Raw genomic sequence first — 55,540 nt, 5'->3', positions numbered from 1 at the left:
GCCCGTCGGGCGCGATGTGCTGGCGCAAATCGGCGAGTTTGCTTTCCAGCGATGTGGCGGAGGTGACGAAAATATGTGCCGCATCCACGCCCTCATCCGGGCTGGCCACGAACATCAACTCCAGCGCGTATTCGTCGATCTCGTCCTGAATATTCGCGGGCATCCCCTCAAACCAGCAGCGCTGTTCGTCCCGCAGGTTGAGCTTTTTAGCGAGCGGGGTGCCGGAATAGCCTGCGGTCATCAGACCTAGCTTTCCATCCAGTCGCGGAAGAAGCTGGCGCTGGCCTCAAGCAAATCAGCAATGGATAGAGTCTGTTCGCCGATGACGAGGCTGTCGCCGCCTGTTGTGCCCACTTCACTGGCGTAGAGTTCGACCGCATTGGCCCGCTCGATCACGGCCGGGTCACTGGTTGCGACCAAGATCCGCCCCTGATCTTCGCCGAACAGAGCAGCGGTCAGCTTGTCTGTTTCCGGCAATTTCAGCTTAGCACCGATGCCGCCAGACATGGCCATTTCGGCAATTGCGACCAGAGGTCCGCCATCGGAAACATCGTGCGCTGCGCTGATATTTCCTTCTGAGATAAGAGCGCGGACCAGTTCGCCCAGCCGCTTCTCCACCGCCAGATCGACCGGTGGCGGCGAACCGTCTTCACGCCCGTGAATGGTGCGCAGCCACTGCGACTGGCCCAGATGGCCGGGGCCGTAGCCGATCAGCAAGATGGTCTCGCCTTCCTTGACAAAACTGCTGGCCATCATGTTGGCGCTATCGTCGATCAGACCCACGCCGCCAATCGCGGGGGTCGGCAAAATGGCGCTGCCGCCACCCGTCGCCTTACTTTCGTTGTAGAGCGACACATTGCCGCTCACGATCGGGAAATCGAGCGTGCGGCAGGCCTCGCCCATGCCTTCCAGCGCGTGGACCAGCTGGGCCATGATTTCAGGCCGTTCGGGATTGGCGAAATTGAGGCAATTGGTCACTGCGAGCGGACGCGCACCGACGGTGCTCAGATTGCGATAGGCCTCTGCAACTGCCTGTTTGCCGCCTTCGAACGGGTCGGCATAGACATAGCGCGGAGTGCAATCGGTGCTGATCGCGAGTGCTTTCTGTGTTCCGTGAACGCGGACCACACCGGCATCGCCGCCTGTCTGCAGCGTATCCGCTCCGACCTGGCTGTCATATTGCTGCGCAATCCATTGGCGCGAGGCGAGGGCGGGGCTGGCCATCAGCTTGAGAAGATCGCCAGCGATATCGGTGCTTTCGGGCACATCTTCCAGCGCGGGCACCTTGGCCCAGGCGCTGTATTCGTCCTTCGACAGATAGGGCCGGTCATATTCGGGAGCATCGGCGGCGAGCGGGCCGAGCGGAATATCGCACACCACTTCGCCATCGAATTCCAGCACCATGTGGCGGGTATCGGTCACTTCGCCGATGACCGCGAAATCGAGTTCCCACTTCCTGAAAATCTCGGCGGCCATCGCCTCCTTGCCGGGCTTGAGCACCATCAGCATACGCTCCTGGCTCTCGCTCAACATCATCTCGTAAGGTGTCATGCCCTCTTCGCGGCATGGCACGGCGTTCATGTTTAGGCGGATGCCGGCTTTGCCATTGGTGGCCATTTCCACACCCGAAGACGTCAGGCCCGCTGCGCCCATGTCCTGAATCGCGACGATGGCATCGGTCGCCATCAATTCCAGACAGGCTTCGATCAGCAGCTTCTCGGTAAAAGGATCGCCCACTTGCACGGTCGGGCGCTTCGCTTCGGTATCCTCGCCGAAATCGGCGCTCGCCATGGTCGCACCGTGGATTCCGTCGCGGCCGGTTTTGCTCCCGACATAAACGATCGGATTGCCGACGCCGGTGGCGGCGCTGTAGAAAATCTTGTCCGCATCTGCGACCCCCACAGTCATCGCATTGACGAGGATATTGCCGTCATAGGCCGGGTGGAAGTTCGTCTCGCCCGCGACAGTCGGCACGCCGACGCAGTTGCCATAACCACCGATGCCGGCGACCACGCCCTGCACCAGATGCTTCATCTTGGGATGCTCCGGCCGCCCGAAGCGCAGCGCGTTGGCGTTGGCAACCGGCCGCGCGCCCATAGTGAAGACGTCGCGCAAAATCCCGCCGACGCCGGTCGCTGCTCCCTGATAAGGCTCGATGTAGGACGGGTGGTTGTGGCTCTCCATCTTGAAGATACAGGCCTGACCGTCGCCAATGTCGATCACACCCGCGTTCTCGCCCGGTCCGCAGATCACCCACGGCGCTTCGGTCGGCAATTTCTTCAGATGCAGGCGCGATGATTTGTAGCTGCAATGCTCGGACCACATGACCGAGAATATGCCGAGCTCCACCAGATTGGGCTCGCGCCCCAATCCAGCGAGCACGCGCTCATATTCCTCCGGGCTCAGCCCGTGCTGTTGAACTATTTGCGGGGTGATCGAGTCGGTCTGTGTCGCCATGCCCGCCGCTTAGCGCTGCAGGCTCGCCACTGCCAGTCCGACCTCGCGTTTATGCCACCGTGTCGCGCCCACCCATGCAGCAATCAGGGTGACGATCAGGAAGGACAGCAAGGCGGTGAGATACAAAGCCGGTCCCGCTTCGGTTGGTTCGGGGCCGAACCAGTTGATTGCCTGCATGATCAGCATGACACCGATGAGGATGAGCGGCGGTGCAATCGGACCGCGCGTGCGGCTCATGAAATAGGCGAAGCTGCCAAGGATCAGCGCCAGTTCCAGCGATATCGCTGCCCAGGGATAGTCCCATAGACCCAGCCCGATTTTATGGTCGCCGCCAGCCAGCGTAAGATCGGGACGGTGGGTGACCAGATCGAGAATCCAGTGCGACAACACCACGAAGAACCCGATCACAGCCGGAACCGCATTGCGCCACCTAACCAGTGCAAACAGCGCGAAGGCGAGGCCCCAGACCGCTGTCCCCAATAGGCTGTGGGTGTAGGGCATGAAGTACAGGTCGAGCGGGTTCATGGCCGTGATCCCCGGCACCACGCGCATCTGTTCCAAACCGATCAGGGTGAAGGTGAAGAACACCCAATCCACCAGCTGCGCCCCGACAAACAGGGTCGGCAGGCTGGGCGCGCGACGCGATGCGGCAGCGGCGACGAATGCGGCTGAGAAATGGCCGATGAACATGTGTGCTTAGGTCCCCCCGGTTAAGCAAAATCCTTCAGGTGAATCGCAATGTCACCCATGTTGCTATGCCCGCTGCTGTCGCGGTTGCAAATGCACCCCAAGCGATATCCGCGACTGTCACGGTGGTCGACCATTGTTTCAGGACCGCCTGACTGGTCAGATCATAGGTGGCGTAGCAAAGCCCGCCCAGCAGCGCTCCGTTGAGGACGGCTGTGGCGACAGACCCGGAAGCCAGACCCGGCTTGATCGCGAACCAGACCATTCCGGCCAAGTAAAGAAAGTAGAACACTGCGGCGGGCGCGGCATTGAATGACTCGGCCATTACCTCGCCAATCCGGGGCCGATAGAAGTTTGGTCCGGCCCAGTTGAGCCACAAGGCATCAAGAATTCCGAAGGCGATGGCGGCGGCGATATAGGCGATAATCCATTGCATAATTGCGCTCCCCTGATGGCCCCGAGATTTTCGGTGCCTTGACCATGGTGAACGGCGCGGTCAATGCTCCGTTCCATGGAAGAGGGTTCAAACGCCGCATCGACGGCCATCACCGATATGACATTCGAACAGGCGCTGGCAGCGCTGGAGCAGGTCGTGCGTCAGCTTGAGAGCGGCGATGTGCCGCTGGACGAATCGATCAATCTGTATTCGCGCGGGGAGGAACTGCGCAAAGCGTGTCAGGCCCGGCTCGACGCAGCGCAGGCCCGGATCGAGGCGATTGTGCAAGACGGCGACGGCAAGGCAACAGGCACGCGCCCATTCGACAGCGAACCGCAGGGGTGAGCGAGGCGGTGGAACTGGTCGGCAAAGATACGGCGGAACTGGACGAGGCCTTCGCCCGCATACAGACGGATGTTGATGCGCTGTTCGATGCGCTTCTGCCGTTGCCCGACGATACGCGCCGGCCGCTGGTGGAAGCGATGCGGTACTCCGCGATGGATGGCGGCAAGCGGGTGCGGCCTTTATTGTTAGTGGCGACGGCGGAGATGCTGGGCGTTGCCCGCGAGCCTGCATTGCGCGCCGCCTGCGCGGTGGAGGCGATCCACGTCTATTCGCTGATCCATGACGATCTGCCGTGCATGGACGATGACGACCTGCGCCGGGGCAAGCCCACTTTGCACAAGGCATTCGATGAGGCGACCGCTGTGCTGGCGGGCGATTCCCTGCATGCGCTGGCCTTCGAAATACTGACCGATGAAGAGACGAGCACCGACCCGTTCACCCGCGCAGAGTTGACTCGCACCCTTGCCACTGCCTCGGGCATGAACGGCATGGCAGGGGGACAGGTCATGGACATGGCCGCCGACAGCGCGACGTACGATCTGCCGACGATTACTCGCCTCCAGCAATTGAAGACAGGCGCGCTGCTCGCCGCAAGCGTGGAGATGGGCGCTATTTTGGGCAAGCTTCAGCCCGAAGGGCGTACCTCGCTGCGAGCCTATGCACGTGATGTCGGGCTTGCATTTCAGATTGCTGACGATCTTCTCGATGTCGAAGGTGACGAGGAAACGGTCGGCAAGGCGGTTGGCAAGGATAGCGAGCAGGGCAAGCAGACCTTTGTCACACTGATGGGCATCGAGGGCGCGCGCAATCAGGCACGGGCATTGATGGATCAGGCTGCTGGCCATCTGGCGCATTACGGCAGCGAGGCGTCGTTGCTGATCGCGCTGGCCCGGTTTATCGTGGAGAGAGACAAATGAGCGGCACCGAAGCCAAGCGTATCGGGGTTTACCCCGGTACATTCGATCCGATTACTCTGGGCCACAGGGACATTATCCGGCGTGGGGCGAAGCTGGTCGACGAGCTGATTATCGGCGTTACCACCAATCCATCGAAGAACCCGATGTTCACTCCCGAAGAGCGGATGGAGATGGTCACTGCCGAGCTGGCAGAAATGGAAATTGCCAACGCCCGCGTTGTCGGTTTCGATGCGCTGCTGATGAAATTTGCCCGTAAGCAAGGCGCCAGCGTGATCGTGCGCGGCCTGCGCGCAGTCGCCGATTTCGAATACGAGTATCAGATGGCGGGGATGAACCAGCAGCTTGATGACGAGATCGAAACTGTCTTCCTGATGGCCGATGTGTGTCTGCAGCCGATCGCTTCCAAGCTGGTGAAGGAAATCGCGATCTACGGCGGAGATATAACCCCGTTTGTCAGCCCGGCCGTGCGCGATCAGGTCAATGCGCGGGTCGAAACCATCGGCAAGCGGGGGGACTACTGACTTCTCGCGTGATCCCCTGTAAGCGCCATTCATTATAGTGACAGCGCGCCTTCGCTAAGCCCAAACCATCATTACAGATCAGATTTCAGGACCCTCATCCTTCATGTTCAAACGCCTTATTGCCGCCGGTGCCCTTGCTGCGCTGACCGTGTCTCCTGCTGCTGCTCAAGAGGCAGAAGCACCTGCGACGCCGAAGATCTACGCGCCAGTGAATTTCAACGCAGCGGAAGACCGCGAGAATATCCTGCTGCTCGATCTCAGCAATGGTGGCCGCGTGGCCATTCGCCTGATGCCCGATTGGGCACCCGGCCATGTTGACCGGATCAAGACCCTCGCGCGGCAGGGCTTTTACGACGGAGTGATTTTCCACCGGGTGATCGAGGGTTTCATGGCCCAGACCGGCGACCCGACCGGTACGGGGCAGGGCGGCTCGCCGCTTCCCGACCTAAAGGCTGAATTCAATCCGATGCCGCATTTGCGCGGCAGCGTGTCCATGGCCCGCGCCCAGAGTGAAGACAGCGCCAACAGCCAGTTTTTCATCGTGTTCTATCCGCGTTTCTCGCTGGATAACAAATACACCAATTTCGGCCGGGTTATCTCCGGCATGGATGTGGTGGACACGGTCGAACGCGGCGAGCCGCCAGCGAATCCAACACGGATCCTGCAGGCATCTATCGCCAGCGATAACAAGCCCGTTCCCGCACCGATGCCGGCACCGGTGCCGGAGCAGGATACGCCAGCGTTTGATGGTATCAGCATCGATGATCTGAACGCGCCGCTGGGTGAATAACCCGCAGCCGGATCGCAGTCTGCGCTGCGGTTCAGGAGCACAGTGATGCGCGTCGATCTGTTCGATTTCGACCTCCCCAATGATCTGATCGCGCTGCGCCCGGTCAGCCCGCGTGACACAGCGCGGATGCTGGTCGCGCGCGGGCAGGAAGCATTGGCCGACAAATCGGTCCGCGATCTGCCCGATCTGCTGGAACCCGGCGATGTGCTGGTCTTCAACGATACTCGAGTCATTCCCGCCCAGCTGACCGGCAAGCGCGGCGAAGCCACCATCGGCGCGACCTTGCACAAGCGGCTCGACCTTCGGCGATGGCAGGCCTTCACTCGGAACGGCAAACGCCTGCATGATGGGGACAGGGTCGATTTCGGCTCCGATGTCTTCGCGATTGCAGAGGCGCGCGCCGAGGATGGCAGCTGGACGCTCGCGTTCGAAGGGCAGGAGCCGGTCGAGGTTCTGCTCGAACGCGCAGGTACGATGCCTCTGCCTCCCTATATTGCGGGCAAGCGCCCCACGGATGAGCGCGACCACGAGGATTACCAGACTATTTTCGCAGAGGAAGATGGCGCGGTCGCTGCACCGACTGCGGCGTTGCATTTCACGCCTAACCTCCTAGCGGCCTTGGACGAGCGCGGGATCCACCGTGAGACACTAACTCTGCATGTCGGGGCAGGAACCTTCTTGCCAGTGAAGGCAGACGATACTGACGACCATCAGATGCACGCGGAATGGGGACGGATTGACGCGGCTACAGCGGATCGGCTGAACGCCGTGCGGGCCAATGGCAGGCGCTTGATTGCGGTGGGCACTACCTCGCTGCGTCTCTTAGAAAGCGCTGCGGATGAGCGGGGCATCATCCAGCCGTTCGAGGGCGACACCTCCATCTTCATCACGCCGGGCTACGCCTTCCGCGCGGTCGATGGATTGATGACCAATTTCCATCTCCCCAAATCCACCCTGATGATGCTGGTCAGTGCGCTGATCGGGCGGGAGCGGATCATGGACGTTTACGCCCACGCGATTGCGAAAGAATACCGCTTTTACAGCTATGGAGATTCCTCGCTGCTGCTGCCATGAGAAGGGCATGCCTGATAATCCGTCCGAGACAATTCTCCGCCTGACCGGGCTGACCAAAACCTACCCCGGCGGCCTGACCGCCATGGAAAATGTCGATCTGGAAATCCGCAAGGGCGAGATTTTCGCGCTGCTCGGGCCTAATGGCGCAGGCAAAACTACCCTGATCAGCGCGGTTTGCGGGCTGGTGACGCCCACTTCGGGCACAATCGAAGTGTTCGGTGAAGACATCCGCAACAATTGGCGCAGCTCCCGGGCACGCATCGGTTTGGTCCCTCAAGAGCTTTCGACCGACATGTTCGAGAAGGTCATCCGGTCGGTCAGCTATTCGCGCGGCCTGTTCGGGCTGGCTCCCGATAAAGCCCGGATCGAGGAAGTGCTCCGTAGCCTTAGCCTGTGGGATAAACGGGACGAACAAATCCGCGCATTGTCTGGCGGCATGAAGCGCCGCGTGCTGATCGCCAAAGCCTTGGCGCACGAGCCGGATCTGTTGTTTCTCGACGAACCGACCGCTGGCGTGGATGTGGAGCTGCGCAAGGATATGTGGCGGCTGATCGGCCAGATGCGCGAGCGCGGGACGACGATCATTCTGACCACGCATTATATCGAGGAGGCCGAGGAAATGGCCGACCGGGTGGGTATCATCCGCCAGGGCAAAATCCTGATGGTGGATGACAAGGACGCGATGATCCAGCGCCTCGGCACCACCGAAGCGGTGATCGAGCTGGCCAAGCCGATGAGCGCTTTGCCCCCGGCCATCGCGCACTTCCCGATCACGCTCGAGAAAGACGGCAAAGAGCTGTGTTACCGCGGCGGCGACGGATCGGGGAAGGGTCGCGCCGAAGTTGCCAAATTGACCAAGGCGCTAGTCCGGGCCGGTATCGATTATGTCGGTATAGACATTCGCGAGAGCAGTCTGGAGGACATCTTCGTCGGTCTGGTGGAAAACCACGCCGAAGAGACCACGGGAGAAGCCGCATGATCGGTTTCAACATCCGCAGCGCCTGGGCGATCTATACACGCGAACTGATGCGCGCCCTGCGCACGGCTTTTCAGTCGATCCTGGCGCCGGTGCTCACCACTTCGCTCTATTTCATCGTGTTTGGTGCAGCCATCGGCGCGCGCATGCCCGATCTTGGCGGAGTGTCTTACGGAGCGTTCATCGTGCCCGGCCTGCTGCTGCTCACCCTGCTCAGTGAAAGCACTTCGAATGCCAGCTTCGGTATTTATATGCCGCGCTTCACCGGCACAATCTACGAGCTGCTTTCCGCGCCTGTCGGTGTGGCCGAAACGCTGGTCGGCTTTGTCGGGGCGGCGGCGACGAAATCGCTGATCCTCGCTGCGATCATCCTCGCCACTGCGACGCTGTTTGTGGATTACACAATAGCGCACCCTGTTTTTGCAATATTTTACATCATGCTGGTGGCTGCCAGCTTCAGTCTGTTCGGGTTTATCCTGGGAATATGGGCGGACAGTTTCGAGAAGCTGGGCATCATACCACAGCTGTTTCTCTTGCCTCTGACGTTCCTCGGCGGGACATTTTATTCGGTCGATATGCTCCCAAGCCCTTGGGATACAATCGCTTTATTCAATCCCATCGTCTATCTGGTCAGCGGGCTGCGGTGGACATTCTATGGCAGCGCGGATGTTTCCATCGCTGTCAGTCTCGGCCTCACTCTCGGTTTTCTCGCCGTGTGCACGGGGATTATTGCCTTCATCTTCAAGACAGGATGGCGGCTTAGAAACTGATCCCGAAGCGGGCCGGGGCACCGTCCGTTGCAACAAGGAAGGCCGGTCATCCACCGGCCAATCGGGGAGCACAGATTTTGAACAGACTTACCACGCTCGGCGTGGCGATTGCGATCGCCATGCCCACATCGGCACACGCGCAACTCGCAGAGCCGGTGCGCGATATGATCGATGCGGCCATTGCGTCCGGAGATGCCGACGCGGTCGCCACCGTGATGGACTTGGCGCGGCAAACCAATCCCGACGCGGCAGAGGAATTGGACGGTATCGCAGCGACATTTGCCGCTTCTCAGGAGGAGGCTGCGGCACTGGCCGCAGCGCAGGAGGAAGAAGAGATCCGCAACGCCGGACTGCTCGATAATTGGTCCGGGCAAGGCGAGATCGGTGCGTTCCGGGCCACCGGCAATACCAGCGAAACGGGTGTAACCGCTGCCGTAGAATTGCGCCGCGAAGGCGTGGATTGGGAACACCAATTGCGCGCGCGGGCGGATTACCAGAAGAGCAGCGGCGTCACGACGCGCGAGCAATTCCTCGCCGCGTATCAGCCGCGCTACAATCTGTCGGAAAGAATCTATCTGTTCGGACTGGCACAATGGGAGCGTGACCGGTTTCAGGGATTCGATGCGCGGTACTCGGTATCGGGTGGTCTCGGTTACCGGGTATTCGACAATGATAAGATGCGTTTGCTTGTCGAAGGCGGCCCCGCATGGCGTCGGACGGAATTTTCCGACGGGACCACCGATCAGAGCATCGCCGGCTATGCTGCGCTCGATTACGACTGGCAGGTGACAGACCGCATTGCTTTCACCCAAGACGCCAGCGTGTTTCTGGAGAGCGGGAACACTACCTTGCAATCGATCACGGGCCTGGAGGCGGGGCTTGGCTCCGGCTTGACCGCCCGCGCTTCCTATACGGTGGAGCACGATACCAATCCGCCTGCCGGCGCGATAAAAACCGATACGCTGACCAGGTTTACCCTCATATACGGGTTCTGATGACACGGTCCCGATTCGCGTTCGATATTCACGCCACCGATGGCAAGGCGCGAACCGGGACCATTTCCATGCTGCGCGGCGATATTCGCACGCCGGCCTTTATGCCGGTGGGCACGGCCGCAACGGTAAAGGCCATGAAGCCCGAAGCGGTGCGCGCGGCAGGCGCGGACATCATTCTGGGCAACACCTACCACCTGATGCTGCGCCCCGGCGCAGAACGTGTCGCGCGGCTCGGCGGCTTGCACGAATTCATGAAATGGGACAGCCCGATCCTGACCGATAGCGGCGGATATCAGGTGATGAGCCTGTCCGATCTTAACAAGCTGACCGAGCAGGGTGTGGAGTTCCGTAGCCATATCGATGGCTCCAAACATATGCTGACCCCGGAACGCAGCATGGAAATCCAGCGCTTGCTGGGTTCGGACATTGTGATGGCGTTCGATGAATGCCCGCGCGCTGACCGCCCGCGTTCCGAAATAGAAGCGAGCATGGAGATGTCCATGCGCTGGGCCCGGCGCAGCCGCGAAGGCTTCGACAGCGGCGAAGAGCATGCCGCACGATCGGCGCTTTTCGGCATCCAGCAAGGCGCGCTCGATCAGGAATTGCGCGGGGCAAGCGCACAGGCGCTTACAGATATCGGCTTCGACGGATACGCCATTGGCGGGCTCGCCGTGGGCGAGGGGCAGGAAGCCATGTTCGGCGTGCTGGATTATGCTCCGGGGCAATTGCCTGCCGACCGCCCGCGCTATTTGATGGGCGTGGGCAAGCCGGACGATCTGGTCGGCGCTGTGGCGCGCGGGGTCGATATGTTCGATTGCGTGCTCCCGACACGGTCAGGCCGGAACGGGCAGGCTTTCACATGGGACGGCCCGCTTAACATCCGCAATGCCCGCTTTGCGGAGGATACGGGACCGTTGGACGCCGACTGCCACTGCCCGACCTGCGGAAAATACAGCCGCGCCTATCTCCATCATCTGGTGCGTTCCGGAGAGATGCTGGGTGCGATATTGATGACCGAGCATAATATCGGGTTCTATCAGCAATTGATGCAGGCCATGCGCGACGCGATTGCAGCCGGTGATTTTGCTGAATTCCAAAGTCAGTTTCTTAGCCGGTATTCGCGTTAATGACTTGATATCGTAACAACCATTTGAAATGTTACAGTCATGTGCGCCGGGGTAGGTATCCTCGGTGACTATTGTATTTATTCAGGGGTCTTCGATGTTCAGGAAATCAACGCTCGCTGCCAGCGCAGCCACATTCTCGCTATGCGCTGCACTGCTGCCTGCAGGCGTCTCCGCGCAGACGCTCTCGGCGCAGGAAGCGGCAGAATTGTTCGGTGCGCGTGCTAACGATCGGCATGTGTCGCTTTCGCCCGACGGTACGAAGTTTTCTTACATTGCGCCGCTGGGGGCTGAAGGTGAGATTCTTTACAGCGTGGATCTCACGGCCGAAACCCCGGTTCCCAAGCGGGTCATTGCGCTTAACCAGCAGCGATCGAACCTCGATTTTTGTGAGTGGGCAACCAACACGCGCTTTGTTTGTCGCACTTCGTTCACGCGGAATTTGGCTAGCAATGACGCCATCGTCGGTCTGTCGCGTATTTTCGCGGTCGATGAAGATGGGTCAAATGTGGAGCAGCTGACGCAGACCGATAATGCGAAGACCTTGTATACGGCATTTAGCGGCGGTTCCGTCGTCGCGCTCGACGTGGCTGGCGAGCAAGATAAAATTCTGATGACTCAGGACTGGTTCCCTGAAGATGGGCGGAACACCCGCATTGCAAATAAGGAGTGGGGCCGCGGGGTCGTCGAAATCGACATCAACTCGGCGAAGCGCAGCAAGGTCGAGTCTCCTGACGACAACACCATGTGGTACATGGCGGATGACACAGGAGCGGTGCGCCTAAAGGGGGTCACGCGCTCTGATGCTGGCAATCGGGACACCGGCAACCGGGCCTATTTCTATCGTGAAAAGGGTTCGTCCCGGTGGCAGGAACTTTCCCGGGCGGAGTTCGGTCTCCAAAACCTCGAAGAGGGATTCACCCCCAGTGCGATCGATAGTGCCAGCGACTCAGTATACGGCTTTATGCGCAATCCCGAAGGTTTCCTCGCGCTCTATCGTCTCCCGCTTGATGGCTCAGATCAATTTGAAGAGGTTGTTTCCCGCGATGATGTGGATGTCGACGGCCTAATTCGTCTTGGCCGCAAAGACCGGGTTGTAGGGGCAAGCTATGCCACAGAAGTGCGCGAGGCGGTCTACTTCGACCCCGAATTAAAGACACTGGCAGACGGTCTGAACAAGGCATTGCCCGGCAATCCTCTGATTGGCATCAGAGCCGCCAACGCCGACGAGAGCCGCCTGCTGATTTCTGCTTCGAGCGACACCGATCCAGGGATGCTCTATCTCTATGACAAGCAAACGCGGCAACTCAACGAACTGATGCCTTTGCGTGACGGGTTTGCCGGACGCCAATTGGGCACCATGAAGCCTATCACCTACTCAGCCAGCGATGGAACTTCGATACCCGGCTATCTGACTTTGCCGCCGGGCAAAGAGAATGCGCGAGGCCTTCCAGCGATCGTCATGCCGCATGGCGGGCCCAGTTCGCGTGATGAATGGGGTTTCGATTGGCTTGTGCAGTTCTTCGCCACCCGTGGATATGCTGTCCTTCAGCCCAACTTTCGTGGGTCGGCGGGCTACGGAGAGGCATGGTTCGGCGAAAATGGCTACCGCGCATGGCGGACAGCGATTGGCGATGTGAATGATGCCGGTCGCTGGCTAATCGGGGAAGGAGTCGCTGATCCTTCCAAGCTTGCGATAGTCGGGTGGTCTTATGGCGGATATGCGGCGCTTCAATCTCAGATTCTGGACAACTCGCTCTACAAAGCTATCGCAGCTATCGCGCCTGTCACCGAGTTTCGGATGATGCGCGAGGACCGTCGCAATTACTGGGATTATAGATTGCGCTCTGAATTCATGGGTGAAGGGGAGCACCTTGTGACAGGAAGCCCAGCACGCAATGCGGATCAATTCGCGTCGCCCGTGCTTCTTTTCCACGGTGATGCTGACCAGAATGTCGATGTGACCCAGTCGCGTGAAATGGAACGCGAATTACGCAAGGCGGGGAAATCGGTAAAATATGTCGAGTTCGAGGACATTGCCCACGGGATCGACAACTCTGTGTATCGCGCCCAGATGCTAAGCGAAATCGACAGTTTCCTCAGAACCAATCTTGGCGGCTGACAGTTTTGTTTCAGCACAAACAAAAAGGGCGGTCATCCAAACGGGAGGCCGCCCTTTTTCTGTTTCGGCGCTGGTGATTAGCGCGAGTAGAACTCGACCACCAGATTGGGTTCCATGGTGACGGGGTAGGGCACCTCGTCCAGCTTCGGCACGCGGGTGTAGGTCACCTTGTCGTTGCCATCGGGAACCACGTAATCGGGGATTTCACGCTCTGGCAGGCTCTGTGCTTCGATCACGAGCGCCATTTCCTGGGCCTTCTTGCCCAGCGAAACCACGTCGCCAACCTTCACGCGGCGCGATGCAACATTGCACTTCACACCGTTGACCAAAATGTGGCCGTGGCTGACGATCTGGCGCGCGGAGAAAATGGTCGGTGCGAATTTGGCGCGATAGACGATCATGTCCAGGCGCTGCTCCAGCAGGCCGATCAAGTTCTGGCCGGTGTCGCCCTTCATGCTGGCCGCTTCCTTATAGGTACGGCGGAACTGCTTCTCGGTCACATCGCCGTAATAGCCCTTCAGCTTCTGCTTGGCGCGCAGCTGCAGGCCAAAGTCGGAGACTTTGCTCTTGCGGCGCTGGCCGTGCTGGCCGGGGCCATAGGAACGCTTGTTGACGGGGGAGTTGGGGCGACCCCAGATGTTCTCGCCCATACGGCGATCGAGTTTATACTTCGACGCTTTACGCTTCGACATAGTCCATTCCTTCAATTTGCCGGGGGTGGCCGATTGCCGCCCCATCGAACCCGGCGCGCACCACACGGCCGATTATGCCGTATGCGGCCTCCGCTTCACCGGGGTGCGGGGCCAATCGGGCGCAGCCGATAACAGCTGCTTTGCCGAAGTGAGCGCGCCAAATAGCGTAAGGCGGCAGAAATGCAAGGCTAGTCGCACCTATCGGCTCGACAAATGCGCGCATGCTCGCCAATGCACCGGCCATGACCGATATTCGAAGCCCCGAGAATTGCGAAACCATGCTGGATGTGCGCGCCGGAGTGGATGCGACCGACCGAGAATTGATGGAACTGCTTGAGCGGCGCTTCGGCTATATGCGCGCTGCTGCGCGGATTAAGCCGAGCCGGGATACGGTCCGCGACGAGGGGCGCAAGGCGCAAGTCATCGCCAATGCGCGGTCCGATGCCGAGGAGCGGGAATTGCCAGCTGCAGAATTGGCGGAGATATGGGATCGACTGGTGGAAACCTCGATCGCCTATGAGCTGCAGGTGTGGGATCGCACCCGCAGCTGATTTCGCCCGATCCGGAGATTATCAGCCAAAGAAAAGGGCGCATCGCCGACAAAAGTCAGCCAACGCGCCCTTCAGAGCTTTTGAACCTGTCGGCTTACTGCCGGTCGGCTTACTGGTTGTCGCCGACAGCGGCATGACGGCTGAGTGCCTGCGCCACGGAGTCCTGCGTTTCTTCTTTGTGGCGCTTCCAGCCATAGGCCGTGCGGCAGACCTTGCGGGTGGTCAGGCGCGAGCCGGTCACCTTGAAGCGCTTGCAGATGGGCTTCGTGTCATCCAGCTTCGTTTCGGTTTCTGCCTCGGCAACCGTTTCGGGTGCTTCTGCCTCTGCAGGCGCGGGAGCAGGCTGTTCCTGTGCTGCGGCAATGGACGGCACAGTCAGGGTGAAAGCAGCGGCAGCTGCGAGGGTGATGGCTTTCTTCATGATAAACCTTCCGGAGGTCGGGGGATTGAATAATGACGCGTCATAGCATGCGCGGATGAGGACACGGTGAACCAGATTGATCCGTTTTCTATAATGACGCAGCGCAACAATTGCGTCAATGCAGTCATGCTATAGCAAGTGTCCCATTCTAAATGGGCGTGTCCGAATGGCGAGAAGTTGCGTGATTCAACGCATTCTGGGTATCGATTTTGTATTGTATCCAGCCCTGTTCGGTACGGCAGATCTTGCGCGATCTGAGACGTGATCCGGCAACAGTCTGCCGTTTGCAGATCAGCTTATCCGCATCCGCCACTTCCTCGGCTTCCTTTTGTGGCTGTTCAGCTGGCTGCGCCGGTGCCGTTTCTGCAGGTGGAACTGGCGGTGCTGCTTCAGGTTCAGCAGCGACCACGGGTGTAGCTTGAAGAAGCAACAGGGGGGCGAACAGGGTGGAGACAGTGATCATGATTTGTGAAGCTAGGACCCAATCCCCCAGCTTGTCAAACCGGGGCAAAGCTCACGCGTCGCGGCGGTCCCGTCCCAATGTTGTCAAAATGCCTCGCAGCGTACGCACTTCCAGATGGTTCCAGCCCGGTTTGGTCAGGACGGTCCTGAGTGTCCGGCGGGTGACATCCGCGCGGTGCTCGGGGAGGAAATAGCCTTTGGGCTCCAGCATTTCCTCGAAATGGGCAATCAGGCCCTCCAGATCCTCTTGCGGAGCGGGCGGGAGCAGTTCTTCGGCAGTAGGCTGGCTGAGGCCTGTGCCTTTCGACCACTCGTAGGCGCACAGGATTACGGCCTGCGCCAGATTAAGTGAGCCGAATTCAGGATCGATCGGCACGGTCAGGATTGCGCGAGAAAGCGCAACGTCATCGGTTTCCAAGCCCGAACGCTCCGGCCCGAATAGAATGGCAGAGCGGCCCTGCTCGCTGTGGATCTGGGTGGCTGCTTGTTCGGGCGTCACAACCGGCTTGGTCACACCGCGTTTGCGCACGGTGGTCGCGTAAACCATGGCGCAATCGGCTACTGCTTCGGCCGTTGTTTCGTAAACGACCGCGCCGTTTAGCACATCGTCGGCCCCCGATGCGGAAGGGCCGGCAGAAGGATTGGGCCAGCCGTCGCGCGGGCTGACCAGACGCATCTCTGTCAGGCCGAAATTGCGCATCGCCCGTGCGGCCTTGCCGATATTCTCGCCCAGCTGCGGACGGACCAAGACGATAATTGGCTTATTCGCCATCGCCGTTTCCGCCCTTCGCTGCGTCCTGCACCGTGCTGGCAAACTCCTCGAAGTCGCGCGCTTCGCTGAAATCGCGATAGACCGAGGCGAAACGGATATAGGCCACGCTATCGAGCTGGCGCAGTCCGTCCATCACCATCTCGCCGATCCGGTGCGAGGCGATTTCGCTTTCGCCAGTCGTCTCCACCTGACGCTGAATGCCTGAGACAAGCTGGTCGATCTGTTCGGCGGATACATCGCGCTTGCGGCAGGCGAGGGCGATGGATTGTTCCAGCTTCACCCGGTCGAAGGCCTGCTTGCGGTCACCGGATTTCACCACAGTGACTTCGCGCAATTGCACACGTTCGAATGTCGTAAAGCGCGCTCCGCAAGACGAGCATTGGCGGCGACGCCGGATCGCCGCATTGTCCTCTGCAGGGCGGCTGTCTTTTACCTGGCTGTCGTCATGCGCACAGAAGGGGCACCGCATGCGCTACCGTTTGATCCGGTTGTAGAACGCATAAGCTGCGCCCGCTGCAATCCCGACAGGCAGTGTCAGCACAGGCAACAATGCGCCCGCCAGTCCGCCAATGGCCGCGCCGGCCAGCACTGGCTTTGTGGAGGGATGCTTCATCCCCTCTTTCGCCATGCCGGAGGCTTCGGCCTTCGCATCCTCGACCCATTGAGGGCCTTCGTTTGTGGGTTTGTCGGTCATGGGTCTATCGTCCTGGATATACGGGGAAGGCTGCGCAAAGCGTCGAAACTTCGCCGCGCACGCGCTCTTCGATCTGGGCATCGCCTTCGGGGCCGTTCTTTGCGAGGCCGTCGACCACTTCGGCAATCAGTCGGCCAACAGTGCGGAATTCAGCAGGGCCGAAGCCGCGCGTGGTCCCTGCCGGTGTGCCGAGGCGAATGCCGCTGGTCACAAACGGGCTGCGCGTATCGAACGGAATGCCGTTCTTGTTGCAGGTGAGCCATGCGCGGTCGAGGCCTTTCTCGGCGGCCTTGCCGGTCACGTCCTTGGCCGACAGGTCGACCAGCATGGAGTGGTTGTCCGTGCCGCCTGACACGATTCGCAGGCCGTTCTCTTCCAGACTGGCAGCGAGTGCTCGGGCATTCTCGACGACGCTCGCGGCGTAGGACTTGAACTCGGGGCGCAAAGCCTCGCGGAACGCCACAGCTTTGGCTGCGACGATATGCATCAGCGGGCCGCCCTGCATGCCGGGAAATACCGCCATGTTGAGCGGCTTGGTCAGTTCCTCGTCATTCCACAGGATCACGCCCGAACGCGGACCGCGCAGCGATTTGTGAGTGGTGGTGGTGACAACGTCGGCGTGCGGGAAGGGGGAGGGGTGCGCGCCGCCTGCCACCAGGCCGGAGATGTGGCTCATATCGACCATCAGGATTGCGCCAACCTCGTCCGCCACCTTGCGGAACGCGGCCCAGTCCCAGACCCGCGAATAGGCGGTGCCGCCTGCGATAATGAGCTTGGGCTTGTGCTCTTTCGCGGTTGCCATGACCGCGTCCATGTCGATCTGCTCGTCCTCCTGCCGCACACCATAGGCGACGGGGTTGAACCACTTGCCGCTCATATTGACGGGGCTGCCATGGGTCAGGTGGCCGCCGGAATTGAGGTCCAGACCCATGAAGGTGTCGCCCGGTTCCAGCAAAGCTAGAAACACCGCCTGGTTCATCTGGCTTCCGCTATTGGGCTGGACGTTGGCGAAATTGCAGCCGAAGAGTTCCTTCGCCCGGTCGATCGCCAACGTTTCCACCACATCCGCGTAATCGCAGCCACCATAATAGCGCTTGCCCGGATACCCCTCGGCATATTTGTTGGTGAAGACACTGCCCGCGGCCTCCAGCACAGCCTTGCTGGCGATGTTCTCGCTGGCGATCAGTTCGATCTTATCCTGCTGACGGGCGAGTTCGTTCTGGACGGCCTGAGCGATGTCGGGGTCGGCTGCGGCAAGATCGTCATGCCAGAAACGGGCCATGATGTCGGTTTCGCTTGCGGAGGCTGGGGCTGTGCTCATGGTCTGTCTCTGTCAGAAGGGATTGGGTCAGGAAGGGTTGGAAAGCTTGTCGACGCGGCGCTGGTGGCGGCCTCCGGCGAATTCGGTTTCTAGGAAGGCTGTGACGCAGGCCTTGGCCATGTCCATGCCGGTCAGCCGCGCACCCATGGCGAGGCAGTTTGCATCATTATGTTCGCGGGCAAGGGCAGCGGAGAGCGGTTCTGAAACCAGAGCGCAGCGCACATCCGGGTTGCGATTGACGCTCATCGAAATGCCGATGCCGCTGCCGCACAGGGCGATACCGCGCTCTGCCGTGCCATCGGCGACGACACTCGCGAGCTTGTAACCGAAATCGGGGTAATCGACGCTGTCGCCGCTCTCGGGGCCCAGATCGGCGACTTCGTGTCCGTTTTCGACCAGCCACTCACGCAGCTCGGCTTTCATGGACAGGGCGGCGTGGTCGGAGGCGATGGCGATGCGCATGCGGGTTGCCTTAGGGCAGGCGAGCGATTCTCTCCACCCCCGACCTTGGTCTTTTCAGCCGCGTTTTGGGGCGCTGGGTATTGCGGCGGGCGGATGGTGCTGCCAGTTGCCACGCAGGCCATTCTGGCGCAGGTTCCTTTCGGACGAAAGGGACCGGACTTGATGCGCATCTGGACATTCTTTGCAGCTCTTCTGGGGGCGTTCGCGCTGGCAATTGTCGGCACGACGCCGCCCGCGCCGGTTGGTGCCGATGCGCCGGAGACCGAGTTTTCCGCCGCGCGGGCGATGCAGGATGTGGCGATTATCGCCGCGCAGCCGCACGTCACCGGGTCGCCTGAGAATGCCGAGGTTCGTACGCACATTATCGCCCGGTTCGAAGCGCTGGGCATGGAAGTGACCACCACGGAGGGGCAGGTGCCGGAGCGCGGTCTGGACAAATTCGGGCATTGGAGCGGCACACGGCCCGACAGCCTGACCTTCACCAACATCATCGCCACGTTGCCGGGGCGGGACCGGACCAAGCCAGCAATCATGCTGATGGCGCATCACGATACGGTGTGGAATTCGCCGGGCGCGCCGGACGATACTGCGGGCGTAGTGGCGATCATCGAGAGCTTGCGGGCCTCTACTGCTCAAGGCCAGCTGGAACGTGACGTGGTCGCCTTCATCACGGATGCCGAAGAGCTGGGCCTGGTCGGTGCGCGGCAGTTCTTTGGCGAGAACCCGCTGCGGGAGAGAGTTGGCGCGGTCGTCAATGTCGAAGCGCGCGGCGGAGGCGGGCGGACCACTCTCTTCCAGACCTCGCGTGACAATGGCGCAGCGGTTGAACTGTATGCGGATGCCGTAGGCACGCCGGGCGGATCATCGCTGGCGACTTTCGTTTACGAGACCCTGCCTAACGATACCGACCTGACCCCTGCGCTGGAATTGCCGCTGGTGGCTTACAATCTTTCTTTCATCGGTAGGCCCGGCCTGTACCATTCGCCGCTGGCGACCCCGGAAAATCTCGATCAGGGTTCGGTGCAGGATATGGGGCAGCAGACGCTCGCGCTGACCCGTGCGCTTGGGAATGCAGAGGCGTTGCCAGAGGCCGCGCCCAACCGGACGTTCTTCGATCTGTTTGGGCTTTTGCTGATCCATTATGGCGCAGTGGTGGGTTGGGTGTTGCTCGCCCTTACCGCTGCGCTGCATCTTTACGCGCTGAGGACGAACGAGAATAGCGGCGGCAGGACCAACCGCGTGTGGCGCTCTGTCGGAGCTTCACTAGGCGTGATTGTCGGGGGCGGGGGCCTGCTTTACGCGCTCAATTGGGTGTCCGGCTCGTCGGTGCCCGATGCTTATTACGACAGGCTCGCAGCGATCCCCATGCTGGAGGCACAGGCGCTGTTGATCTGCGCCGGTATCTTGGCGGCAACGGCCCCGCTATGGGCCGGGCGCAAGGGCAGTGCGTTTGGCCTCGTGATCGCGCTGGCGGCACAAATCCTCGCGCCGACCACTGCCTTCATCATCGTGTTCCCGTTGCTGGTGACAGGCGTCGCCACTGTGGCGGCCCATTTCCTGCCGAAGCCTTGGGACGCGGCACCCAAGATCATCGGTGGCGCAATTGCAGGCGGCTTTCTGCTGCAATACGGGCACCAGTTGATGCAGGGTGTGGGGCCGACCATGCCATCGCTCGCCGCGCTGTTGGCGGCATTCGCAATTCCCGTTCTGGGGCTGCTGATGCCGGCGGTGAAGGGCCGGACTGCGATGGGTGTGGCCGTGCTTTGCCTGTTTGCGGCAACAGCCGTCGCGCTGTTCGTCCGGCTCGATCCGGTGGCCGACACGGTTGCGGATTATGAAAGCCTGAAGGGTTAGCCGAGCTGCTTATTGACCCATTGCCAGAGCTTCTTGGCCTCCAGCGCAGCCTTGCCCTCGGCGTCGATTTCGGCGGCGACTTCGCCTTTGGCTGAAGAGCGGTGGAAGTCCGCGCGCTCGCCGAATGTGACCGGGCAGACTTTGAGGCCGAGTTCTGCGGCGGCATCGCTCGCTTCGGCTATTTGACGGGTCGCGCCGCCCGGGACTGCGTTCAGGACAACAAAGGCGGGCTTTTTGGCGAAGGCTAGCATCTCTGCGACGCCTTCGAGCGCGTGCAGATCAAAGGCGCGCGGGCGGCTCGGGATCAGCACCAGATCGGCGGCCTTGATCGCCTCGCGCATTGCCGCTTCGGCATGGGGCGGGGTGTCGATCACCACCATATGCGCGCCCTGACGGACGGCCTTGTCGATGGTCCGGGCAAGACGTGCCGGAGGGCTCGTTTCGACGAGCGGATAATAATCGCCCCGCCAGTCACCCCAAGCCGCCGCCGTAGCCTGCGGATCGGTATCGATAATGACCGAGTCCTTGCCAACATGCGTCGCCGCAGCGGCCAGATGCAGAGCGAGGGTGGTTTTACCGGAGCCGCCCTTTTGGCTGACGATGGCTATGGTTGGCATAGGCGAACCCCAATTCTCTCTAGCGTCATACCTTTAATGCGGCAGATGGTTACGGCGCTCCTCTCACAATGGAACGCGAGCCTTGCGGATCACAATGGCCAGCCGCGCGACTGTTGCCGGTTTCGAGAGCCCTAAGGAAGAGATATCCTTTGCGCGCCAGCGATTCAGGCAGGATCCTGACGGTCTTCTTCCTGCTCGAGGAAATAGGCTTCCAGATTGTTTATGATCTGCATCTGCAATGTCCGCGAGAAAACCTGAATCTCCTGAAAATAGGGTTCGTTCACAGCTACCAACGCAGGGTGGCTGACAAGAGACGTAGAACGCTCAAAGAACGCTGAACCAGCAAGTGTGCGCGAGAAATCTCGGATAGCGACCAGCTCGGCCAGAGCGAACGTATCGGCATATGCAACGGCGGTCGCTTCAAGCATCACGGGTATATGTTCTGCAAGGAGAGGGCGCATATCGGCCAAGCCTTGCGCCAAGCTTTCTTCGATAACCCTTCGCGCGCCTGCATCTTCGATGACGTCAAGGTCCATCGTGCCCGCCACTTGCGCTCCCATTGACTGGGCCATCGCGACTAAAGAATCCTCTCGCGTTTCAGGCGGATACATTGCATCGACGACCTCGCGAGCGACGCGTAGTGCATTGGGAGAGACGTCTTCCGCCACGAGTGCGTCCTGCGCCGTGGCGGCCGTGACCGGCAGGGCGAGACTTGCCAGCACGAGCGAGGCGAAGGTTGCGAGCTTCCTCACTGGTCGAGGAAGCTCCGCATCTTCCGCGACCGGCTCGGATGCTTCAGCTTGCGCAGTGCTTTCGCTTCGATCTGGCGAATACGTTCGCGGGTCACGCTGAACTGCTGGCCGACTTCCTCCAGCGTGTGATCGGTGTTCATGCCGATACCGAAGCGCATGCGCAGAACGCGTTCCTCGCGCGGGGTGAGGGAGGCGAGCACGCGGGTGACGGTTTCCTTCAGGTTCGCCTGAATCGCCGCATCCACAGGGATGATCGCGTTCTTGTCCTCGATGAAATCGCCCAGATGCGAATCTTCCTCGTCGCCTATAGGCGTTTCGAGGCTGATTGGCTCCTTGGCAATCTTCATCACCTTGCGGACCTTCTCGAGCGGCATGGAGAGGCGCTCGGCCATCTCTTCCGGCGTCGGCTCGCGGCCCTGCTCGTGCAGGAACTGGCGTGACGTGCGCACCAGCTTGTTGATCGTCTCGATCATATGGACCGGAATACGGATCGTGCGCGCCTGATCGGCAATCGAGCGGGTGATTGCCTGACGGATCCACCACGTGGCGTAGGTGCTGAACTTGTAGCCCCGGCGATACTCGAACTTGTCGACCGCCTTCATCAGGCCGATATTGCCTTCCTGAATAAGATCAAGGAATTGCAGGCCGCGATTGGTGTATTTCTTGGCGATGGAGATAACCAGGCGCAGGTTCGCCTCGACCATTTCCTTCTTCGCAATGCGTGCCTCGCGCTCCGCCTTCTGCACCATGTTCACGATGCGGCGGAACTCGGGCAGGCTCATGCCGGTGGCGCTGGCAATGTCAGCGATCTCCGCGCGGATACGCTCGACAGACGCGCCTTCCTTCTCGGCGAAGGCAGCCCATTTCTTATCCTTTTTGACCCGCTCTTTCAGCCAGTTATCGTCCAGCTCGTTGCCGATATAGGCCTGCAGGAAGTCGGCGCGCTTGACCTTGTGGCGCTCGGCCAGGCGCAGCATCTGGCCTCCCAGCGCAGTCAGGCGGCGGTTAAAGGCATAAAGGTTGTCGACCAGGAATTCGATCTTGGTCGCGTGGAACTGCATGCTTTCCACCTCGGCGGTCAGCTCTTCGCTCAGCGCCTCGTATTTCTTCTCCTTGGCGGGCGAGAAAGCCTCGCCGCGGCCCAAGGTTTCGACCCGCTCGATCTGGAGCTTTTCGAACTTCTTGAACAGGCCGGTGATGCGGGCAAAGCGCTCGATGGCATCGGGCTTCAGCGCCGCTTCCATCTGAGCAAGGGACATGGTGTTGTCCTCTTCCTCTTCTTCGTCCTTCTTCTTGGAGGAACCCTCTTCGCCATCCTCGTCTTCGCTGTCGTCGTCGGAATCGTCCTCGTCATCAACGATGGTCGGGCCGGTATTTTCTTCCGAGATTTCGCCGTCGTCATCGTCTTCGGCGTCCTCGGCCATTTTCTCCGGCGGCGGTTCTTTCGACAGCATGGCATCGAGATCGAGGATCTCGCGCAGCTGCATTTCCTCGGCATTCAGCGCTTCGGACCACTGGATAATGGCGTGGAAGGTGATCGGGCTTTCGCACAGGCCCATGATCATCATGTCGCGGCCGGCCTCGATACGCTTGGCAATGGCGATCTCGCCTTCGCGGCTGAGCAGTTCCACCGCGCCCATTTCGCGCAAGTACATGCGCACCGGATCATCGGTCCGCTCGCCAGCGGCCAGCTTCTTGGTCTTCTCGACCGGTTTCTTCGCGGGGTCCTTGGAACCGTCGACCGCGATTTCCGCGACCTCGTTTTCTTTCTCCGCGCGGGCTTCGGCTTCTTCGTCGTTCTCGACGATCTGCACGCCCATTTCGGACAGCGCGGTCTGCACGTCCTCGATCTGGTCGGATCCCATATCGTCAGGCAGGGCCGAGTTCAGCTCATCAAGAGTGACGTAGCCCTTCTTCTTGGCCTTGGTGATCAGCTTCTTGATCGACGATTCATTCAGGTCGATCAGGGGAGCATCTTCTGCCTGCTTCGATTTTGCCTTGGACGCCATAGGTCTCGTTTCAATTCATTGTGCGCTATCGGCCGTTTCCGGCGTGGGCGCTGTTGTGTCTGTTCCTGAGTCTGCATCCGTCTCGTCGTCGGCTGCAGCCCGCATGCTTGCCATTTGGCCGAGTCGTGCATCGAATTCCAGCTTTCGCTTCAGCAATCTTTGCTGATCGGCGAAAGCCCCTTCGGGATCGGTGGAAAAACGTGCAGTGGCGGCCGCAAGAGCAGCCTCCAGCGCAGGCCTTTCGACCAGCAACGAAACGGCTTCGGCCAGAATGTCGCGCGCGGCCTGCGGATCTGTCCCTTCTCTCAGGAAGGCGAAACGAATATTATCCGGGGGCGCTGAACGTCCTGTTGTGGCCGATATGGGCGTTTCCTCGCCTGCTTCAAGCGGTTCGAGCGAATCCAGTAGCGGATTTATCACATCCGCGACTTTCGGGTCACGCTCGGCCAGGTCGGCCAGATCTTCGCAGTGGCGGTCAAGCTGGTCGGGGAAACGGCGCAAACCTGCGACCACTCCGGACAGCAGGGCATCGCGATTGCCCCCGCCAGCAAGCGATTTGAGGCTGGCGCGCGCTGCGCTTGAAGTCACCGGGCGGGCTGGGAAGTTGCGGTTTTTCCAGCCATTTCCCTTTTGCCCGTTGCGCCCCTGCCAGCTGCTTTCCCGCTTGGGGAAAGCGAAGGCCGAGAACCGGTCGAGCAATTCGCGGCGATAGAGCGAGCGGATGTCCTGATCCTCGATCGTATCGACATGGGCGAGCAGGCGCGCTTTCAGCCCGGCCTTTTCTTCGGGGCTATTGAGCGGCTGCGCATCGCGTTCAAAGCTCCACAACGTGTCGAGCAGGCTGGCGGGTTCCGCGAGCAGTTTCTCCAGCGCTGGCGCACCGTGCTCTATAAGAAAGTCATCGGGATCAAGGCCTTGCGGCATCCGCACAATACCCAGCGAATGGCCGGGGCGCAGCAGGGGAAGGGCGCGGGTGGCGGCGCGCATTGCGGCGCGCTGGCCCGCGGCATCGCCATCGAAGCACAGCACCGGGCGCTCCACCATCCGCCACAGAAGCTCGATCTGGCGCTCCGTCAGGGCGGTGCCGAGCGGGGCCACAGCGTCCCCGATCCCCGCATTCGCGAGTGCAATTACATCCATATAACCTTCGACGACGACCACACGACCCGTCTTGCGGCTCGCGGGGCTGGCACGGTAAAGATTGTAGAGTGTCGAGCCCTTGTCGAAGAGCGGCGTATCCGGGCTGTTGAGATATTTGGCAACGCCGTCCCGTTTGTCCAGAATCCGGCCGCCAAATGCGATCACGCGGCCACGTGCATCCTGAATGGGCAACATCAGCCGGTCGCGGAAGCGGTCGTATCGATTTCCATCATCGGCCGCGATCCGCATCCCGCTTTCGACCAGCATCGCTTCATCGAAACTGGCAAGCGCGCCGGGCAGGGCCTGTTTATCATCGGGAGCGTAGCCGAATCCGAATTCGCGGATCACGCCGTCGCTGAAACCGCGCGAGGCGAGATATTTTCGCGCCTTTGCTCCAACATCGGAAGCCAGCCGCTCGACGAACCATTGCTGCGCCGCGACGGTCACGTCGATCAGCTCGGCGCGTTTCTCGGCCCGTTTTGCGGCGACCGGGTCAGGGGCGGGGACTTCCATCCCGGCCTCTGCCGCCAGTTCTTTTACCGCATCCATAAATCCCATGCCGCGCTGGTCGGTCATCCAGCGGATGACATCGCCATGCGCCCCGCACCCGAAGCAGTGGTAAAACGCCTTCTGGTCGTTGACCGTAAAGCTGGGCGTGCTTTCATTGTGGAAAGGGCAGCATGCCTTCCACTCGCGCCCTGCCTTCTGCAGCTTGGTCGTGCGCTGGATCACGGTGGACAGAGTCACCCGCGCCCGCAGTTCGTCCAGCCATTGAGGGGATAGCGCCATGGGCTGGAGTATCGCCTCTAAGCGCGCCCTTCGCAAGCCGTCACATCGGGCTTATCAGGAACCGCCTGTGCCGCTACTTGCCAGACACGCATTGGTCGCGGTTTCGCTCGCGGCAGGGTAGGGGCCTTCGCCGGTAGCAGTGGTGTAATTGGCCGTGATTTCATACCGGTTGGCCGGGCCAGCCGGTGGCAGAGTCGATTGCCAGAAGAAGGTAATCGGTTCGGCCTGTGCCCACTGGTCGCCGCCTTCGCCCGCATCGATGGTCCATGCCAGGGCGCCGTCCTGACAGGTGACGGTCACCATGACCTTGTCCCCCACAGCAGCGTTGGCTTCTGCCCGCGAGAATCCCGCATTGCCCGTGAAGCCGTGCGCTGGGCCGGTCATCCGGAAGAGTTCCGCCAATTCGACTGTCGACGAATCCGCACCCGAACCGCTGCCGGTGGCCGCGTCGTTATCCTCGCCGGGGAACACGGTGTGCACATAGGTATAGACCGTGCCTTCGGGCGCTTCGGAGGGATCGCACGTGGCCATGCCCGCCGGGCACGCGACATAGCTGGTCATGTCGGCAAAGGCGCCCGCTTCGTTGCTCATCGCGACTTTCACTTCCGGGCCGCGCGGACCGATGATTTTCGCCCCCAGTTCCAGATCGGCGAAATCGCCCGCTGGAATTGCATCGGCCAGCAAAGCAGCTTCGCCATCTGTAGTGGCAACTTCCAGATCGCCCGTTTCGCCATCGACCCCGCGATCGGAGCGCTGTTCGACCGGCTCTGCGCATGCCGCCAGTGCCAGTGCCGGGGCCAGTGCCAGGGTGAGAGGCAGGGAAAAAATCGGGGAGGGGGCGCGGTTCATCAAAAGCTCTCTTTCACAAGTTTCGAGGCAAGGCTCATGTCCAAGGAAGCTCCATGCTTCGCCTTTAGTTCCCCCATCACCTTGCCCATATCCTTAATGGAATCGGCGCCAGTGTTTGCTTTCGCATCGGCAATGGCGGCTTTCGTTTCCGCTTCGTCGAGTGTCTTGGGCAGAAATTCCTCGATTACCGCCAGTTCATACTTCTCCTTGTCGGCCAATTCTTGCCGGCCACCGTCAACATACATGGTTATCGACTCGCGGCGCTGTTTGGCCATTTTTGTGAGAACCTCGGTTACCAGCTCGTCATCGGGCACTTCCTTGGAGGCAGTGCGCATCTCGATATCGCGGTCCTTGATCTTAGCGCCGATCAGGCGGAGCGTGGCGGTCCGGTCCTTATCCTTTGCCTTCATGGCTGTGACGGTTTCGGCTTTGATGGTGTCGCGGAGCATTATTTTCGCTTTCCTGTGGATGGTTTGGCGGATGTCCGCCTTCCAAGGCACCATAGCGACAAATTGCGCCGGTGCCACGCTTGACGGAAGGCCGCCGCGTCCCTAGCCGACAACGCTTAGCAACATCGCCGGAAAAACCCTGACTCGGAGCGCCCCATTATGGCTTCTGCCGACATTACCCCTGCGCAGCCCAAAGGCGCGACAGGAGTCCTTTTGCTGGCCGATGGCACGGCGCTGTGGGGGCACGGATTTGGTGCGACCGGCAGTGCGGTCGGGGAAGTCTGCTTCAACACCGCGATGACCGGCTATCAGGAGGTGATGACCGATCCCAGCTACGCCGCGCAGATCGTCACCTTCACCTTCCCCCATATCGGCAATGTCGGCGCGAATGCCGAGGATGTGGAAGGCGCGGTGGACAGCGCGGTTGGCTGCGTGGTGCGCGAGCGGGTCACGCCGCAAAGCAATTTCCGTTCCGAAAGCGAGTTTACCGAATGGATGGCTAAGCGCGGGAAGATCGGCCTCTCCGGCATCGACACCCGCGCGCTCACCCGCTTCATCCGCCTGAGCGGCGCGCCCAATGCGGTGATCGCCCACGCGCCCGACGGGCAGTTCGATCTGCCCGCCCTGCTGAAACGCGCGCAGGACTGGGCCGGGCTGGAAGGCATGGACCTCGCCGCCCGTGTGAGCCGGGAAAAGGTGGAAAGCTGGGAAGGCGGATCGTGGACGCTGGGCAAGGGATATGGCCGGGCTCCATGGCATAAGAACACCGTTCGCCCTGAGCCTGTCGAAGGGCAGGAAGCAGGGGATACCGCGCGCGACCAAGGTGCTTCGACGGGCTCAGCAAGAACGGGTTCGGACATGCCCCACGTGGTCGCCATCGACTACGGCTCGAAAGACAACATCTTCCGCAATCTGGTGAAGGCCGGCGCGCGGGTGACAGTGGTTCCGGCGAAGGCGACTTTCGACGAGATTATGGCGCATGAGCCGGACGGCGTGTTCCTGTCCAACGGCCCCGGCGATCCGGCGGCGACGGGGGAATATGCGGTGCCAGTGATCAAGGCGCTGCTGGAGCGCGATATTCCGCTGTTCGGCATCTGCCTCGGCCACCAGATGCTGGCGCTGGCAGCGGGCGCGAAGACGGTGAAGATGCATCAGGGCCACCGCGGCGCGAACCATCCGGTGCAGCGGGTCGGGGAAGAGTGGGGCGAGACATCCGGTCTGGTCGAAATCACCAGCATGAACCACGGCTTCGCGGTCGATGGCGAGACTTTGCCGGAAGGCGTGGAGCAAACCCATGTGAGCCTGTTCGACGGCTCGAACTGCGGGATCAGCATCACCGGCAAGAAGGCGTTCGGGGTGCAGTATCACCCGGAAGCTTCGCCGGGGCCGATGGACAGTTTCTACCTGTTCGAGAAGTTTGTGGGGATGTTGGGGTGAGGCGAATTATACGGCTCCTTCTCGCAGCGTTTGGCCTTTCAATTGTGCCAGTCACAGCGAAGGCACAAACTGATGAGTGGTTTCTCGGTACCCACCCGGAATATCACGCGGCCATGGTGCGCGAGCTCGATGGAATTTTCATTGCCATTTTTGTCAGCAAAGAACCTACGGCTTTCGGACCCGCGATATTGATGGAAACCGTGGCACCTGCCTGCGATACAAAACGACCAATCGAAATGCACAGCACGCGTTCGATAGACGCGACAGGTGCCACAGCAGAGGAACGGCTCGAGATCGTGCGCGATGCTGTCAGTTGGTTTTACGAGAGCAGCATCGAGCCCTGTGCACAGGCGCAGGATTTGGAAGCGAGGCTCTTTCATCGGTTCGACGACGCTTATCTGGCCATGGATGCGCTCTTGGTCGAAGCCAATTTTCTTCCGCTAAGTTCGGCAGAAGGTACTGAAGGCGGAGAACCTGATGCCGCACAAGAGAACGATCCCGACTAATGCTCAAACGCACTAACATCTCCTCAGTCACGACCTGCTCCGTTCCCCTTGGGGAAGGGTTGGGGATGGGGGTTCGGCGGTGATGGCTGAGCGCGATATTGCGGACGTTGTACACCCATCCCCCGACCCCTTCCCTCTAGGGAAGGGGAGTGTTGTTGCGCGCAATTTCGATTTCTTGTGCAAGGACCGTCAGAACGCCATCGACATTCTCAAAAACTTCGTTGTTCCAGAAGCGGATGACTTTGTAGCCATGCGCTTCGATGACTCGGGTGCGGTTTGCGTCCGTGACACTCTCTGCATGTTGTCCGCCGTCGAGCTCGATGGCGAGGCGCAGCTTGCGGCAGGCGAAATCGGCGATGAAGTCTCCGATCTGGTGCTGCCTTGTGAAGCGGGCGTCGCAGAATTGGCTCGCGCGAAGGTGGGACCACAATCGGCGTTCGGCTTCGGTCATTTCATTGCGCAGTTTGCGCGCGAGGCTGGTCAATCGCTTTTTGGCCAATGTCGAACACCCATCCCCAACCCCTTCCCTCGAGGGAAGGGGCTTTCAGTAGCGAAGTTGAGCTAGATGCCCAAGCGTACAGACATATCCTCCATCCTCGTCATTGGCGCAGGCCCCATCATTATCGGGCAGGCGTGCGAGTTCGATTACTCCGGCACGCAGGCGATCAAGGCGCTGAAGGAGGAGGGCTACCGGGTCATCCTCGTCAATTCCAATCCGGCCACGATCATGACCGATCCGGAAATGGCCGACGCGACTTATATCGAGCCGATCACGCCCGATATCGTCGCGAAGATCATCGCCAAGGAACGGCCCGACGCGCTGCTGCCCACGATGGGCGGGCAGACCGCGCTCAATTGCGCGCTGGCGCTGGACGGGGACGGGACGCTGGAGAAATACGGCGTCGAGATGATCGGGGCCAAGGCCGACGCGATCGACAAGGCGGAGAACCGCCAGCGGTTCCGCGATGCGATGGACAAAATCGGCCTGGAAAGCGCGCGTAGCGGCGTGGCCAACACGCTCGAAGAAGCGCGCGAGATCGTGAAGCGCACCGGCTTGCCTTCCATCATCCGCCCCAGCTTCACCATGGGCGGCACGGGCGGCGGCATCGCCTACAACACCGCCGAGTTCGAGCGGATCGTGCGCGAGGGGCTGGACGCGTCGCCCACCACAGAAGTGCTGATCGAGGAATCGCTGCTCGGATGGAAGGAATACGAGATGGAGGTGGTCCGCGACCGGGCCGACAATGCCATCATCATTTGCGCGATCGAGAACGTCGATCCGATGGGCGTGCATACGGGCGATAGCATCACCGTCGCGCCTGCGCTGACGCTGACCGACAAAGAATACCAGATCATGCGCAACGCCAGCATCGCTTGCCTGCGCGAAATCGGCGTGGAGACCGGCGGATCGAACGTGCAATTCGCGGTCAATCCCGCCGATGGCCGCCTGATCGTAATCGAGATGAACCCGCGCGTCTCGCGCTCCTCTGCGCTGGCGTCCAAGGCCACCGGCTTCCCCATTGCTCGGGTCGCGGCGAAGCTGGCCGTGGGCTTCACTCTGGACGAGATTACCAACGACATTACCGGCGCCACGCCTGCCAGTTTCGAGCCGACGCTGGACTATGTCGTCACCAAGATCCCGCGCTTTGCCTTCGAGAAATTCAAAGGCACGAAGATCGAGCTGGCCACCGCTATGAAGTCGGTCGGTGAAGTGATGGCGATTGGCCGTAATTTCCAGGAATCGATGCAGAAGGCCTTGCGCGGGCTGGAAACGGGGCTGGACGGATTCAACCGCGTGAAAGAGCTGGAAGGGGTCGCGAAGGAAGTCGTCACCGCCGCGCTCAGCAAACGCACACCGGACCGCCTGCTGAATGTCGCGCAGGCCTTCCGCGCCGGGTTCACGGTGGACGAGATCAACCGCATCACCGGCTACGACAAGTGGTTCCTCCGTCAGATCGAGGAGATCATCGCGGCGGAGAAGGTGGTTGCCTCCGATGGTCTGCCCAATGACGCGGCGGGCCTGCGCCGCCTGAAATCGATGGGCTTTTCCGACAAGCGGCTCGCCACGCTGGCGGTGCGTTCGGTTGGCGTCGCGGGCGGGATGGGCGAGACACAGGCGCGGCGCTCGGGTCTGCTGCATGATGCTCTGCAGGCGATGGCAGGCGCGACTTCGGAAGAGGAAGTGCGCGCGCTGCGCCGCAAGCTGGGTGTGGAGCCGGTGTTCAAACGCATCGACAGCTGCGCCGCCGAGTTCGAGGCGATCACGCCCTATATGTATTCGACCTATGAGGCGCCCAGCTTTGGGGCAGCGGAGTGCGAAGCGAACCCGTCCGACCGGCGCAAGATCGTGATCCTCGGCGGCGGGCCGAACCGGATCGGGCAGGGTATCGAGTTCGACTATTGCTGCGTCCACGCGTGTTTCGCGCTGTCCGAAGCCGGGTTCGAGACAATCATGGTCAATTGCAACCCTGAAACCGTCAGCACGGACTACGACACGTCCGACCGGCTTTATTTCGAGCCACTGACGGCCGAAGACGTGTTGGAAATCCTGCGCGTCGAGCAATCCACCGGAGAGTTGGTCGGCGTGATTGTCCAGTTCGGCGGGCAGACCCCGCTCAAACTGGCACAGGCGCTGGAGGATGCGGGGATCCCGATCCTAGGCACCAGCCCCGACGCCATCGATCTGGCCGAAGACCGCGAGCGGTTCGCGCAACTGGTCGATAAGCTGAAGCTCAAACAGCCCGAAAACGGCATCGCCAAGAGCCGCGACGAAGCCGCCGCCGCTGCCCGCCGCATCGGCTATCCCGTGCTGCTGCGCCCCAGCTACGTGCTGGGTGGCCGGGCGATGGAAATCGTCGACAGCGAGGCGCAGCTTGATGACTACATCAACACCGCCGTGAACGTGTCGGGCGACAGCCCGGTGCTGGTCGACCAGTATCTGCGCGATGCGATCGAATGCGATGTCGATGTCATCAGCGACGGGGAGGAAGTGCGCATTGCAGGCGTGATGCAGCATATCGAGGAGGCGGGCGTCCATTCGGGCGACAGCGCCTGCACCCTGCCGCCCTACAGCCTGCAGGGCGCCATCATCGCCGAGATGGAGCGGCAGGCCGAAGCGCTGGCATTGGCGCTCAATGTGAAGGGCCTGATGAACGTGCAGTTCGCTGTGAAAGATGGCGAAGTCTATCTGATCGAAGTGAACCCCCGCGCCAGCCGCACGGTGCCCTTTGTCGCCAAGGCCATCGGCAGCCCGGTCGCCAAGGTCGCCGCACGGGTGATGGCGGGCGAGCCGCTTAGCTCCTTCGAACCGTTCAATCTCAATCCCGACCACATGGCGGTGAAGGAAGCGGTCTTCCCGTTCAATCGCTTCCCCGGCGCGGATCCCGTCCTGTCGCCCGAAATGCGCTCGACCGGCGAGGTGATGGGCATCGACGCCGCCTTTGGCGAGGCCTTCCTCAAATCGCAGATGGGGGCGGGGATGAGCCTGCCCGCCACCGGCACGCTGTTCGTCTCCATGAAGGAAAGCGACAAGGCCGTGATCGTCCCGGCGGTGAAGCAGCTGGTCGAGGCAGGGTGGTCGATCATCGCCACAGGCGGCACGCAGCAATATCTCGCCGAGCAGGGCCTGCCTGTGGAGCGGGTCAACAAGGTAGCCGAGGGACAGCCGCATATCGTCGACGCGATTATCGACGGGAAGGTCGATCTGCTGTTCAACAGCACGGAGGGCTGGCAGTCGCTGATGGACAGCAAATCAATCCGCGCCTCGGCGCTGGAGGCGAAGCTGCCCTACTACACTACGGCCGCCGCCAGCCTCGCCGCAGCGCAGGCAATCGCGACCGTGGATGCGACGAAACTTGAAGTCCGGTCGCTCCAGGACTATTACAGCCCCAAATAGACGAAGGTTCCCTTCCCGACATCGCGATCCTGATAGCCGGCCGCAAGGCATGGCTTAGGGTCTTTTTGTCGTTTCGGGCACCCACAACAGGATTGGGAAAACGATGGATAAAGTGCCAATGCTGGCCGAAGGCTACGAACGCCTGATGGCCGATATGAAGGCTCTGCGCGCCGAACGCCCGAAGGTCGTCGACGCAATCGAAGAAGCGCGTGCGCATGGCGATCTGTCGGAGAATGCCGAATATCACGCGGCCAAGGAACGCCAGGGCCAGATCGAGGCAACGCTGGGCGATATCGAAGACAAGGTGAACCGCGCGCAGATCATCGACCCCACCACGCTTTCGGGCGACCGGATCGTGTTCGGCGCCACCGTGACGCTGCTCGACGAAGACGACAAGCCGGTGAAGTACCAGATTGTTGGGCAGACGGAAGCGGATGCCAAATCGGGCCGGATTTCCTACAATTCGCCCATCGGACGCGCTCTGATCGGCAAGTCCAAGGGTGACGAGATCGAAGTCACTGTGCCGAGCGGCGACAAGTTCTACCTCGTCGAAAAAATCGAGTTCATCTAGACAGCGTTGGCAGCGGGGCCGGTGGCACCCGCTGCAAGGCTGCTTCAATCCGCCTTAACCCAGCGTCTTTTCCATCGCGTAATTGTGAATGGGGACGGGTTGGCGCATGTGCTCGATGGTGAAGTCGCGGCGCTCGCCCAGGCTGTAGCCGGCGCGTTCAAAGGCGGACCGGGCGAGTTCGCTCGCCTCGGTATACAGCCGTTCTATCCCTAGCGTCCGGGCCTTGTTCTCGGCCTCCATCAGCAATTGACCTGCCAGACCGGCGCGCGAATGGTCGGGGTGATTGTAGAGCATGTCGACATGGCCGCTGGCTTCCAGCAGCACATAGGCGACAGGCTTGTCTTCCGCATCCGCCGCGACAAACACCATGTCACCGGCAGCAACGCGTCCCGCAATGCGTTCGGGCTGGATATGCCGCGCGGCCCATGCAGCCACCTGTTCCTGCGAATAGCCCTTGGGTCCGATGGTGGCGATGGCCGCCAGTGTCACCAGCGACAAAGCCTCGGCATCACCGTCGGCATAGGGGCGGATCGTGTAAGCCAAATTGCGCGCCTCAGCCTTCGGGATCGAGAATTTTGTGGAGCGGCACGATGACGTATTTCATCTCCGCATCGTCGACCGTGCGCTGGGCATTGCCGCGCCATGCCTCGACGGCATTGTCATAGTCCGAATAGATACCGGCCACGTGGATGCCTTCGGGGTCTTTGAAGGTCACGCTGCGCGGATCATCGACCCGGCCGCCCATGACCATGAAAAGCGTCTGTTTTGTCTCTTGTTCTTGCATCGTCATATCCTTGGGGAGGGATGGGGTGGCCGGCGCGATGTGCCGCGCAAGCCATCACTTGAAAAATCTGCACCCCCATAACGCAGTCGGCGCGGCAGGCAAATGCCCACCGCGCCGACTTTATTCACGTTTGCCGCCCGCTTATCCGGCCACGCGAGCCTTCGCATCGCGGTAGCTGCGGCCTGCGCGGCGAGCAGCTTTGCGCGACAGGCTCAGGACATTATCCTGCGTATTGCCCGCTGCCGCTGTGGCGTTGCGCCGCGCCTTGCGTGCTGTGAACGCTACGTCGTCGCCCAGATCTTCCAGCTTGTCGCCGCTTGCGCGCGCAACATCACCTGCCTGGTCGAGCAAGCCGCTGGCATAAGCGAGACCCATTTCGGTCGCGTAAGTCGCCAGTGCGGAGGCCTTGGCCCCTGCGGCGGCGCCTGCACGGCGGCCCGGACGGGTCATTGCGCCGATCATGATGCCGATCACGGCAACACCGGCGACCGATGCCACCGGGTGATCTTTCACGAATTGGGTGGCGCTTTCGCCAAGGTCGGCGGCCTGCTGGCCGAGAGTCCGTTCCTCGTTGCGCTTTTCGCCTGCTTCGATTTTGGCGCGCAGTGCGTCGCGTTGTTCCTGAGTGCTCATGGTGTGTTCTCCGGGAGAATGTGTTTGTCTATGACTTATCAATCGCTCGCGCGCCGGTGTGTTCCGGAATGCGCGCGAAAACTGCGCGGTTTATCCGTCGGTTTCGAGCGGCAGTTGGGGCTCGGGATCACTCGCAGTCTCATCCGCAGTTTGTCGGCCCAGCTCATCCTCTTCCAGACCGAGCGCTGCGATAATGGGATTGCGCGCAAACCATATGCCCACCGCGGCCAGCAAGGTTGCCAGCACGCCCAGCTTGTTGTCCGCCATTGCGTTGGCTTCATCGAACAATTCGAGCGCGCCGTCGGTCAGCCTGCTGGTGACGCGGTCCTTGATGCTCTTGGCAGACACGTCCTCTTTCACGTTGTCGATGTCGGCTTTGACGAGGGCCAGCGACGCATCGCGCAGCTGACGGTCGGCAATCATGTCGCGTTCGCGGGCGTTCATGCGGACGTGTCCTCGCTGCCTGCTCCCTTGCCATCATCGAATGCGCGGCTGATCTTCTTGAAATGCGTGACGGCCAGCCAGCCCAGCAGCGCCATACCCAGCAACAAGACACCGACAACAATGCCGGTTGCGCCAAGCGGCCCGACGATTGGTGCGAGCGAGAGGATCAGGCCCACAACGAGGCCGATCAGGGCCAGATGCAGAAATGCTAGCATTCCCAGCGCAAAGACCGTTCCCGCCTTGACCTCGCCCGCTGCAAAGGCGGCGCGGCTTTTCTGGAACGCCAGTTCGGCCTGAACATAGGCTTTGCCATCATCGACCAGTGCGGTGATGTCGTCGCCCAAAGAGGGCTCCCCATCGCCAGCATATTCCGGTGCGAGTTCGTCCGGAACAGGAGAAGCGGGATCGCCGATATCGGCGTCCCGCTCCGTCAAATCTGTGTGCCCGTCGGGCGATGCATTATCCAGCATTGTCGCCCGTTCCGGCTAAAGTGATCGTCACAAGTTCTCGCGCAAATTACCGGCGGAACAGGCGGGCAATCATGTAGCCGCCCACTGCGGCGAGGCCAACGGCCAGACCGGGGCTCTTGCGCACGAATTCCTTGGCATCATCGCCGATTTCGTCAACGCTCTTGGCTTCGAGCTTGGCGGCGTTTTCCTGCAGAGTGCGCGATGCGTTGCGGGCATAGTCGCCATATTTCGGGCCGAACTGCTCGTCGATCGTCGCGGCATTGTCTGCCACCATCTTGCCCAGTGCGGACAGCGCGTCGCTTGCCTTGGCCTTGCCTTCGACGGCCAGTTCACCGGCCTTGGCCTTGGCCTGCTCGGTCACTTCGCCGCTCTTGTCGCCAGCCTGCTCGCGATAGGCAACCGCGCGGTCCGTGGCTTCGGTCTTGAGCGCAGCAGCGCCGGCGCGAGCTTCGTCCAGAGCCGCGTTGAAGCGAGTCTTCGCTTCGCTGGTTCCATCGGCGGTGGTCGACGCGGTCTTCTTGGCCGCTGCCGTCGTGGTGGTCGCCTTGGTCGTCTTCGCGCGTTTCGTTGTTTTGGGCTTGGTGGTTGCAGTGGCCATGGTTCTATCCTTCGGTAATTCGGTTCATCTGTCCGCGCATTCCGGGGGCAATGCGCTGTTCAATTGATCAACGCGTCTTGCACGGTTTTGTTCCGCCGCATAGAGCGCTGCCGACCTCAATATAGAGGTGTCTTAGCACTATACAACACCCGGAGCCTCTCCATGACCGCAATCCTCGACCTGCATGCCCGTGAAATCCTCGATTCGCGGGGCAATCCCACGGTCGAAGTCGATGTGTTGCTGGACGATGGAAGTTTCGGGCGCGCTGCGGTGCCGTCGGGTGCCTCGACCGGCGCGCATGAGGCGGTCGAGCTGCGCGACGGGGACAAGGACCGGTATTTGGGCAAGGGGGTCCGGAAGGCGGTTGAGGCGGTGAACGGGGAGATCACCGACACGATCCTTGGTCTGGATGCCGAAGACCAGCGCGACATCGATATGGCGATGATCGATCTGGATGGCACGGCGAACAAATCGCGCCTGGGGGCCAACGCTATTCTCGGGGTCAGCCTGGCCACGGCGAAGGCGGCGGCTGCGGCGCGGGGCATGCCGCTCTGGGCCTATATCGGTGGTGTATCCGCCCACGTCCTGCCGGTGCCGATGATGAACATCGTCAATGGCGGCGAGCACGCCGACAACCCGATCGACATTCAGGAATTCATGGTCATGCCCGTCGGCGCGGAGACGCTGGCCGAGGGCGTGCGCTGGGGCGCGGAGATTTTCCACACGCTGAAGAAGGGTCTGGCGGATAAGGGCCTGTCCACCTCCGTCGGCGATGAAGGCGGCTTTGCGCCGAACCTTTCGAGCACCCGCGACGCGCTCGATTTCATCATGCGCTCGGTCGAGCAGGCCGGGTTCAAGACTGGCGAAGACGTCGTGTTGGCACTCGATTGCGCGTCGACCGAGTTTTACCGCGATGGCAAATACGAGGTTTCGGGCGAGGGGCTCTCGCTTTCGGGCGACGAAATGGCCGCATATCTTGCCAAATTGTGCGACGATTATCCCATCCTCTCGATCGAAGATGGCATGGCGGAAGATGATTTCGCGGGCTGGAAGGCGCTGACTGATGCCATCGGTGGCCGGGTCCAACTGGTCGGCGACGATCTGTTCGTCACCAATCCGGAGCGCCTGCGTCAAGGCATCACCGACGGGCTTGGCAATTCACTGCTGGTGAAGGTCAACCAGATCGGCACGCTGTCCGAAACGCTTGAGGCTGTCGATATCGCGCACCGCGCAGGCTACACCTCCGTCATGTCCCACCGTTCGGGCGAGACCGAGGATGCGACGATTGCCGATCTGGCGGTGGCAACCAATTGCGGGCAGATCAAAACCGGCTCGCTCGCCCGGTCGGACAGGCTGGCGAAATACAACCAGCTTATCCGCATCGAGGAAGAGCTGGGCGCCAGCGCGCATTACGCCGGCAAAGCCTGCTTCGGGCGTATCGGGCGCTGAGGGTAGGCGCTAGGCCGGGGCGCTAAAGTCCGAAGCTTTCCCGTATTTCAAGCAGGGCGAGGGCCGCTTTGGCGGCCTCTCCGCCCTTGTCCTTTTGTGCAGGATCGGCGCGGACCAATGCCTGGTCTTCGTTCTCGACCGTGAGGATGCCGTTGCCGATGGCAATGCCGTCCATCGTCAGCGCCATGATCGCGCGGGCGCTTTCTCCGGCGACAATCTCGAAATGATAGGTCTCGCCGCGAATGACCACGCCGATGGCGACAAAGCCGTCATAGCCGCCGGCCTCCACCGCCAGAGCAATTGCGCCGGGAATTTCGAGCGCTCCGGGCACGGTCAGAAGGCTGACGTCATGGCCTCGTGCCTCCAGTTCTGACCGCGCTCCGGCAATCAGCATATCATTGAACTGCTCGTAAAAGCGGGCTTCAACTATAAGAATTCTTGACATAATTTATTCCGGTATCGGCATGTGGTCGACAATGTCGAGGCCATAGCCTTCGATGGCGACAACGTTGGGCTGCGAATTGCTGAGCAGGATCATGTCATGCACGTCAAGGTCCGCAAGGATCTGCGAGCCGATCCCGACATTGCGGACCTCGTCTTCCTCCGTGTAGCCGCCGGAGGCCCGGCGACCGGTGATGATCACAATCACACCCGATCCATGCTCGCCCACGGCCCGCATGGCCCGCTGAAGCGTGCGCTTGCGGGGGCCGGGCTGGCCCAGAACATCGTCGAAGATGGAAATCGGATGGACCCGGGTGAGGGTGGGCTGAACGGGCAAAACGTGGCCCTTTTGCAGGACGTAATGCTCTCTGCCGTCCACCGTGTTGCGGTAGGTCAACATGCGCCACTGGCCGCCATAATCGGAATCGAAAGCGCTGTCGTCCACCCGCTCCACCAGATGGTCATGACGCATCCGGTACTCGATCAAGTCCCTGATTGTGCCTATTTTTAGCCCGTGCTTGCGGGCGAAGGCGACCAGATCATCGAGCCGGGCCATCGTGCCGTCATCATTCATGATTTCGCAGATCACGCCCGACGGATTGAGGCCGGCAAGGCGCGAGATATCGACGGCCGCCTCCGTATGCCCAGCACGCACCAACACGCCGCCATCGCGGGCGGAGAGCGGGAAGACATGGCCCGGCATCACGATATCGCCGGGGCCTTTGGTGGCATCGATGGCAACAGCAACGGTCCGCGCGCGGTCGGCGGCAGAAATGCCGGTGGTGACACCCTCTTTCGCCTCGATGGAGATCGTGAAGGCTGTCTGCATGCTTTCGGTGTTGTTCTGGGTCATCGGCTGCAGGCCGAGATCGCTGACCCGCTTCTTCGACAGCGCCAAACAGATCAGGCCGCGGCCATGGGTGGCCATAAAGTTGATCGCATCGGGCGTGGCCATCTGGCCGGGAATGATCAGGTCGCCTTCATTCTCGCGGTCCTCGTCATCCACGAGGATATACATGCGCCCGTTGCGCGCCTCGTTGATGATCTCCTCAGCGCCGACCAGCACGGGGGTGGTGTCATTGGCATCGAGGAAGCTTTGGAGCTTGCCCAGCGTCTCGGTGGTCGGATTCCAGTCCGGCTCGGTAGCATCACGCAAGGTGTTGGCGTGCAGTCCCGCTGCGCGGGCCAGACCAGCCTTGGTGAGTTCCCCGGAATTGACGAGATCGCGAACGCGTGTGATTGTCGATGTGCTCATGACACATCGCTAGCACATTTCAATGTGATTGCAAATGTGACCTAGACCGGTGCTTCGTGCGCGAGATCGTCAACGGGGTGCAGCCCCGGCGGCCTGAACGCCGAACCAGCACCGGCCCGCGCATCCGAAATGAACCCGTTTTGGGCTTCGAAGATCGCGCTATTCTCACCGTGCGGACGGTCGGTGACAACGCCGTTCGCCGGGCGCGCAGTCGCTTGCAACGACCAGCGCTGGGAACGACCCTGAAGAACCAAGCCTACAGCCGTATCCGGGGTGGGCGCCCCTATCGCCGGGCCAGGGGTGGCCACGTCAAAATCGGCCAGAGCGGGCGAGGGTACCGCGATATCCTGCTGTGATGCTTCCACCGTCACGAGCTGGGGAACGGCCACATCGCTTGTCTGCAGCGCAGAAGGCCCTGCGGTATCACGGTCAACCGCGAGCCCGGCGGTAAGTTTCACAGCTCCCTGCATCTTGCTGTCGAAATGGGCCAGAACATCGCTGAGCGAGCGCGCTTGCCCGCCCTGAGAATAGAATACCGGCGCATTGGCCCGCGCCGCGTCGGGGAAGAGCACAGCTGCCGGAGCACCGGGGTCACGCCGCCATGCGGTCAGAAACCGCTTCGCACCGCCTGAACCCAAGAAATGCGCCAGATAGAGCTCGGTATCATTGGCTTCACGGCCCAGCACGCTCTGCAATGCGCGGGCATTATCCTGTGCAAATCCCGCAGCCATCAACGAAGCGACCTTCGCGTCCTTGCGCATGTCGAGCAGCGCATCGCGCGATTTGCCTGCCGCTACCGTGTCAACGCCCAGGCGGCGACCGTGCCGCTCCATGCTGCTGAGCCATGTGGTGTCTATGAATTGAAAAAGGCCGGTCGCGCTGGAAGTTGTCGCTTGCGCCTTTGGATCAAGACCCGATTCCAGATGTGCCTGTGCGAGCAGATAGCGGTAGGACACCCCGGTTTTCTCAGAGGCTTCCCAAATGGCTTTCGCAACGTGGCTCCTCGCAGTGGCCTCCGTCACCTTCGTCGGATGTTCGGAAGCCGAAGCGCTGGTCGCCAGCGTAACACCGGTGGCGGCCATGACCGGTGCGTTCTCGGCGTACGCAGTGCCGGTTCCGCCCAGAAAAAGCGAACCGATGATGATGCCAAGCTTGCCGAGCAGTCGGGCCATGCCGGCGCGCTAGGGGCGGGAAGTTAACAGTGCGTTCATGGCAGCCGGTCGCGCTGGCGAATGTAAACCCGGCCTTAATGATAGAAGTTGAGCGTACTCAGCTTTACGTAACTTTATCCGTCATTTGTGGCGGAAAGCTCGGAATACTCTCCCGGTAGAAAACTTGCGTAATTTTCCCGATTGGCGCTAACAAGGCTGGGGAGATTAGCCATGGCGCGGATTTTGAAATTGGGACTGGGTCTCGGATTGGCGCTGGCCATCACTGCCTGTGCGGGCGCGGGCTATGACGCACCGCCGCCGCCGCCGCCGCCGCCACCGCCTCCAGCACCACCACCACCTCCTCCTCCTCCGTCGGTGGAGGCCGGTGGACCTGAAGCTGATGCGCGCATTGTGAGATCAATGCTTGAGTCCGCCTTACTCAGAGAGAGCATCGAGGGGATCAAGGCGTACTCAGGCGGTCCGCCACAATCCGCGCCGGGCAGCAGAAACCGGGTGACGCCCAGCGATTTGACAATTGGGCGCAGCTACCTCTTCCCGGGCGAGATATACGAGCCAACCGCCCCGGGCCTGCCGCTCGGCGTGATCCTGCTTGATCGGTTTCAGGTCGGCCGCAACCTGGCGTTGTGCCGGGCATTTGTTGGCGGGATTGAGCGCACAGAAACCATTGCAGAGCAACAGCCGGAGGCCCGCATTGTCGCGACATTCTGGCCTCTGATCACGCGCACCGCCAATGCGGTTGATCTGGGTGATTGCGAGTTCCTCCTCGCGAATTACGATTATCGCCGCTCCGACACCGTGCGCAAGGCGTACGGACGGGAAAACACCGGCGGGCCGATAATCCTCGCATTGCAATTGAATGGGACAGAGGCAGCCGATGCGATGGTCCTCGACCTCGGGGCCGCGTCTGGCCAAGAGATCGCCCGCACCACCACCGACTGGTTTAGCGTGGCCTATCGCCAGCAATCCGGCCGCGCTGCTACACCCGTGAAGGCAAACAGTTTCACCAACTGGCTGGACAATGCGCTGAAGAATGTACGCGGCAACGCCACTTTGGCGAAGGTTGGCGATGGTTTGGTCGGCGAAGCCCCCTACCGGGATCCCTATCACGAGAATGCGCGCGGCACTCTGGTCACATCGAGTTATGCCAACGGCACCGTCTCGCTAACGCGAGGCAGCTTCAGCCGTTGAACGAAGGAGTCCGGAATGGGGAAGGGATGGTGGACGCACTAGGGTTCGAACCTAGGACCCGCTGATTAAGAGTCAGCTGCTCTACCAACTGAGCTATGCGTCCATATCGCCATTCGCTGATGCGCGTCTTTTTGCGCGGAGCGTTGCGAAGGCGCGCATTTAGCGATTGTCTGCGCTGTGGCAAGGGGCTGCCGCCAGTTTCTTTTGCGGGTGCTGCGTTCAAGCTACCCGGATGATCGCCGACAGAGGATCGAATTGACCGCCATCCAGTGTGATTTTCTCCTGTTTTCGCAGTTCCTCCACGGCGCGTAAAATGTCGCGTTGCAGCAGGCCGGTAGCGCCGTGCAGGTCCCTGATCTGGTAGACGCGGCCATCCGGTGTTGGCGTTTCGATCAGGCGCAATATGGCCGTGCAGGTTGCCGCTTGGGTTGCATCCACGGCGCTGGTTTCGGGTTCGCCCGGCAATACGCCGCGGCGACGCCATAACGGGCGAAGCATCGATAACATTTTTGTCTCCGGGGTCGATTCGCAGGGGTTCGCACGTGCCTGACGGCGTGCGGCGGAATCGATTACACCGGGGATTTAGGCCCGCGTTAACGTTCACAAAAGTCACCCGATGCGGGGACAACGATAATGTGTGCTATGGAGGCCGCTATGGATCAGGCCATTCTGCATATTGCACAGCTATCGAGCATCGATGCGGTGCTGATGCATGTGCAGGCCACCGGACACCGGTTTGGAGTGCTGCGCCAGAGTTATCACTTCACGCCGTTGTTCCACTCACCGGTCTCTTCCGACACGATCATCTATGCCGATGGATATTGTCCTGACTGGCAGACGCTGTATCACAACAAGGATTTCCGCCTGCACGATCCGATACCAGGGCGAACGCTTGCAAAGGGGAGAATGCTGAGCTGGGCAGATGCGATTGCCATGGGTGCCGAAACGCCGGAACAGCAGGAATATTTCGATGCGATGGAGCGCCATGGGCTGAGATACGGAACCGGATTGCCGCTATTCGGCCCCAGCAACCGCACCGCCTACGCGTCCTTCGATTTCGGGCGGCCCATGACCAGCGAAGACGAGATCACCGCAATCAAAATTCGCGCGGTCGCCCAGACTGCGCATCTGCGCATTTGCGAGATCTTCGATCGTGACCTGAATTTCCCGCCCCTCTCGGAGCGGGAGCAGGAGGTGATGAAATGGATCGCGCGGGGCAAGTCCAACACCGATATCGGCACGATTATCGGCATCTCGCCGGAAACGGTGCGGACATATACCAAACGGATTTACGAGAAGCTGGAGGCGAGCGACCGTGTGGGCGCGACGATCAAGGCGCTCAAACTCGGTATCGTGACGTTCTGATTTCGCCGAGCCTAGTCTAGCCGCTCAGGCCACTGCGCCGCTTCTGACGGCTCCACCGGTGCACCATCAGCAGGCTGCCGATGCAAATCATGTTGGTCATCATCGATGATCCACCATGGCTCATGAAGGGCAGGGGGATCCCCACCACGGGCGCAAGGCCCATCACCATCAGGAGATTGATCGCCACATAGAAGAAAATCGTCGCGGTCATTCCGGCGGCCAGCAACTGGTCGAACCGGTCCTCTGCATTGCGGGCGACTTTCAGGCCCCAGCCGAGGATCATGCCAAACGCGCCGAGCACGAAGATACCGCCCATCAGGCCCCATTCCTCCGCCATGGTCGCGAACACGAAATCGGTCTGCGGTTCGGGCAAATAATTGAGGTGGCTTTGCGATCCCTCGTTGAAGCCCTTGCCGGTCAGGCCGCCCGACCCGATGGCAATTTTCGACTGGGTGATGTGATAGCCGGTGCCCAGGGGGTCGCTCTCCGGATCGAGGAAGGTATTGACCCGCTTCTGCTGATAGGGCTGGAGCGCGAAGAAATAGGCCAGCGGCACAGCGGCGGCTGCGGCTATCCCGCCGCCGATGAACCATTTCATCGGCAAACCGGCGAGGAACATGACGGTGCCTGCGCCAAATGCGATGGCGAGCGATGTGCCCAGATCGGGCTGCATCAGCACCAGCGCCATCGGCACGGCGACCAGCCCCGCAGCGGGCAGCAAAGCGCGCCACCCATCGATCATTCCGGTGGGGAGCGAGGCGTAAAAATGCGCGAGGACCAGCACGATGGCCGGCTTCATCACTTCGGAAGGCTGCAAGCGCATAAAGCCCAGCTCCAGCCAGCGCTGTGACCCGCCGCCCAGCGTGCCCATGACTTCCACCGCCAGCAGCAGGATGAGGATGAGGACATAAACCGGGTAGGCAGCAAAGCGCGCCAGCTCGCGCGGGAACAGCGCAAGAATGGATGCCATCACCAGAAAGACGGCAAAGCGGATCCAGTGTGACAGCGCATAGGGCTGGAGGCTTCCCCCGGCGGCGGAGAACAGCACGAACCCGCCAAAACTGGTGAGCAGGATCAGCGGGACCAACATGCCCCATGGCTGCCGGGCAATCGGGGCGGGGATGATGGAACTCATTGTCCACCCCCCTGTGCAGCCGAGGGAACTTCAGTGCTCTGCGTTTCGCGTGCTGGGCGCGACGCGCGGCTTTCGCTCGCTATCGCCTCTTGCTGGGCTGCGGCTGCGCGCGCCTCTGCATCGACTCTTGCGATGATGTCTTCATTGCGCTCGGGGATCGGTTGGACGGACTCGCCCGCTGCCTCGGCATAGGCTGCGTATCGCCGTTCCAGCCGCTCCTGAGCGGTGCCGCCCCACTGCTGCTCGTATCGCCGGAGTGCGTCCATGCCCTTCGCCGGATCGAACAGGAACGTCATCACGTCACGGGCAATCGGGTAGGCTGCGCCTGATCCGCCGCCATGCTCGATCACCACTGCTCCGGCATATTTGGGTTTGTCGAGCGGGGCGAAAAATACGAAGAGGCCGTGGTCGCGGTATTTCCACGGGCCGGAGCGACCGTCGCTGACGCTCAGACTGACTACCTGCGCGGTGCCGGTTTTGCCCGCCATCTTCACACCATCGATGGGCAGGCGCGCGCGGCCTGCGGTGCCGGGGCCATTGACCACGTCGCTCATCGCCTGGCGGACGTAATCCATATCTTCCTGCGAGAAGCCTTCGCTTTTGAAGGTCGGCTTCTTGTCGGACAGCAGCATGCGCGGCATCACGATATTGCCGGTCGCAAGCCGGGCGGACATCACCGCGAGCTGCAGCGGGCTGGACAGATAATAACCCTGTCCGATCGAGGCGTTCACCGTATCGAACGGCTCCCACGGGCGCTCGTATTTCTTCAGCTTCCACGCAGGGTCGGGCACCGTGCCGTAAAACTGGCTGGCGACCGGAAGATCGTATTCCTCGCCCAGGCCGAAGTCGCGGGCCATCTCGGCCACCTTGTCGAACCCGATCTGCTGGGCGAAGTGGTAATAATAGCTGTCGCAGCTTTGATAGATGCTCTTCGCCATATCCACGGTGCCGTGGTTGCTCCAGCAATTGAAGAACCGGCTGCCGATGCGGCGTCCGCCTGCGCAGGCTATGGTCTCTTTCGGATCGACCCCGGCTTTCAGAAACGCCAGCGAGTGCGTTGGCTTGACGGTAGAGCCGGGCGGGTAAAGCCCCTTCAGCACCTTGTTGCGCAGCGGCACGCGGTCGTTCTCGCGCAGCATGGCGTATTCCAGACTGCCGATCCCGGCGGAAAAGCTGTTGGGATCGAAGCTGGGCATGGAAGACATGCACAGCAGGTCTCCAGTGTCGCAATCCATCACCACGACAGAGCCGCTTTCCAGCCCGATCCGGCGCGCGGCATAATCCTGCAGCGGACCGTCGATGGTGGTGCGCAGCGGTTGGCCTTGCACGTCGGGCCGCGTCTCCAGATCGCGCACGATCCGTCCCGACGCGGTAACCTCCACCCGCCGCGCGCCCGGCTCGCCGCGAATGACCTGTTCGAACTGTTTTTCCAGCCCGTCCTTGCCGATCTTGTAGCCGGGCGTAACCAGCAGCGGATTGCGCTCCAGCTCGTATTCCTCGGCATTGGCGATGCCGACATAGCCGATCAGATGGCCGACACTGGGGCCTGTAGGGTAATAACGCGAGAAACCGCGCTGCGGGATGACACCGGGCAGTTCGGGCAGACGCAGGCTGACAGCGGCAAACTGATCAAATTCCAGCCCGCTGGCGACTTCGATGGGTTGATAGCTGGTGCCCTTGGCAATCTCGTCCAGCAGATCGATCTTCCGGGTATCGTCGAGGCCAAGCAATTCGCCCAGAACATCGACCTGCTTTTCCGGATCGGTCAGCCGTTCGGGGATCAGATCGACGCGGAAATCGGCGCGATTGGCGGCGAGGGGGGCACCGTTGCGATCGAGAATCCAGCCACGGCGCGGCGGGATCAGGGTGAGATTGACGCGGTTGCTCTCGCTCTCGGTCTCGTATTTCTCGTTCTCGGCAATCGCGATGTAGCCCATCCGCACCGCCAGCAGAGTGCCGATCCCGGCACCAAACGCGCCGAGCACGAAGCTGCGCCGGTCAAAGCTGTTCTTCAGGGTCGAGGCGGTAATGATCTGACGCGATTTTCTGCCCAGCATCAGCCCAGCACCCTCACACGCAGCAGGCGCAGCCGGTCCAGACCGCCGATGATGCGCGCAATGACCGGGAAAGCGAGGATCGAAAGCAAAGCTTGTGGTCCGATTGAGGCGAGGGCGATCAGGCCAATATCGGCCCCTGAGAACAGCGCGGCCCCGACAAGATAGGCGATGATGGCCAAAGCAGCCGCCATCCAGTCCTGCCAGAAACTGCGCCACGGGAACCGCGTATCAAAAAACTCGATGCCCAGCATTATGAGCGAGAACAGCAATATACCGCTGCCGAATGGCTGACCGCTGAATAGATCGTCGAACAGGCCGATGGGGAAGCCCGCCCATACAGGCAGCAATCCGGGCCGGACCAGCCGCCAGCCAAGCAGGAACAGCAGGCCAAGCGGCGGCACCAGCGGGATGGCGCTGATGATCGGCAGGAACGGCAGAAGACAGCCGAGCAGGATCGTCCCCCACGGCACGAGGTGGATGAGAATGGGGGAATGGTCCCGATTGATCCGGCTGCCATAGGCATCGCTGCGGGATTTGGGATTAAGCTGTTCCATCAGCCCTCATCATCCGCAGCATCTTGGCCGTCGGTATCACCTTCGGTATCGCCTTCCGGAGTGTCCGAACCGCCATCCTGCGCACCCAGCTCTTCCTCGATGGGAGTCTCTGCGCCCTGCGTGGCCTGTGGCTGGTAGATTTGCTCAACCGACACGTAATCGGTTGCTGCTGGGTCGGAAATCACCCGCGCAATGGCACCGTCATCGGTCAGTTCGCTGACGATGGCGACGGCGATGCCCGGCTCGTAGAAACCGCCTGCGCCGCTGGTCACGAAGACATCGCCTTCTTTCAGCGGATTGACGCCCAGATTGATCAGCCGGATATCGAGCCGCCCGTCGCCGCGGCCTTCAGCAAAGGCAACCACTTCGTCGGAAGAGCGGCGCACCGGCACAACGCTTTCGCTGTCGGTCAGCAGCAGGATGCGGGAACTGTTGCGGCCCACCTCCAGCACCCGCCCGACAATACCGCGTGCCGAACGCACCGGCATGCCTTCGCGCACACCATCATTGCGACCGGCCCCCATATAGGCAAAGCGGCGCGTGCTGGAGGAACTGGAGCCGACCAGACGCGCAACTGTCACCGGCTCCGCGTCTTCTCTGGTCAGTCCAAGAAGCCCCTGCAGCCGCGCGTTTTCGGTCTTGAGCGCTTCTGCCTCGGCCAGACGGATGCGGGCAAGTTCCACTTCCTTGCGCAGGGCATCGTTCTGGCTGCCTGCTCTCAGATAGCCTTGAATGCTCTCGATAAAGCCGCGCCCTTCATTGCGCACAGCCGCATTGGCGTCCGCAACCGGTTCTACGGCGTCGGTGGCAATCGTGCGGGGGACCGCCATGAAGCCGGGCTGGAACAGGGAAATGCCCAGAAGCAGCGCGCCAATCAGCGCACCGAGACCGGCGACCACATATCCTGTGAATACCCCGTACTGCGCCCTGCGGGAATGGCCGGAGCGCCGATTGGAAGGCGGCGCCATATGCTGCCCCTCCTTCGCTAGATCAGGCCGTCATCAGGACGCCGCGGTAAATCGGGTCCTCCATCGCGCGGCCAGTGCCCACGGCCACGCAGGTTAGCGGATCTTCGGCAATGCTGACCGGCAGACCGGTCTCGTCGCGCAAATGTTCGTCCAGCCCGGCAATCAGTGCGCCGCCGCCGGTCAGGACAATGCCCTGATCGACAATATCGGCCGCCAGTTCGGGCGCGGTGTTTTCCAGCGCAATGCGCACACCCTCGACGATCGCGCCGATGGGTTCGCTCAGCGCTTCGGCCAGATGCGACTGGTTGATGCTGATTTCTTTGGGCACGCCGTTTACCAGATCGCGGCCCTTGATGATGATGCTTTCGCCCACGCCATCGGCAGGAGCGACCGCGACGCCGTAATCCTTCTTGATCCGTTCAGCCGTGCTTTCACCGATCAGCAGGTTGTGGTGTCGGCGCACGTACGAAACGATGGCTTCATCCATCTTGTCACCACCGGTCCGCACCGATGTCGTGTAAGCCAGCCCGCGCAGCGAGAGCACAGCAACCTCGGTCGTGCCGCCGCCGATATCGACCACCATGGAGCCGACTGGCTCCGTCACCGGCATATCGGCGCCGATGGCCGCCGCCATGGGCTCGAGGATCAGATACACCGCCGACGCACCGGCATTGCTGGCCGCATCGCGAATGGCGCGCTTTTCAACCGAGGTGGAGCCCGAAGGCACACAGATCGTAATCTCGGGATAGCGGAACAGGCTCTTCTTGCCGTGCACCTTGCGGATGAAGTGCTTGATCATCTCTTCCGCGATTTCGATGTCGGCGATCACACCGTCACGCAGGGGGCGGATGGCTTCGATGCTGTCCGGCGTCTTGCCCATCATCAGCTTGGCATCATCGCCCACAGCCTTGACCCGCTTGATCCCGTTGACGGTCTCGATTGCGACAACCGACGGTTCATCCAGAACAATGCCCTGGTCCTGAACATACACCAGAGTGTTGGCGGTACCGAGGTCGATCGCCATGTTCTGGGAGCCGAATTTGAAAAGATTGCTCAAAAAACTCATCGTGAACCGAATTTCCGTATTACTTATCGTGGGATAGGCCCGGAACTTGCGATCCATCGGGCCCAGTGCGACTGCGAATGCGGCTCCTTAACGATTCGCCGCAGAAAACACCACGGGATTTAGGGGAAAACCGGGGCAAAACACACAGGTCATCTCGTATGACGGGCCACTGGTCGTTATGGTGCGATCCATGCCGGAAATCCGCCGCCTTCCCGAAGCTCTGGTCAACCGCATTGCTGCGGGCGAAGTGGTCGAGCGCCCGGCGGCGGCGCTGAAGGAATTGACCGAGAATGCGGTCGATGCCGGTGCCACCCGAATTGCCATCACACTGGTGGATGGCGGGCTGACCATGATCGAAGTCACGGATGACGGCTGCGGGATGGACCCTGCCGCCATGGCCTTGGCGCTGGAACGCCATGCGACCTCCAAATTGCCCGACGCCCTGATTGGAGAGGCGCAAGCCATCGAACGGGTTGCAACGCTCGGTTTCCGCGGGGAAGCCTTGCCATCCATTGCCAGCGTCGCACGCCTCACGCTGGAGAGCCGCCCGCAAGGCGCGGCGGATGGCTGGCGGCGAGTGGTCGATCACGGCGTTCTGGTGGAGGAGGGGCCTGCCGCCTTGCCGCCCGGCACACGGGTGCGGGTGGAGCAGGTCTTTGCCAAAGTGCCTGCGCGGCGCAAATTCCTGCGTACCTCCCGCAGCGAATATGGCGCTTGTATGGACATTGTCCGCCGCCTTGCAATGGCGCGGCCCGATATCGGGTTTACCCTGACGCACCGCAAGGAGAAGGGCGAGCGGCGGGTGCTGGCTTTGCAGCCGGAAGATGCCTTGCCCGACCGTGTGGCGCAGATTGTCGCGCGTGAACTCAAAGACAATGGCGTGCTGCTGGACATGGAGCGCCCGGCACCCACGGGTACAATGCGGCTGACCGGCATTGCCGGCCTGCCGACCTACAATCGCGGTGTGGCGGATCATCAATATCTGTTCGTAAACGGTCGCCCGGTGAAAGACCGGGTGCTGGTCGGGGCTGTGCGCGGAGCTTATTCCGACATGCTGGCGCGGGACCGGCATGCGGTGCTGGCGCTGTTCCTCGATCTGCCGCCTGAAGATGTCGACGTGAATGTCCATCCGGCGAAGACCGAAGTCCGGTTCCGCGATGCGCAGGGCGTGCGCGGGTTTATTGTCTCGGGCCTGAGGCAAGCGCTCTCGACCGGCGACCGCCGCAGCGCGCAGGAGGCTGACGCTGGTGCGATGGCGAAATGGCAGCAAGAGCCGGTGCGGGAAGAGCCTTCGCCCGCTTTGCGCTCGATCTTTGAAGGCCGTGACTGGAGCGCAAGCACCACGCGCGTGAGCGAACCTGCGCGCCCATGGAGCGCGCCAGATGCCGATGTGATGGCCGCGCCGATGGGCCGGGCGGTCGAAGGCGAGGCGGAAGCCCCGGCGGAGAACTTTCCTCTCGGTGTGGCGCGCGGGCAAGTCGCCAACACTTACATCGTGGCAGAAGCGAAGGACGGACTGGTCTTGGTCGACCAGCACGCCGCGCATGAGCGACTGGTGCTCGAACGCCTCAAAGCCGCAGGCGCAGCGGAGGCGGTCGCGCGCAGTCAGGCAATGCTGATCCCCGAAGTCGTGGAACTGGAAGAGCTGGCCTGCGACCGTCTCGAAGACGCCGCAGACAAGCTGGACACGCTGGGCCTGTCGATCGAGCGTTTTGGCCCCAATGCCATGCTGGTCCGCTCGCTGCCCCACGCGCTGGCAGGCGGCGATCCGCATAAGCTGCTTCAGGACATTGCCGACGATCTGGCAAAGCACGGCGAGAGCTTGCTGCTGGGCGAAAAGCTGGACCTGGTGCTGGCTACAATGGCGTGCCACGGTTCGGTAAGGGCAGGGCGTACATTGCGGGTGGACGAGATGAATGCGCTGCTGCGCGAAATGGAGCGAACGCCCCGGTCGGGCCAGTGCAATCACGGGCGCCCTACCTGGGTGAAATTGGGGATGGATGATGTCGAAAAATTGTTCGGGCGCCATTAGCGCCATTCTGGCTGCGGGCCTGCTCGCCGCGTGTTCCGGAGGGGAAATCCCCGCAGAGCCCGATTTCCGGCTCGGTGCATTGGGCGCGCCCGATATCGAGAAGCACGAGATTTACGGCACAGTCTGCGGCTTTCGCTCCGCCGGTGGCAGTATTCAGGCGCTGGCGCTGATCCAGCCGGACAAGGCGTGGATCAAGATCGGGCCGGAAGCCACTCCGCTACCGCTGAGCGAAGGCGCCGAGGCAGGGGAAGGGGAAGGGCCGCTCGGCATCGGGCTGGTTTACGGCAACGAGGCTGCTGTCCTGACGCTGACACCCGGCGGCGAGGAGCGCGCATCGGGCGGGGGCCGTTTGGAAATGGAAAGCGGGCTGACCTTGCAGACCAGCGAGAACCAGCTGGTCGAGCTGGACGGCATTCTCCAATGCTCTTCAGGCTCGATCTAGGGCGCGGTTAGTCCTCAATCGGCGCGTCCGGGTCACGCACCTGTATCAATCCGTTGCTGATCATTTCGAGCACGGGTTCGCCGTGCTGATTGAAAGTCGTCCCGCGTGATTTGAAGATGCCCATCTCGCGGCGCGATTTGCTCCGCCGTTTCTCGAGCACTTCGGTTTCCACCCGCAGGGTATCGCCGGGATAGACGGGCTTCTTCCACCGCAACTGATCGACCCCGGGCGAGCCAAGGCCGGCCTGCGCATTGTTCTTCATATTGTCGACCATCATCCGCATGGTCATCGCGCAGGTGTGCCATCCGCTCGCGGAAATCCGCCCGAAATGGGTCTTCGCCGCAGCTTCGTTGTCGAGGTGAAAGGCCTGCGGATCATACTTGCCCGCAAATTCCAGCACTTCCTCCATGGTCACTTCGTAATGGCCGTAACTGGAAGTGGAGCCGATCGCGATGTCTTCGTAATAGAGCATGACAGCGCTCTAGCCGTTACAGGGTAGGGCGCAACACCATCCATATTGCCATGCCGATCATCGCCAGGTTCTCGCTGAGCGAGATAAAGCCCAGCGGCACGTTCCCGCTGCCGCCGACACAGGCGCATTTGATGTCGCGCTTCTGGATGTAGACCGCGTAGAACACACTGGCTGCCCCTATACTGCCGATGGTGAACGCTATCGGGATGGAGAACCACGGCAGTATCCGCCCCGCCATCAGGACCGCCGCAATGGCTTCCAGAAAGGGATAGGCATAGGCGTAGGGCACCCAGCGTTTGCCCAGCAGATCATAGCCGACAAACATGGTCGAAAATTGCTCGACATCCTGCAGCTTGAGCATGGCGAGCATGGCCATCGAAAATGCGATAAACCATTCGGCGGTGCGAATATGGAACGGGGTGTCGTACACGAAGAGCGCGAGCGATATGGCGAGCGCCGCGCCCACCGCAAAGACGGCAAGAACGGGCGTATAGCTCTTTGCGTCCGGGTCTTTGTCGTTCGTGCCGAAATGCTTCTGCAGATCGGTGTAGCCGCCGATGCGCGCCCCATCGATGAAGGTCTGAGGCGTGGTCTTGACCCCGTGCTTTTCCTTAAACGCGTCGGTCTCCTCGCGGGTCGTGAGGTGGTGGTCATCGACCGCAAAACCCTTTCGCTCGAGGAGCCATTTGGATTTGATACCGTAGGGACAGACATGGTTGTCCATCACCATACGGTAAAGCTTCGCGGTCGGTCTGGAGCTCATCCGATGTCCCCGACCTATGCCCGGTATGAAGGCACCCGGCCATCTTCGCCCAGATCGGGAATGATCCGGTAACGCGCGAGGATCAGGCTGAAGAGGCCAAAGGTGAGAAGTCCGATTGCCACCAGAGTGAACACAATCCCGTCACCCGCAAGAGAAGCAACCGCGTCGCCCAGAGTTTTGATCTGTTCGCTTCCCGCTGACAGGAATCCTGCCTGAAACAGCGACCAACCGATGATGGCATAAACCACCGCGCGGGCCATGAAGCCTGCGCCGCCGAGCATCCGGGTGGCGTTAGGGGCCTGCGCGCTAATGCGGTTCATGAAGGAACCCGTGACAGCCTTCTTTCCTTGCGAGAAGGCTGCGGCGAAAAATGCGATGCCGAGGATACCGAGGACCATGCCGCCCAATTCGAACGACAACACACCGGAGGCGGCCTCCTGCGCTCCGCCGCCGGACCCGCCGCTGCTGGTGGTGGCAAATTTGAATGCGGAATAGGCGAGGGCCAAGTGACCGATTGCGCTGCTAGCATGGCCGATGCGTTTGCCCCAGCCCTTGGTGTCGCTGCCTTCGTTCTCGATATCGAATAGGGGCGAGCAGAAGCGGAAGAGGGCGTATGCGATCAGGCCGACAACCATCAGCCACAGGATGGCGGTCCCGGCCGGGAAATCCTCTATGGCTTTGAAAATGCCGTTGGTGCCCTCGGAAATTCTGCCGACGCTGGTGAGCGCGATGAGGCCGAGGACAGCATACAAGATCGCGCGGCTGAAATAGCCAACCCGCACCAACCAATTGAATTTCTCAGTCTTGTCTACCACCGCAATGCTCCGTTGATCTTTTGCCATCAACGGAGAGCGGCGGGATTAGTGCCGAGAATGTTTAGACATTGAATTTGAACAGCAAAACGTCACCGTCCTGCACGTCGTAATCCTTGCCTTCCTGTCTCAGCTTACCGGCCTCGCGCGCCGCGCTTTCGCCGCCCAGTGTTACATAGTCGTCGTAGGCGATGGTTTCGGCGCGGATGAAGCCGCGTTCGAAATCGGTGTGGATTTCGCCTGCAGCCTGCGGTGCCTTTGCGCCCGCGGGGAAGGTCCATGCGCGGGATTCCTTGGGCCCAGCGGTGAAGAAGGTGTTGAGGCCCAGCAGCTCGTATCCCGCGCGGATCACGCGGGCGAGACCGCTTTCTTCCAGCCCCAGTTCAGCGAGATATTCGGCGCGTTCCTCACCTTCCATCGCAACCAGCTCGGCCTCGATAGCAGCAGAGACAACCACCGCCTGCGCCCCCTCGGCCTCGGCCTTGGCGAACACTCTGGCGGAGAGTGCATTGCCTTTCGCCGCGTCTTCCTCGGCGACGTTGCAGACATACAGAACCGGCTTGGCAGTCAGGAGCTGGGCCTGTGCGAACAGGCGCTCTTCCTCGTCACCTTCAGGCTCGGTCAGACGAGCGGGCTTGCCTTCTTTCAATAGGCCCAGTGCCTGACCCAAAACGCTGGCGAGGGCCTTGGCTTCTTTGTCGCCCGCAGTGGCGCGCTTCTCGGCATTGGAAACGCGCTTCTCGAGGCTTTCCATGTCGGCCAGCAGCAATTCGGTTTCCACCACTTCGGCATCCGCGATGGGGTCGACGGTGTTGGAGACGTGCTGGATATCGTCATCCTCGAAACAGCGTAGGACATGGACAATGGCGTCCACCTCGCGGATGTTGCCAAGGAACTGGTTGCCTAGTCCCTCGCCGCTGCTCGCGCCTTTGACCAGGCCGGCAATGTCGGTGAAGCCAAGTTGGGTGTAGATAGTCTTGGCGCTTTTCGCGATGGCCGCGATCTTCTCCAGCCGGTCATCCGGCACGGCGACCTGCCCGACATTGGGCTCGATCGTGCAGAACGGATAGTTGGCCGCCTGCGCCGCCTGTGTTTCGGTGAGGGCATTGAATAGGGTGGACTTGCCAACATTGGGCAGGCCAACGATCCCGCAGCGGAATCCCATGGGGTGTCTCCAGAATTAGATTTGGCGCGCCTTTAACGGGGACGCGGCGGCAACACCAGCAATCAGTCGTGCACCGCGCGCATCAGCGGCCCGTATGCTGATCCGCCCAGCCAGCTGAGCTGCGCATCGCGGGTTGCTTCGTTAATGGCCAACTGCGCCATACGGCCACCACTGACCGGTGCGCGCAGGGGGCGCGTGCCCGCCGGCAAGGCGATAGTTTTCGCGATCAAGCGGGGGATGTCCATCGGATCGGCGGTGCGGCCGGAGCCGTCTTCGGTGCCCATCCGCTCCACCGCAGCAGGATAGCCAGCCAGATGCTTCTGCTCGGCCCGCGCTTTCAGCTCGCTGGCGTAGCGGTTGCGGTTGACCCACACCTTCGTCGGATAGCCGCCGGGCTCAACAATCGTGACCTCGATATTATGCGGCACCAGCTCGTAAGCCAACGCTTCGCTCATCGCCTCCAGCGCGAATTTGGTCGCCGAATAATGGCCGGTGAAGGGTAGAATAACCCGGCCGAGCTGGCTGCTGATCTGGAAGATCTGTCCGCTGCCCTTCGCCCGCATTCCCGGCAGCACGGCGCGCGCCATCCGGTGGCAGCCATAGACATTGATGTCGAACATCATCTGCGTGGCTTCCATGTCCTGCACTTCGACAGGACCGGACAGGCCGATCCCGGCATTGTTGATCAGCACATCCAGCGGGCCGCCATTGATCCGTTCCGCCTCGGCCACACCGGCCATCACGCTCTCATCATCCTGCACGTCGATCTCTATCACGAACAGGTCGAGCTTCTCGGCGATTGCGAGATCGCGCAGTTC

The 55,540-nt window shown here is 61.3% G+C and carries 60 protein-coding genes and 1 tRNA gene (2 of these 61 running past the window's edge); 21 read left to right on the top strand and 40 right to left on the bottom strand.

The features are described 5' to 3' along the window. The 4 genes in view from ACFCW2_RS12970 to ACFCW2_RS12955 are tightly spaced (at most 34 nt apart) and all read right to left on the bottom strand, a layout consistent with a single transcriptional unit that may run on beyond the window. Positions 1-241 carry the 5' portion of a DUF3052 family protein gene (locus tag ACFCW2_RS12970; RefSeq protein WP_379546955.1) on the bottom strand. 167 nt of this gene lie to the left of the window's left edge, so the window shows 241 of its 408 coding nt (coding positions 1-241); its start codon is at positions 239-241; its stop codon lies beyond the left edge, outside the window. A gap of 5 nt (positions 242-246) precedes the next feature. Further along, positions 247-2,457 carry a phosphoribosylformylglycinamidine synthase subunit PurL gene (purL, locus tag ACFCW2_RS12965; protein WP_379546953.1) on the bottom strand — a complete coding sequence of 737 codons (2,211 nt, stop codon included), beginning with the start codon at positions 2,455-2,457 and terminating at the stop codon, positions 247-249. A 9-nt stretch (positions 2,458-2,466) separates the two neighbouring features. Continuing rightward, on the bottom strand, positions 2,467-3,147 hold the full coding sequence (locus tag ACFCW2_RS12960) for a hypothetical protein (RefSeq protein WP_379546952.1): 681 nt from the start codon (positions 3,145-3,147) through the stop codon (positions 2,467-2,469). Positions 3,148-3,181: 34 nt separating this feature from the next. Next, positions 3,182-3,580 carry a DUF2177 family protein gene (locus ACFCW2_RS12955; protein WP_379546950.1) on the bottom strand — a complete coding sequence of 133 codons (399 nt, stop codon included), beginning with the start codon at positions 3,578-3,580 and terminating at the stop codon, positions 3,182-3,184. A gap of 63 nt (positions 3,581-3,643) precedes the next feature. Between ACFCW2_RS12955 and ACFCW2_RS12950 the strand changes: the two genes are divergently transcribed. The 10 genes from ACFCW2_RS12950 (at position 3,644) to ACFCW2_RS12905 (ending at position 13,214) form a co-directional block, all read left to right on the top strand. Further along, the gene (locus ACFCW2_RS12950; RefSeq protein ID WP_379546948.1) at positions 3,644-3,925 is read left to right on the top strand and encodes an exodeoxyribonuclease VII small subunit; all 282 of its coding nucleotides are present in this window, start codon (positions 3,644-3,646) and stop codon (positions 3,923-3,925) included. Then, entirely contained in the window at positions 3,922-4,842 is a 921-nt protein-coding gene (locus tag ACFCW2_RS12945; RefSeq protein WP_379546947.1) for a polyprenyl synthetase family protein, read from the top strand. The genes ACFCW2_RS12950 and ACFCW2_RS12945 overlap by 4 nt, the downstream gene beginning before the upstream one ends. Beyond that, complete coding sequence (gene coaD, locus ACFCW2_RS12940) at positions 4,839-5,363, top strand: pantetheine-phosphate adenylyltransferase (protein ID WP_379546946.1); 525 nt, start codon at positions 4,839-4,841, stop codon at positions 5,361-5,363. The genes ACFCW2_RS12945 and coaD overlap by 4 nt, the downstream gene beginning before the upstream one ends. Positions 5,364-5,466: 103 nt before the next feature. Beyond that, positions 5,467-6,153, top strand: coding sequence for a peptidylprolyl isomerase (locus ACFCW2_RS12935; RefSeq protein WP_379546944.1), 687 nt, complete (start codon positions 5,467-5,469; stop codon positions 6,151-6,153). Positions 6,154-6,198: 45 nt separating this feature from the next. Further along, a complete protein-coding gene (gene queA, locus ACFCW2_RS12930; protein ID WP_379546942.1) occupies positions 6,199-7,227 on the top strand; it encodes a tRNA preQ1(34) S-adenosylmethionine ribosyltransferase-isomerase QueA in 1,029 nt (342 codons plus the stop codon). A 7-nt stretch (positions 7,228-7,234) separates the two neighbouring features. Further along, the gene (locus ACFCW2_RS12925; RefSeq protein ID WP_379546940.1) at positions 7,235-8,206 is read left to right on the top strand and encodes an ABC transporter ATP-binding protein; all 972 of its coding nucleotides are present in this window, start codon (positions 7,235-7,237) and stop codon (positions 8,204-8,206) included. Then, on the top strand, positions 8,203-8,973 hold the full coding sequence (locus ACFCW2_RS12920) for an ABC transporter permease (protein ID WP_379546938.1): 771 nt from the start codon (positions 8,203-8,205) through the stop codon (positions 8,971-8,973). Before ACFCW2_RS12925 ends, ACFCW2_RS12920 begins: the two co-directional genes overlap by 4 nt. Before the next feature lie 77 nt (positions 8,974-9,050). After that, entirely contained in the window at positions 9,051-9,968 is a 918-nt protein-coding gene (locus ACFCW2_RS12915) for a DUF481 domain-containing protein (RefSeq protein ID WP_379546936.1), read from the top strand. Next, complete coding sequence (gene tgt / locus ACFCW2_RS12910) at positions 9,968-11,095, top strand: tRNA guanosine(34) transglycosylase Tgt (RefSeq protein ID WP_379546934.1); 1,128 nt, start codon at positions 9,968-9,970, stop codon at positions 11,093-11,095. Before ACFCW2_RS12915 ends, tgt begins: the two co-directional genes overlap by 1 nt. Before the next feature lie 64 nt (positions 11,096-11,159). Further along, the gene (locus ACFCW2_RS12905) at positions 11,160-13,214 is read left to right on the top strand and encodes an alpha/beta hydrolase family protein (RefSeq protein WP_379546932.1); all 2,055 of its coding nucleotides are present in this window, start codon (positions 11,160-11,162) and stop codon (positions 13,212-13,214) included. Positions 13,215-13,291: 77 nt separating this feature from the next. Here ACFCW2_RS12905 and rpsD read toward each other — a convergent pair whose 3' ends face one another. Continuing rightward, positions 13,292-13,906: a 30S ribosomal protein S4 gene (rpsD, locus tag ACFCW2_RS12900; protein ID WP_379546930.1), complete on the bottom strand. Its 615-nt coding sequence runs from the start codon at positions 13,904-13,906 to the stop codon at positions 13,292-13,294. Positions 13,907-14,148: 242 nt separating this feature from the next. On the opposite strand from rpsD, the gene ACFCW2_RS12895 reads away from it, so the two are divergent. After that, complete coding sequence (locus ACFCW2_RS12895; protein WP_379546928.1) at positions 14,149-14,457, top strand: chorismate mutase; 309 nt, start codon at positions 14,149-14,151, stop codon at positions 14,455-14,457. A gap of 109 nt (positions 14,458-14,566) precedes the next feature. Here the strand turns inward: ACFCW2_RS12895 and ACFCW2_RS12890 are convergent, their stop codons facing one another. From ACFCW2_RS12890 to rpiB, 7 genes are all read right to left on the bottom strand, one after another. Then, entirely contained in the window at positions 14,567-14,878 is a 312-nt protein-coding gene (locus ACFCW2_RS12890) for a hypothetical protein (protein ID WP_379546926.1), read from the bottom strand. Between the two features lie 148 nt (positions 14,879-15,026). After that, the gene (locus tag ACFCW2_RS12885; RefSeq protein WP_379546925.1) at positions 15,027-15,341 is read right to left on the bottom strand and encodes a hypothetical protein; all 315 of its coding nucleotides are present in this window, start codon (positions 15,339-15,341) and stop codon (positions 15,027-15,029) included. Between the two features lie 51 nt (positions 15,342-15,392). Continuing rightward, on the bottom strand, positions 15,393-16,112 hold the full coding sequence (locus ACFCW2_RS12880) for an RNA methyltransferase (protein ID WP_379546924.1): 720 nt from the start codon (positions 16,110-16,112) through the stop codon (positions 15,393-15,395). Continuing rightward, positions 16,102-16,581: a transcriptional regulator NrdR gene (gene nrdR / locus ACFCW2_RS12875; protein WP_379546923.1), complete on the bottom strand. Its 480-nt coding sequence runs from the start codon at positions 16,579-16,581 to the stop codon at positions 16,102-16,104. Before nrdR ends, ACFCW2_RS12880 begins: the two co-directional genes overlap by 11 nt. Positions 16,582-16,584: 3 nt before the next feature. After that, positions 16,585-16,806, bottom strand: a complete 222-nt coding sequence (locus ACFCW2_RS12870) for a hypothetical protein (protein ID WP_379546921.1) — start codon at positions 16,804-16,806, stop codon at positions 16,585-16,587. Positions 16,807-16,810: 4 nt separating this feature from the next. Further along, positions 16,811-18,127, bottom strand: a complete 1,317-nt coding sequence (glyA, locus tag ACFCW2_RS12865) for a serine hydroxymethyltransferase (RefSeq protein ID WP_379546920.1) — start codon at positions 18,125-18,127, stop codon at positions 16,811-16,813. Positions 18,128-18,154: 27 nt separating this feature from the next. After that, entirely contained in the window at positions 18,155-18,589 is a 435-nt protein-coding gene (rpiB, locus tag ACFCW2_RS12860) for a ribose 5-phosphate isomerase B (protein WP_379546918.1), read from the bottom strand. 162 nt (positions 18,590-18,751) lie between these two features. Between rpiB and ACFCW2_RS12855 the strand changes: the two genes are divergently transcribed. After that, positions 18,752-20,443 carry a M28 family peptidase gene (locus ACFCW2_RS12855; protein ID WP_379548985.1) on the top strand — a complete coding sequence of 564 codons (1,692 nt, stop codon included), beginning with the start codon at positions 18,752-18,754 and terminating at the stop codon, positions 20,441-20,443. On the opposite strand, the gene ACFCW2_RS12850 is transcribed toward ACFCW2_RS12855, so the two are convergent. From ACFCW2_RS12850 to ACFCW2_RS12825, 6 genes are all read right to left on the bottom strand, one after another. Continuing rightward, a complete protein-coding gene (locus tag ACFCW2_RS12850) occupies positions 20,440-21,060 on the bottom strand; it encodes an AAA family ATPase (protein ID WP_379546916.1) in 621 nt (206 codons plus the stop codon). The genes ACFCW2_RS12855 and ACFCW2_RS12850 overlap by 4 nt on opposite strands. A 164-nt stretch (positions 21,061-21,224) precedes the next feature. Beyond that, positions 21,225-21,812 (bottom strand): hypothetical protein, encoded by a 588-nt coding sequence (locus ACFCW2_RS12845; protein ID WP_379546914.1) that lies wholly within the window; start codon positions 21,810-21,812, stop codon positions 21,225-21,227. Next, entirely contained in the window at positions 21,809-23,821 is a 2,013-nt protein-coding gene (gene rpoD, locus ACFCW2_RS12840; RefSeq protein WP_379546912.1) for an RNA polymerase sigma factor RpoD, read from the bottom strand. The genes ACFCW2_RS12845 and rpoD overlap by 4 nt, the downstream gene beginning before the upstream one ends. Before the next feature lie 15 nt (positions 23,822-23,836). After that, positions 23,837-25,750, bottom strand: coding sequence for a DNA primase (gene dnaG, locus ACFCW2_RS12835; RefSeq protein WP_379546910.1), 1,914 nt, complete (start codon positions 25,748-25,750; stop codon positions 23,837-23,839). A gap of 54 nt (positions 25,751-25,804) precedes the next feature. Beyond that, a complete protein-coding gene (locus tag ACFCW2_RS12830; protein ID WP_379546908.1) occupies positions 25,805-26,599 on the bottom strand; it encodes a hypothetical protein in 795 nt (264 codons plus the stop codon). Next, on the bottom strand, positions 26,599-27,048 hold the full coding sequence (locus ACFCW2_RS12825; protein ID WP_379546907.1) for a GatB/YqeY domain-containing protein: 450 nt from the start codon (positions 27,046-27,048) through the stop codon (positions 26,599-26,601). The genes ACFCW2_RS12830 and ACFCW2_RS12825 overlap by 1 nt, the downstream gene beginning before the upstream one ends. A gap of 159 nt (positions 27,049-27,207) precedes the next feature. Here ACFCW2_RS12825 and carA point away from each other — a divergent pair, with 159 nt between their 5' ends. Next, positions 27,208-28,485: a glutamine-hydrolyzing carbamoyl-phosphate synthase small subunit gene (gene carA / locus ACFCW2_RS12820; RefSeq protein ID WP_379546905.1), complete on the top strand. Its 1,278-nt coding sequence runs from the start codon at positions 27,208-27,210 to the stop codon at positions 28,483-28,485. A 113-nt stretch (positions 28,486-28,598) separates the two neighbouring features. Beyond that, positions 28,599-28,991 (top strand): hypothetical protein, encoded by a 393-nt coding sequence (locus tag ACFCW2_RS12815; RefSeq protein ID WP_379546904.1) that lies wholly within the window; start codon positions 28,599-28,601, stop codon positions 28,989-28,991. A 136-nt stretch (positions 28,992-29,127) separates the two neighbouring features. Here the strand turns inward: ACFCW2_RS12815 and ACFCW2_RS12810 are convergent, their stop codons facing one another. After that, positions 29,128-29,490: an endonuclease domain-containing protein gene (locus ACFCW2_RS12810; RefSeq protein WP_379546903.1), complete on the bottom strand. Its 363-nt coding sequence runs from the start codon at positions 29,488-29,490 to the stop codon at positions 29,128-29,130. 66 nt (positions 29,491-29,556) lie between these two features. Between ACFCW2_RS12810 and carB the strand changes: the two genes are divergently transcribed. Continuing rightward, positions 29,557-32,886, top strand: coding sequence for a carbamoyl-phosphate synthase large subunit (carB, locus tag ACFCW2_RS12805; protein ID WP_379546902.1), 3,330 nt, complete (start codon positions 29,557-29,559; stop codon positions 32,884-32,886). Positions 32,887-32,989: 103 nt separating this feature from the next. After that, complete coding sequence (greA, locus tag ACFCW2_RS12800; RefSeq protein WP_379546901.1) at positions 32,990-33,457, top strand: transcription elongation factor GreA; 468 nt, start codon at positions 32,990-32,992, stop codon at positions 33,455-33,457. Positions 33,458-33,511: 54 nt separating this feature from the next. Here the strand turns inward: greA and ACFCW2_RS12795 are convergent, their stop codons facing one another. The 6 genes from ACFCW2_RS12795 to ACFCW2_RS12770 all read right to left on the bottom strand — a co-directional run bounded on the left by ACFCW2_RS12795 (position 33,512) and on the right by ACFCW2_RS12770 (position 36,386). Next, a complete protein-coding gene (locus ACFCW2_RS12795; protein ID WP_379546900.1) occupies positions 33,512-34,000 on the bottom strand; it encodes a GNAT family N-acetyltransferase in 489 nt (162 codons plus the stop codon). A gap of 10 nt (positions 34,001-34,010) precedes the next feature. Further along, positions 34,011-34,241: a DUF4170 domain-containing protein gene (locus ACFCW2_RS12790; RefSeq protein WP_379546899.1), complete on the bottom strand. Its 231-nt coding sequence runs from the start codon at positions 34,239-34,241 to the stop codon at positions 34,011-34,013. 141 nt (positions 34,242-34,382) lie between these two features. Beyond that, positions 34,383-34,874, bottom strand: coding sequence for a hypothetical protein (locus tag ACFCW2_RS12785; RefSeq protein WP_379546897.1), 492 nt, complete (start codon positions 34,872-34,874; stop codon positions 34,383-34,385). 90 nt (positions 34,875-34,964) lie between these two features. Then, positions 34,965-35,318, bottom strand: a complete 354-nt coding sequence (locus ACFCW2_RS12780; protein WP_379546895.1) for a hypothetical protein — start codon at positions 35,316-35,318, stop codon at positions 34,965-34,967. Then, entirely contained in the window at positions 35,315-35,788 is a 474-nt protein-coding gene (locus tag ACFCW2_RS12775; protein ID WP_379546894.1) for a phage holin family protein, read from the bottom strand. The genes ACFCW2_RS12780 and ACFCW2_RS12775 overlap by 4 nt, the downstream gene beginning before the upstream one ends. 46 nt (positions 35,789-35,834) lie before the next feature. Next, positions 35,835-36,386 carry a hypothetical protein gene (locus tag ACFCW2_RS12770; RefSeq protein WP_379546892.1) on the bottom strand — a complete coding sequence of 184 codons (552 nt, stop codon included), beginning with the start codon at positions 36,384-36,386 and terminating at the stop codon, positions 35,835-35,837. 162 nt (positions 36,387-36,548) lie between these two features. On the opposite strand from ACFCW2_RS12770, the gene eno reads away from it, so the two are divergent. After that, complete coding sequence (gene eno, locus ACFCW2_RS12765) at positions 36,549-37,835, top strand: phosphopyruvate hydratase (RefSeq protein ID WP_379546890.1); 1,287 nt, start codon at positions 36,549-36,551, stop codon at positions 37,833-37,835. 22 nt (positions 37,836-37,857) lie between these two features. Here the strand turns inward: eno and ribH are convergent, their stop codons facing one another. The 3 genes from ribH to ACFCW2_RS12750 are packed head-to-tail and all read right to left on the bottom strand — an operon-like array spanning position 37,858 to position 40,703. Then, a complete protein-coding gene (ribH, locus tag ACFCW2_RS12760; RefSeq protein WP_379546888.1) occupies positions 37,858-38,280 on the bottom strand; it encodes a 6,7-dimethyl-8-ribityllumazine synthase in 423 nt (140 codons plus the stop codon). Between the two features lie 3 nt (positions 38,281-38,283). Then, complete coding sequence (gene ribB, locus ACFCW2_RS12755; RefSeq protein ID WP_379546886.1) at positions 38,284-39,531, bottom strand: 3,4-dihydroxy-2-butanone-4-phosphate synthase; 1,248 nt, start codon at positions 39,529-39,531, stop codon at positions 38,284-38,286. A 41-nt stretch (positions 39,532-39,572) separates the two neighbouring features. Continuing rightward, positions 39,573-40,703: a transglycosylase SLT domain-containing protein gene (locus ACFCW2_RS12750; RefSeq protein ID WP_379546885.1), complete on the bottom strand. Its 1,131-nt coding sequence runs from the start codon at positions 40,701-40,703 to the stop codon at positions 39,573-39,575. Between the two features lie 507 nt (positions 40,704-41,210). On the opposite strand from ACFCW2_RS12750, the gene ACFCW2_RS12745 reads away from it, so the two are divergent. Then, positions 41,211-41,891 (top strand): hypothetical protein, encoded by a 681-nt coding sequence (locus tag ACFCW2_RS12745; protein ID WP_379546884.1) that lies wholly within the window; start codon positions 41,211-41,213, stop codon positions 41,889-41,891. Positions 41,892-41,918: 27 nt separating this feature from the next. Here ACFCW2_RS12745 and ACFCW2_RS12740 read toward each other — a convergent pair. Then, positions 41,919-41,994: transfer RNA gene (locus ACFCW2_RS12740), tRNA-Lys, on the bottom strand. A gap of 116 nt (positions 41,995-42,110) precedes the next feature. Beyond that, the gene (locus ACFCW2_RS12735; protein WP_379546883.1) at positions 42,111-42,389 is read right to left on the bottom strand and encodes a hypothetical protein; all 279 of its coding nucleotides are present in this window, start codon (positions 42,387-42,389) and stop codon (positions 42,111-42,113) included. A 156-nt stretch (positions 42,390-42,545) separates the two neighbouring features. On the opposite strand from ACFCW2_RS12735, the gene ACFCW2_RS12730 reads away from it, so the two are divergent. Beyond that, on the top strand, positions 42,546-43,256 hold the full coding sequence (locus ACFCW2_RS12730; protein ID WP_379546881.1) for a helix-turn-helix transcriptional regulator: 711 nt from the start codon (positions 42,546-42,548) through the stop codon (positions 43,254-43,256). A 16-nt stretch (positions 43,257-43,272) separates the two neighbouring features. On the opposite strand, the gene rodA is transcribed toward ACFCW2_RS12730, so the two are convergent. From rodA to ACFCW2_RS12705, 5 genes are read right to left on the bottom strand one after another with little or no spacing between them, the layout of a single operon-like run. Further along, positions 43,273-44,391: a rod shape-determining protein RodA gene (gene rodA / locus ACFCW2_RS12725; protein WP_379546880.1), complete on the bottom strand. Its 1,119-nt coding sequence runs from the start codon at positions 44,389-44,391 to the stop codon at positions 43,273-43,275. Continuing rightward, positions 44,388-46,448 carry a penicillin-binding protein 2 gene (mrdA, locus tag ACFCW2_RS12720; protein ID WP_379546878.1) on the bottom strand — a complete coding sequence of 687 codons (2,061 nt, stop codon included), beginning with the start codon at positions 46,446-46,448 and terminating at the stop codon, positions 44,388-44,390. The genes rodA and mrdA overlap by 4 nt, the downstream gene beginning before the upstream one ends. Then, positions 46,448-47,002, bottom strand: coding sequence for a rod shape-determining protein MreD (gene mreD / locus ACFCW2_RS12715; protein WP_379546877.1), 555 nt, complete (start codon positions 47,000-47,002; stop codon positions 46,448-46,450). Before mreD ends, mrdA begins: the two co-directional genes overlap by 1 nt. Then, the gene (gene mreC / locus ACFCW2_RS12710; protein WP_379546875.1) at positions 47,002-47,970 is read right to left on the bottom strand and encodes a rod shape-determining protein MreC; all 969 of its coding nucleotides are present in this window, start codon (positions 47,968-47,970) and stop codon (positions 47,002-47,004) included. Before mreC ends, mreD begins: the two co-directional genes overlap by 1 nt. 22 nt (positions 47,971-47,992) lie before the next feature. Beyond that, positions 47,993-49,036, bottom strand: coding sequence for a rod shape-determining protein (locus ACFCW2_RS12705; RefSeq protein ID WP_379546874.1), 1,044 nt, complete (start codon positions 49,034-49,036; stop codon positions 47,993-47,995). Positions 49,037-49,226: 190 nt separating this feature from the next. On the opposite strand from ACFCW2_RS12705, the gene mutL reads away from it, so the two are divergent. Both mutL and ACFCW2_RS12695 read left to right on the top strand, forming a co-directional pair. Further along, positions 49,227-51,068, top strand: coding sequence for a DNA mismatch repair endonuclease MutL (mutL, locus tag ACFCW2_RS12700; protein ID WP_379548984.1), 1,842 nt, complete (start codon positions 49,227-49,229; stop codon positions 51,066-51,068). Beyond that, positions 51,037-51,510 (top strand): hypothetical protein, encoded by a 474-nt coding sequence (locus ACFCW2_RS12695; protein ID WP_379546872.1) that lies wholly within the window; start codon positions 51,037-51,039, stop codon positions 51,508-51,510. Before mutL ends, ACFCW2_RS12695 begins: the two co-directional genes overlap by 32 nt. 7 nt (positions 51,511-51,517) lie before the next feature. On the opposite strand, the gene ACFCW2_RS12690 is transcribed toward ACFCW2_RS12695, so the two are convergent. The 5 genes from ACFCW2_RS12690 to ACFCW2_RS12670 form a co-directional block, all read right to left on the bottom strand. Continuing rightward, positions 51,518-51,982 carry a MaoC family dehydratase gene (locus tag ACFCW2_RS12690; protein ID WP_379546870.1) on the bottom strand — a complete coding sequence of 155 codons (465 nt, stop codon included), beginning with the start codon at positions 51,980-51,982 and terminating at the stop codon, positions 51,518-51,520. A gap of 16 nt (positions 51,983-51,998) precedes the next feature. Next, on the bottom strand, positions 51,999-52,745 hold the full coding sequence (locus ACFCW2_RS12685; RefSeq protein ID WP_379546868.1) for a MauE/DoxX family redox-associated membrane protein: 747 nt from the start codon (positions 52,743-52,745) through the stop codon (positions 51,999-52,001). 14 nt (positions 52,746-52,759) lie between these two features. After that, entirely contained in the window at positions 52,760-53,560 is an 801-nt protein-coding gene (locus ACFCW2_RS12680; protein WP_379546867.1) for a DUF1206 domain-containing protein, read from the bottom strand. Between the two features lie 61 nt (positions 53,561-53,621). Then, entirely contained in the window at positions 53,622-54,722 is a 1,101-nt protein-coding gene (ychF, locus tag ACFCW2_RS12675) for a redox-regulated ATPase YchF (RefSeq protein WP_379546866.1), read from the bottom strand. Positions 54,723-54,784: 62 nt separating this feature from the next. Further along, a protein-coding gene (locus ACFCW2_RS12670; RefSeq protein WP_379546864.1) for an SDR family oxidoreductase crosses the window boundary here: on the bottom strand, positions 54,785-55,540 show its 3' portion. 237 nt of this gene lie beyond the right edge of the window; only the last 756 of its 993 coding nucleotides appear in the window; its start codon lies beyond the right edge, outside the window; it ends in the stop codon at positions 54,785-54,787.

Source organism: Qipengyuania algicola, assembly GCF_042492175.1.
Taxonomy (GTDB): Bacteria; Pseudomonadota; Alphaproteobacteria; order Sphingomonadales; family Sphingomonadaceae; genus CAJXSN01.
The sequence above is the reverse complement of the archived record's forward strand: the minus strand, read 5'-3'. Positions and strand labels throughout refer to the sequence as shown.

Coding starts and splice junctions, on each gene's coding strand:
- greA (WP_379546901.1), top strand. CDS start 32,990: ATGGATAAAGTGCCAATGCTGGCCGAAGGCTACGAACGCCTGATGGCC.
- ACFCW2_RS12895 (WP_379546928.1), top strand. CDS start 14,149: ATGACCGATATTCGAAGCCCCGAGAATTGCGAAACCATGCTGGATGTG.
- ychF (WP_379546866.1), bottom strand. CDS start 54,722: ATGGGATTCCGCTGCGGGATCGTTGGCCTGCCCAATGTTGGCAAGTCC.
- glyA (WP_379546920.1), bottom strand. CDS start 18,127: ATGAGCACAGCCCCAGCCTCCGCAAGCGAAACCGACATCATGGCCCGT.
- ACFCW2_RS12730 (WP_379546881.1), top strand. CDS start 42,546: ATGGATCAGGCCATTCTGCATATTGCACAGCTATCGAGCATCGATGCG.
- ACFCW2_RS12920 (WP_379546938.1), top strand. CDS start 8,203: ATGATCGGTTTCAACATCCGCAGCGCCTGGGCGATCTATACACGCGAA.
- ACFCW2_RS12950 (WP_379546948.1), top strand. CDS start 3,644: ATGCTCCGTTCCATGGAAGAGGGTTCAAACGCCGCATCGACGGCCATC.
- mreC (WP_379546875.1), bottom strand. CDS start 47,970: ATGGCGCCGCCTTCCAATCGGCGCTCCGGCCATTCCCGCAGGGCGCAG.
- purL (WP_379546953.1), bottom strand. CDS start 2,457: ATGGCGACACAGACCGACTCGATCACCCCGCAAATAGTTCAACAGCAC.
- dnaG (WP_379546910.1), bottom strand. CDS start 25,750: ATGGCGCTATCCCCTCAATGGCTGGACGAACTGCGGGCGCGGGTGACT.
- mrdA (WP_379546878.1), bottom strand. CDS start 46,448: ATGCTGGGCAGAAAATCGCGTCAGATCATTACCGCCTCGACCCTGAAG.
- ACFCW2_RS12890 (WP_379546926.1), bottom strand. CDS start 14,878: ATGAAGAAAGCCATCACCCTCGCAGCTGCCGCTGCTTTCACCCTGACT.
- ACFCW2_RS12735 (WP_379546883.1), bottom strand. CDS start 42,389: ATGCTTCGCCCGTTATGGCGTCGCCGCGGCGTATTGCCGGGCGAACCC.
- rodA (WP_379546880.1), bottom strand. CDS start 44,391: ATGAGTTCCATCATCCCCGCCCCGATTGCCCGGCAGCCATGGGGCATG.
- ACFCW2_RS12690 (WP_379546870.1), bottom strand. CDS start 51,982: ATGCTCTATTACGAAGACATCGCGATCGGCTCCACTTCCAGTTACGGC.
- ACFCW2_RS12695 (WP_379546872.1), top strand. CDS start 51,037: ATGATGTCGAAAAATTGTTCGGGCGCCATTAGCGCCATTCTGGCTGCG.
- ACFCW2_RS12825 (WP_379546907.1), bottom strand. CDS start 27,048: ATGCTCCGCGACACCATCAAAGCCGAAACCGTCACAGCCATGAAGGCA.
- ACFCW2_RS12855 (WP_379548985.1), top strand. CDS start 18,752: ATGCGCATCTGGACATTCTTTGCAGCTCTTCTGGGGGCGTTCGCGCTG.
- ACFCW2_RS12880 (WP_379546924.1), bottom strand. CDS start 16,112: ATGGCGAATAAGCCAATTATCGTCTTGGTCCGTCCGCAGCTGGGCGAG.
- carB (WP_379546902.1), top strand. CDS start 29,557: ATGCCCAAGCGTACAGACATATCCTCCATCCTCGTCATTGGCGCAGGC.
- ACFCW2_RS12935 (WP_379546944.1), top strand. CDS start 5,467: ATGTTCAAACGCCTTATTGCCGCCGGTGCCCTTGCTGCGCTGACCGTG.
- rpsD (WP_379546930.1), bottom strand. CDS start 13,906: ATGTCGAAGCGTAAAGCGTCGAAGTATAAACTCGATCGCCGTATGGGC.
- ACFCW2_RS12790 (WP_379546899.1), bottom strand. CDS start 34,241: ATGCAAGAACAAGAGACAAAACAGACGCTTTTCATGGTCATGGGCGGC.
- nrdR (WP_379546923.1), bottom strand. CDS start 16,581: ATGCGGTGCCCCTTCTGTGCGCATGACGACAGCCAGGTAAAAGACAGC.
- ACFCW2_RS12830 (WP_379546908.1), bottom strand. CDS start 26,599: ATGAACCGCGCCCCCTCCCCGATTTTTTCCCTGCCTCTCACCCTGGCA.
- mutL (WP_379548984.1), top strand. CDS start 49,227: ATGCCGGAAATCCGCCGCCTTCCCGAAGCTCTGGTCAACCGCATTGCT.
- mreD (WP_379546877.1), bottom strand. CDS start 47,002: ATGGAACAGCTTAATCCCAAATCCCGCAGCGATGCCTATGGCAGCCGG.
- ACFCW2_RS12770 (WP_379546892.1), bottom strand. CDS start 36,386: ATGGCCACTGCAACCACCAAGCCCAAAACAACGAAACGCGCGAAGACG.
- ribB (WP_379546886.1), bottom strand. CDS start 39,531: ATGAGCACATCGACAATCACACGCGTTCGCGATCTCGTCAATTCCGGG.
- carA (WP_379546905.1), top strand. CDS start 27,208: ATGGCTTCTGCCGACATTACCCCTGCGCAGCCCAAAGGCGCGACAGGA.
- ACFCW2_RS12750 (WP_379546885.1), bottom strand. CDS start 40,703: ATGGCCCGACTGCTCGGCAAGCTTGGCATCATCATCGGTTCGCTTTTT.
- ACFCW2_RS12850 (WP_379546916.1), bottom strand. CDS start 21,060: ATGCCAACCATAGCCATCGTCAGCCAAAAGGGCGGCTCCGGTAAAACC.
- ACFCW2_RS12705 (WP_379546874.1), bottom strand. CDS start 49,036: ATGAGTTTTTTGAGCAATCTTTTCAAATTCGGCTCCCAGAACATGGCG.
- ACFCW2_RS12780 (WP_379546895.1), bottom strand. CDS start 35,318: ATGAACGCCCGCGAACGCGACATGATTGCCGACCGTCAGCTGCGCGAT.
- tgt (WP_379546934.1), top strand. CDS start 9,968: ATGACACGGTCCCGATTCGCGTTCGATATTCACGCCACCGATGGCAAG.
- ACFCW2_RS12870 (WP_379546921.1), bottom strand. CDS start 16,806: ATGACCGACAAACCCACAAACGAAGGCCCTCAATGGGTCGAGGATGCG.
- rpoD (WP_379546912.1), bottom strand. CDS start 23,821: ATGGCGTCCAAGGCAAAATCGAAGCAGGCAGAAGATGCTCCCCTGATC.
- ACFCW2_RS12785 (WP_379546897.1), bottom strand. CDS start 34,874: ATGAGCACTCAGGAACAACGCGACGCACTGCGCGCCAAAATCGAAGCA.
- ACFCW2_RS12775 (WP_379546894.1), bottom strand. CDS start 35,788: ATGCTGGATAATGCATCGCCCGACGGGCACACAGATTTGACGGAGCGG.
- ACFCW2_RS12925 (WP_379546940.1), top strand. CDS start 7,235: ATGCCTGATAATCCGTCCGAGACAATTCTCCGCCTGACCGGGCTGACC.
- coaD (WP_379546946.1), top strand. CDS start 4,839: ATGAGCGGCACCGAAGCCAAGCGTATCGGGGTTTACCCCGGTACATTC.
- ACFCW2_RS12955 (WP_379546950.1), bottom strand. CDS start 3,580: ATGCAATGGATTATCGCCTATATCGCCGCCGCCATCGCCTTCGGAATT.
- queA (WP_379546942.1), top strand. CDS start 6,199: ATGCGCGTCGATCTGTTCGATTTCGACCTCCCCAATGATCTGATCGCG.
- ribH (WP_379546888.1), bottom strand. CDS start 38,280: ATGTCAAGAATTCTTATAGTTGAAGCCCGCTTTTACGAGCAGTTCAAT.
- ACFCW2_RS12685 (WP_379546868.1), bottom strand. CDS start 52,745: ATGAGCTCCAGACCGACCGCGAAGCTTTACCGTATGGTGATGGACAAC.
- ACFCW2_RS12815 (WP_379546904.1), top strand. CDS start 28,599: ATGGTGCGCGAGCTCGATGGAATTTTCATTGCCATTTTTGTCAGCAAA.
- ACFCW2_RS12885 (WP_379546925.1), bottom strand. CDS start 15,341: ATGATCACTGTCTCCACCCTGTTCGCCCCCCTGTTGCTTCTTCAAGCT.
- ACFCW2_RS12960 (WP_379546952.1), bottom strand. CDS start 3,147: ATGTTCATCGGCCATTTCTCAGCCGCATTCGTCGCCGCTGCCGCATCG.
- rpiB (WP_379546918.1), bottom strand. CDS start 18,589: ATGCGCATCGCCATCGCCTCCGACCACGCCGCCCTGTCCATGAAAGCC.
- eno (WP_379546890.1), top strand. CDS start 36,549: ATGACCGCAATCCTCGACCTGCATGCCCGTGAAATCCTCGATTCGCGG.